The organism is Wocania ichthyoenteri Th78 (assembly GCF_000789235.1).
Taxonomy (GTDB): Bacteria; Bacteroidota; Bacteroidia; order Flavobacteriales; family Flavobacteriaceae; genus Wocania_A; species Wocania_A ichthyoenteri.
Map to the genome: position 1 here is coordinate 1 of NZ_KN525716.1, position 56052 is coordinate 56052.

Here is a 56052-nt window from a genome sequence, read left to right on the forward strand (position 1 = left end):
ACAAAAACGAATTTAAAGTTAATTAAAAAAGAACTAAAAAAATTCGCTTAATATGAATGTAATACATATAAACTCGTACCCACAGCATTTTTTACCAACATTTTTGTTAATACTTCCATCCAGTTGGAAACATAAGGTAGGTGAAGAATATTATTTTAATGAGTGGTCTAGTAAAGACTATTTGTTTACAAAATATTTAGTTTCAAAAAAGACGTTACCATTTTCAGAAATAACAGACGAACACACCTATTTAGCAAAAGACTGCGATTCTAAACTATTTTTTCAGATAGTAAGAACACAGTATAAAACGAGGTTAACGCAATATAAATTAGAAATGTTACCCGTAGATACAAGGCAAAACTATCAAATAGGAAGCCTGTATAGTTTTATTGAAAAGGAAACCTTAATGGATGTTTTGGTTTTTACAGACAAATCATGTATAAGATCAATAATGAAAAAAGAAGTTAAAGAAATAGCTTCAAACTTTCCAGACCCGACTATTTCTTTAATGTCAAAAAAACCAATTCAATTAAAAAACTATTGCCACGAATCTAAATTCGACAAGGAAAAGCAAAGACCTTATACCGATGATGAATTGTTAGAGCTGGAACAAAAAGGCTTAATTAAAATTACAGATAAATGTGTAGTGTGGTTAAATAAAGACGTTAAATAATGAAAGAATTTTTAAAAACTCAAATGTGGTTCGCTATAAGCAATAAATTGAATAGAACTGTTTTAGAATCTCAAGGCATTATTTTACAGATAAAAGAGCGTTTTGATAATGATTTGCACTTTCACATTCAAAACTACGACAACACAACAATAGATGCATTTGAATATTATTTGGAATCTATAAAATATCTTGAATGATTGACACTATTGTACTAAGGTTTCACGGTGCATTAGACAGAAAAGTTGATACATTAAGCGAGGTTCAAAGCGGTAATAAACAAGCTCCCATATACGCCGTTGATGAACATCACGAATTATATAAAAAAATGCTTCGTTATGAAGGCAAATTTTTTAATATGGTTCAACGTGTCAATAAAGATATTATAACTATTACACCCGAATCAGATAGTGAGTTTTTCGATAAGGAAAACAACGCAAAAAACATCGGTTATCAATATGTTAAAAACGTTATGCGTTTTGTAGATGAAGATACTGTCAAAGAAACTATAGCAGCAACAAATGGTAAATTTAATAATCCAAAAATAGTAAGTGATTTAAATAAGATTAATAGTGTTTTTAATAAAAAACATCGGGTGCCTAGTTCAATCTCCGCAGTCGTTTTTAAAATAAATCACAATGGTGGTTTTATAGATTTTAATTTAAGCATCCCTAAATATTTGTATGAACATTCTTTAGCTGAATTTATTCCACAACCATTAAGTAAAACTTATTTTAATGCAGGAACATTTAATTTAGAGTTAATTAAGAATCAAAGAAAAATAATCTATAAAAGATTAATGAAATTTATAGATAGGTTTTTAAATGATATGGCACAACTTTTCAGATTAGAAGTTATACCGAATAAAAAATATATTGAGATACGTCGAATAGATTTGTGTTATAATCAATACTTTGAAAGTAAAACCGATGCTTTAAATTATTTAGAGCATTTAAAAAAAATAGCAAAGAAAAAAGCTTTAAAATCTAATAAAGACCTGGATACTTATAAAACAAGTATAACCTATTTTAAAGCGAGAGGAAGCTATTTTAAAATATATCATAAAGGCTCTGAATATGTAGGCACTGAACATGGAGATTATAAAAAACATGCAGATTACAATAAAAATTACATCGATTATTATTTACGAAAAAATGATGTTTTCGAAAAATATCAATTCAAAACGCAGTATAAAGATTTGTGCTTAAAGCTTTTTGACGATAAGTTAAAAGATAATCCTATACACGTTCAAAAAAATATTAAGGACGATGTAAATACAACGGCAAAGATTTTAAAAAAAATCCAACCATTTAAAACAGATTTTTTAAAAGCTGAAATGGATAAAGTTTTAAGATATGAAATGTCATTCTCTGGAGCTTTTTTTTCATATCAATATAAAACCCATGTTTTCAGAAATAAAAAGTTTAAAATGAAAAACCAAAACGGTTATTTCAAAGAACACAATTATTGTCCTGTTTATAAAGAATTGAAAGAAAATTATAATTATGTGAAATCTATTTATAAAAGCGATTTAAAAGATGATAATCAAGTAAAGAAGTTTGAACATAAAGAGTATAAAATTTTTAAAGATTTTCTAAATAGAAAAATATGCCTGGTACTTAATGAATCACCCAAAGATATTTGGATAACAAAGTCAACATCATATACACAAGAAAAATTTAATAAAACAAAAAAAATACAAATGTTAGAGTATAAACACACTCTATTATCAACCAAAGACGTTGGTATTTTTTGTAACGATTTTTTACAACGATGTTTCGATTATTTTTTCGAAACTGTAAAAGATTTTAAAGTAAAGAAAATTGAAACTTATGATACCATTGCTGAAAAAATAACAGCTTACAATGATGAAGTTGAAGAACGAGTAAAATTATATAACGCAGTAAATCAATTAAAGACTATTGACAATAGAGGGAATCGAATAATAAAAGGAAATAAGGTAATCACTAAAGCGACTCAACTTTTAACACAAAAGGAGAAGCGGGATTTAAAACTTAAAAAAGTTGATCCGCTTAGATTATTACAGATATTAAGAGAAATGCAAAATGCAAAGGTGTCACTTCCTCAAATAAGGGCAAAGCTTAATTTATCAAAATCAACATATTCAAGACTTTTAGCAGACTTAAGAATGTTTAATGTCTATGAAGAATCTTTGGATATAGAAAAACCAATATTTACAGAAATAAGCTATAGGCAATACTATCATAATACGAAAGGCATGATTTACCAAAGCAATTTTTATAGAAAGGAGGAATACAAGCGTTATGGCTAATTATCCTAAGATTAGAATAAGTAAAACGACAATTAAAGAGCTTGAAGAAATAGGTTTAAAAAATTCTTTGGGTACAAAACCTCAAATAATTGACTTTTTGATAAAAAAATATAAACGTTGTGAAGTTCTTGAAAACACTGTTAAAATCGTTCATTTAAAAACAAAATTGTAAAACTAAATTGTACCCAATTGTAAAAACCTTTCAATCTGAATATAATTTAGCCGTATCAAAAAGTAAAAACTTTTAAAATTTAATAGATATGGCTACAAGAGCTAAAAAGAAAGGTTGGTTAATTACGGCATTGGTACTAGCGGGAGTTGCAGTATTTTCTGCGTTTAATGCTGACAAAGTGAAAGGTTGGGTTGAAAAAGTACCTATGTTAAATGATATGTTAACTAAAAAATAGTAAACGATGAAGGAAACTATTAGCATCAATTCGTCACAAGTCGTTACTATAGAAAATGAGATAGTTGGCGGAATCTTATTAGATATTGCAGCAATAAAAGCAGACGATTCAGTTTGCGATATTGGAGATTTGAACAAAGCTTCTTTGGAAATTGCAGTTTTTAGAGACGGTGAATCAAGACCAAAGTATTTCTGTAATGATTACTTAGATTATATTTTAAGAGCAATTACAAGCTCGTGGATGGGCTACACAGTAGCAACAACCAAAAGATCAGGCGGTTATTTAATGGCAATTCCATTTAATGGAGCTTTAAATCTTAGAAAAGGTGACCGCATAGAAGTAATTTTCAAAGTTCAAAATACAACGTTTACGGCTTTAGATATTTCTAAAAGTTCTATCAACATTGAAAGCGTTCCTGCAACCGTAGGAAGTGATGTTGTATCAGTTGTTGAAGCTCATACATATATTACGGGTTCTTTAGACCTAGATAAAAATTTAGGAAACAATGTTGAAAAAATTGTTTTGGTAAATGATTTAGGAGCAGATTATGGAGCGAGTACAAAAGCAAAACCGTTAAACGGTATTGTATTAACTGCACAAGGTTTTGAAAAGCGAGCGACAGAAAACCTGTTGTTAGCAGAAAACTTTAGAGCGTTGCAAAACAATCCAGAAACTGCGGTTAAAAATCTTGTGGTTTACAATGATTATATGAACCCAATTCATAATGTACGTTTAACTTCTAAGTTAGACAAGGCGGTAGAATCTGCTGCAAGAGTTATGATTATGCGTAAGGTAGCACTTTAAAACATAAAAATTTCATTTCTTAAAATGCCGTATCGATTAGGTTTTCGGTACGGCATTTTTAATAACTAATAAATAGAACTATGACACTAACAGGAATATTTTTAAAACTAATAGAATTCTTAGGATTAACATCATCGGAAGAATTAAGAGTATTAACAAACGATGTTAAAGAATGGGTGAAAACGTGTGGTCCAGATTCTACAGGTTTAAAGCTAATGTATTTTAAGTTGCACGAAGGTGTGTTTTTCAGATTACTAGCACCGTTTCTTTATTTTGTGGCTTTAAGAGAAGCTAAAAAAATAATGACCGAGGGCAACGATACTGATTTTATAGAATAAAATAAAAATTATGAGTTTATCAACTAGACCACAAGTTACATCGGTTAATATGTTGAATCCAACAGGAATTCAAACATTAACCACAGCGCCAATAAGTTCGGGTTTACCAACTTCGGGCGGTTTAAATTTAGGAGGCTTACTAGGTAGTGCAAGTGGTGTTTTAGGAACTGCAAGCACATTAACAAGTTTGTTAGGTTTTGATTTGCAAGCGAATTTAAGCAACGTAAAAAAATACGGTTGGAACTCTTGGGGGGCATCGACAAATCCTGCAATAGAGTTACAAAAATTACAGGAAATCGGCGTACCAAAAATAAAGCAAAAATTATCCTCAGCTAATGCATCAAATATGGCGGAGGTTTTAACATGGGTTGATGCTTATTTAATGTACACAAAAACAGGAGCTAAATACCTACTTGAAAAACATAGTAGGGCAAATTCAACAAAAGAAGCAAACAGGAAAGTGCAAGCTTTCTGTGATGAATTAAGAGTTGAGTATGTAACAAAATTTGAAAACGATTTAAAAAAACAAGGTGTAATAGTTTCTAAAAAGTCTCATGTGATGTCGATACAAAGCATGGAAAAACCGCCTTTTGACTTTAGATATTTTGCTCATGAGCCACGCAATTTTGGACACTATTCATATAATGTAAGATTTAATGTATATGCATTAAAGGACAGTCCAAAAACAACAACAAGTAATTCATCGTCTGGAAGCTCTAACGGTGGTTCAGATTCATCAAGTGGAGTAGGAGCATTAATAAAAATTGCTGTAGGAGCTGCAATTTCAAGAATGATAGGTATAATTTAAAATAAAACCAATGGCAAAAAAAACAATAGTAGACACCGTTTGCGATAATATAAGCGGACTATTTGTAAAACAAAAAAAGAGAGTTCGCAGAAAGGCAAAACGAGTTTACAAATCTTATAGAGCAGGCAAAAGAGCCTATAATAAGACTTACAAGAAAAACAAAAGGCGTTCGAGTAAAAAATATTAGTTCGTTAGTGTTTTGATTCCCAACTTGAAAAAGTTGGGTTTCATAAATTCTCTGAAGTATATACAATAGTAACTATACTGCAGTAAATACAAAAACTTCTATAAGTGATCACTTAATAATAATTATGGAAATAAAAGACGGCATAATAGCGATACTTCTTATTTTATTGTTTAGAGCAAAAAAATGTATTGCAAAAGAAGAAGAAGAAAAAGAAGTTTTAAACACTTCTACATCTGTTCCAACAAACCCAATAATTATAAAAGATGTTCTTAATATTGAAGAAGTAGAGCGTAGAACAGATAAAAATTTAAATTATAGTAAATGAAAATATTAGCATTTATATTAAAAAATTTTCAGCCTATAATTTATGCTTTACTTGGTTTTTTTGTTTTAAAAACATTGAAAGAGGTGTTATCTAAACCGAGTGAAGAAAAATTAAAAAATGATGAAGAATTACCTGTAAGTAATACGAAAACCACTATTACAAATGTTCAAGCACAAGTAATAGCAGATAACATTTACAATGCAAGTATAGAAAGCGGAACAGACGAAGCGTTATTGTATGCTCAATTTGACAAGCTAAAAAATCAAAATGATTTTAATGCGGTTTATAATGCCTTTGGAAAAAGACAATATTCAAAGTTTTGGGGCAATGTTGGAGACCCTGTAACAAGTGATAAGCATGATATGATTGCTATTTTAACTAATGAGTTAACAACAAAAGAGCAAGAGTATTTAAAAAATAATTACCCACACCTTACAATTTTTTAAGTGTGTGATTTAGAAGTAAGTTCTAAAAGTTCATTGAAATTTTTGATTTTTTTCACATCTATTCGATATCTGTGAAAAATTTTTAACGGTATTTCATCGTTAATTCTTCCACAGTTTACAAGGCATAAATATTGAGGTTTTTTTGGGTTTTTTCCTAGTCCTATTAAGTAATATATTTTTTCTTTACTTGTTTTATACCTGTCTAATTGCGTTTTGTTTACAGATATTTTTTTAATGTTTTCATTGTCTCTAAATTTTGCTTCAATCCAAAATATCGTGTTGGTTTCACGACATTCAATTTTGAAGTCTGGATTTAAGGCATTTTCTGGAAAATGATTTGAACAATAGTTGGGTGTTTTTTCCTTTAGAACAAAGTTTTCCTTTTTGAAAACATATTCTAAAAGAAAATTTTCAAAAATTTCTCCTTTTATAAAACTTTCTTCTTTATTCATGATTGTAGGTATTTTAATAAGAAATGAAAGACGAAAATAAGAAAAAAACCAAAACAAGTGCATTATATCTTGTTTTAATGCTTTTAATCGGTATCCCTCTACTTATAATAGTATTGGTTTTTATAGCGGTTTTAAGCCCTTTTTTAACGATTGGTTACGTTAGTTATCAATGGTTTAACTATCTAAATGATAGGAATAGAAGAAGAATTAATTTAAAACTAATGCTTAACAATAATAATTTTAATCATGGCTAAAAAGAGAACAACTAGAGGTTCAAAAAATAGAGCTAATACTAAGCAAAAAAGAGCGAATTTATATGCTTGGGCTTGGAAAACTAGAGGTAAAGGACAACTATCTAAAATAGGGAAAAAAATGAAGTCTTTAAAACGCTCTGGTGGTGTTGGTTCAAAGAAAGCAATTGTACAATTAGGAAGAATTTCTTCTGAAAAGCAAGCGTTTATTAAAGGTTATAAAGCTTGTAAAAGAGGTCGTTAAAATGCTAAAACTAATCTACAACCCAATAACGGGTTTAACCTATTATTTTGAACCAATAATAACAATACAAAAATCCAATTTTCATAAATGAGTTTATTGTTTTTAAATATTAAAAATGCTTATTATAATATCACAGAAAATTTTAATACATCTGAGATAATAAAAGCATCACATTCAAACGATGATATTGTCTTAATAGACAAAAAAGTCGTTGAAGTGGCTCAATATATAAGAACCGCTTTAAAAACACCTGTAGGAATAAATTCAGCATTTAGAAGTCCCGAATACAACGCAACATTAGAGGGTTCGGCAAAAAATAGCCAACACATACATGGAAAAGCCTTAGATTTAAGAGGTAATGGCATTGTTGAATTCATGGAAGAAGCTTATAGAACTAAAAACGAACATTGGGTAAAAATGTATGATTTAGGCTTAAGGGGATTAGGATTCTATAGTTGGGGAGTTCATATAGATACAAGAGATTCTATAAGTGTAGCCAATTGGGATTACAGAAAAAAAAAAGTATTAATTAAAAGTATATGGTCTCTCATACTAGCAATAATTTTAATTTGGATTATCAAAAAACAATCTTAGTAGGCGGTTTAGGATTTTTACAAACGTTTATAGATTACTCGTTACCAGTATTACAATTAGTAATAGCAATTTTAACAATATTAGTTTTATTAAAAAAAATTTTTAGCAAAGATGCCAAAAAATAAAAAGCCAACATATAAAGAGCAACATGGAACGACAAGATTAGGGGATTTTTTGCGCTCAATAGGTAAGGGGGATTTGTTAAAAAAGGTATTAGGAGCAGGAGCGGAAATAATAACAGGAGATATAAAAGGAGCGGTTGAAACGCTTTTAAAAGGTTCTGACGAATTAACCGAAGAACAACGTATTTTCTCATTAAAATTATTAGAAAGCGATGTAAAAGAAAATGAAGAAATTTCAAAACGTTGGAGTTATGACATGCAAAGCGATTCATGGTTAAGTAAAAATATACGCCCTTTAGTTTTGGCTTATTTAATTGGTGTAACATCAGTGTACATTATACTAGATTCGTCAATAGAAAATTTTCAAGTTGCTGAACATTGGGTAAGGTTACTAACTTCAATATTATTAACAACAATAGCCGCTTATTTTGGTGGACGTAGTTATGAAAAAACTAGAAAATTGTAATGCAATTATACTTTAACGGAATGTTTAATTTATTTGGTTGTTTTAAAACAGTTGAAACTGTGTCAAGTCCTTTAGAAATAAATGGGCTTGTTTCGCTTTGGGACAATTCGACAATAGACAATGCAGCCGTAAATGAAAATGATTTATTAAATGAATGGAATGATAAAGTATCAGATAACCATGCTACGCAAACAGGCGTTTTAAGACCAAAGTTACATTTAAATGCTACAAGCGAAAAACAAGTAAGATTTGATAATACTTGGATGAATATTGGAAATTCAGCAAGTTTAAATTTTGTTGGTGGTGTTGATGAATTTACGGTTGTAGTAAAGTTAGGTGATGTTGCAGGAACAACAGGCTATATGTTTTCAAAAGCAATTCAAAACGGAACAGAAAGGCAGTACGCTTTATTATACGATCAAGGCACTGTGGCAACAATATTAAGAGGGAATTTTTCATACTTAAGTCATAATGCATATGCATTACAACCGAACGATTTAATAATCTGGACGGTATCAACATTAGTTCAAAAAGTAACAGTAAATGACTTTTTAATTACGGATAATGGAGTTGTAAACACGAATTACACGCCTAATAATACAGCAGACGTAAATATCGGTTCTCGAACAAACGGTACATTTCGCTACAATGGAGATATAGCATTTATAGCCTGTTACAATAGAGTGCTAACCGATACAGAAATTAATAAAATAAAAGCAGAATTTAACGCTTAAGTTATGAACGTATATAGAGAAAATAAACATGATAATTTACAAAAAGAAGTCAATGATAATTATACGCTGTCTGCTTCTGATAATAATTTTCATATTTGGTTAAATAAAGCAACCGCATTTAATGTAACTGTAAATAATAATTTACCGTCTAATTTTGAATGTTATTTTTATAATATTGGAGTAGGAGATGTTGTGTTTGTTTCGGGAACAGGCACTATCAAAACACCCGATGGAACAATTCTAAAAACTGATAAAGTATGTACGTTAGTAAAAAAATCTAATACAAATAATCATATTATAAAAGGCGAATTAAGTTTATGAAAAATTCTGTTTTAAAATATGTAAACACACGAAGTATTTTAGAGCCTAATACAATTATAGGCGGTGTAGGAGCTATAATAACTACACCACAACTTTTAGCGAACCGCTTAAGTATTAGTTCGAGTAGCATTTATAATTTTTCGGTTATAGGAAATGACGTTTATTGTCATATTAAAGAAAATTACGATATCATTTTAGGAGGTTTTAATACGAATGAAGGCTATAACCCCACAAGTTATATAGATACAGACAAAAAGTGTCAAAACATAGGCACGCAAGCGTTTAGTAATACTGGTTTACTAACTAATATAGACATGAAAGGAGTTAAAACAATAGGCATACAAGCTTTTTGGAATTCTCGTATAACTGACGCAATTTTTCCAGAATGTACTGATTTATTAGGAGCAGATAAACATTTCGGGAACAATTCATCATTAATAAACATAGACTTAAGAGTTTGTACATCTTTTGGTTCGTCTGTGGGTTATAATGGTGTTTTTCAATCTTGCTCGGGAGTGGTTTCGGCAATATTTCATAATACTATGGAAACTATTAATGCTGGAGAACCCGAAGGAGATATAAAATATTTAATAGATACTTATGCCGTTTTACCTACATATTTATAAATAAAAAAAAAACAAAAATTATGCAATTTACATTAGACAGTATTACCCATGTAGAGGAATCATTAAAAGAAGCGAATAAAGGAAAAGAAGTAAATTCATTTCCAGTAATTATAAATGATTTAAATGATGTTTCAAAGCTTTCAAATCGCTTGTATTTTGGTATTTTAACCGTAGGTTCGAATGTTACTAAAGCGGTTTTAAAAGATGAAAACGATAATGAAATTATCACGATTTTAAAAAATTCTCAAATAATAGAATTTTTTAGTGAAGTCTCTTTCTTAGATGATTTAGACGCAGAATTAGCAACCCCAAAAGGTCATTTTCGTGGCTTTGAAATTCAGATAAAGTAACTAATCACAATCTCTAAGCACAACAACGGGTATAGTTAATTGCTCTAATTCGTTTACATAATCAAGCAGTTTATTAAATTCAATCAACGCATCCGCTTTTTGGTAGATGTTTAACTCTCTACCTGTCATTTGTGCTTTTAAGTTTTCTATTTCTATTTTCATTTTAATAATATTTTAGTTAATAATCCGCAACTAACCATACCCAAACCGTTATGTACAAGCACTAATCTTGCGTTTCAAAATAAAGTTTATTACTTGGGTTGTTCGGGTTAAGGTTGTTTAGTGCTAATCGCCCAAAAGTGCCTTTATTCACAGATTTTTCAATTAATGCAGTAGATATTTGCTCGTGAGTAAATCCATTCTGTTTAGCAAAAGAAAAAGCCACTTGAATTAAATCAACAAATTCCATTATATCCTTATGCTCGCTTTCTTGTATTTCTGCAAGTTCCTCACGCACTTTTATTGCATAGAGTTGATTCAATTCTTTTTGGTCGGTAATCGTTTCCCATTCACCTTCCTTTAGTTTTTCAGTAATAAACTTTCTAATCAATTTCTTTGGTTTCATATTTCTGTTTTTAAATTAAATTTTCGTTTTCAAACCCGTGCCAGTACATAACACGGGCTATAAAATCATTTCGTTCCTCAACGCTTCATAGCCTTATCATTAGTTTTCAATTTTATCATAATCTAGCACTTGTTTAATTATATCTTTATATAATTTTTCGGGTGTTTTTTGTCTTTGAACTTTGGTAAGATTATCAAAAGTACCTGGTACTTTATTTTTTGAACCACGTCCAAAACTATCAAGCTCTTTAAGTTTTAGCTCTTTAAAATTTGTTATAATATTAGTGGGTTTAGTTGTTGGGAACCCATAAGATGACAAAGTGCATTCTTTTATTATTCCATTGTTCTTTTTTATAAATTCTATATGATCGGGGTACTTTCTTAATTTACCTCTTGGATTTTCAATAAACCAATATTTAGGTTTAGTTTTTTCTATTATGATCTGGATAGATTTTAATAATTCAAGATGCTCTATTGCTTTTTGTGTTTTAGGATTAAAATTTTTATCTAAGTGAAAACCACCACTTGCATAGCTCCATATATCACATGGTAAACCAATCCACATACAAAAGACCGGTATAGATTTAAAGAAAGAGCTGCGCACATTATTTATATCTAATTTTAAATGTGGTTCACAAACACCTTTTCTTCTACGAATATCTACAGATAAACATTCAATTTTAAAAGACCTGGATACTTTTGTAAAACCACTTGAACCGCAAAATAATTCGATATTAATCATATTACAAATCAATTTCAAAACCTGCACTAACATTAATTTTCTTAACATTAGAATTCCACATTTGATATAAGTCGGGTCTATTAATCAATTCATTTTTCAAAACACCTCTAAAACCTTTAAAAATAGTGTATGAAACTTCAATAGTGACACTATAAATCAATGCAGGAGATACTTGTACATTATTAGGTCTTGATAGCATACCTACACCTAAAAACATTCCTATTTCCATATTTGGAAAATCATAAGCAGGAATAAATAAAATTTTAGGTGTTTTTACTTTGTTCCATGTTAGACCGCCATGTACTGAATATCTTGATAATTTACCACTTGATAAATTAGCAAATTCGTATTGCAAGCGAATAACAGGGTATAAGCTTTTAAATTGTTTAGTCTCCCAATCCCAATTAAATAACATATTAGGAGTTACATTAGGATTACCGTGCTTTTTATCCATTGCAAGACCTAACCTTAAGTCTTGAGTTACCCCTAATGTTAATTTATCTTGACTATAACAACTAATTGTAATTAGTGTTGTAAATAGTATTATATATTTTTTCATGATTCTTCGTATTTAACTTTAATATTTTTGATTTTGATATCCTCAATAATATCCAGTAATGTTAATTGCCAATTTTTATAAATTATTTTCATGATAAATTATTTAGGAACAGCGTAACCATATAACTGAATTTTACTAAAATGAGTTTTAGAAATTTTGCGCTCAATAAAAATTTCATAGACATAAGTTTTGATTTTATTAGCATATTTATCTGCTTCTTTTTTGTTTAAAAAGACAATGGTTTTATTATCAATAATTCTTTGATTTACACAAAACCTGTTATCGGTATAAAATCGAGATTGATTCGATATTTCATTTTTTATTATTTCGTTATTTTTCATTTTAAATAAGATTTAAAGCATTAATAATATTTAGAGATAGGACAACAATTACAATAAGAATTGTGATTATCATCATTAATTTTTCGCCTTGATTTGGGGTTAATGTTTTCATAATTAAAAATTTTCAGTAGGGAATTTTTCTTGTAAAAGCCATTTAGGAGCCTCTAATTCTTTTTTAGTGTTATCGAAATTGCATTTTGATTTAGGAAACCAAACTTTGTCACCCTCACAATCTAATAACCAAGCTTTATCAAGCTCTTTAACTAAAGAAGCTTCGATAATAATTGAGTTTTCAATTTTCATCTTATATTATCTTTAATTTCTTCTTTGAGCAAATCTTTGTAAAACATTAAGAGCAATGAAATAGAATCAAATTCTATTTTAACCCATCCAAATACTCCTGCATCATATTCTTCTTTTACATGGCTGGTTTTTATATGACCTTCTTTTATAAGAGTGTGATTTTGCATGTCTTCAATAATTTTTCTTGATGTGCAATAATTTTCTGAATACTTAAATTTTGTTTTCATTTCCTTTAAATTTTAATTAATAATTCCTTTTATTTTTTTTAATCAAAATCAAGCATTGATTTTGACTTTTTCGTATTAAAAAACCCCAATTAAAGGGTTCATTCTTTTTCGATGCTTCCGTTAAAAAATGTTTATTGAAATAAAAACTTATAGCTTTCTAGCCTTAGAAAATCAAGGCTTTGAAAAAGCCGTAGTATTTTCAAGGAATAGACAGTTTATGCAGTTTGTTTTTAATAAATATTTTAGGTTTGCCGTCGAAAAAGATTGAACCCTTTATGAGATTTTGATTGTTATTTTTTTTGTCCGTAAACGGCTTAAAAAAGCCGTTTGCATTACCGCAATGCGACAGCATTAGGACAAAAAAATTAACTTTCCTTTGGAGCGTAGCGAGTTGCGAACGCAACATGAAGAAACTTTCAAATAATAGTTTTGAGTAAGCGATAAACTTAAACGATAATAAGCTTGTAAAAATTCTTTGAGAATGATTTTTAACGTGCTTCTTTCAATTGAAAGGGTAAAGGATTGACACGATATCCTTTTTAAAAAAAAGATACAGGAGAAAGCCTGTTTTTACTTTTTAAAGTTTCTAAAATGTAAAATAACCCCAAAATTTCCACAATCGTAAAAATGCTGTATTCCTCCTATAACATATACAGCCACGTTGCACAACTGCAACCTTTTCGAGCTTAAAAGCTTAATAATCAATATTTTAACTTTTTTGATGGCTTGGAAAACTTAAATAACTGATAATCAAATACTTAACTTTTTGATAATTTTCTATTTTGCCATGTGTTTTATTTATTCTAAATTTGAATGAAATAAAAGCTCTTTGACGTATTGGGAAACAAAAAAAACTTTTTAGATTAAAAACCTAAAAAGAAATGAAAAATTTACAAATTATCGGGCATCTGGGAAAAGATGCTGAAATCGTTAAAACAAAAAACAAAGACTTTCATACAATTATGTTTTCTGTAGCACATACAGAAAAATATATTGATGAAAATCAAAAAGAAGTTGAAAAAACTGATTGGATAACATGTTTTAAACGATATAAAAAAGACCCTAAAAAAGTCTTAGACGTTCTAAAAAAAGGAATGAAAATTTATGTTGATGGTTCGCCAACATTTGGAATGAATACTTCACAAGGTGGAGGCGTTTTTGTGTCAATCACGATAAACGTTTTTAACATGGAATTTATGTCTAAAAAAGAAGAACCTAAAAAAGAATAGATATGTTAATAGCTATATTAATACTTCAAGTTCTTTTAATAGTTCATACAATTTATTTAAGATTTGAATTAGAACATTATAGAAAAAAAATTAAAAAACAATTTAATTCTATATATAAAATCACGAGTGAAAAAAAATCGGATATATTAAAAAATCAAATGTTATGTAATTCAATTTTCAATCAAACTAAGCGTATCATTCATAAGCAAAAATTAAATGAAGATTATATTTCGGCGTTTAATTTTGTTGGTAAGATGATGGATAAATTTTCAAAATCCGCAAATCTTGAAAAGATTTTGGAATACGCAGATGATTTAGAAAAAGAAAGCGAGGTTAAAGATGATTGATTCAATTAAATTCCATTTTAAAAATGATGAATCTAATGATGTTTCTGGAATAAACATTAAATCAAAAGATGTTTTAAATAAAAACGATATTAGATTTACATTTGAATTATTCAAATTATTAAATGATAAAATGAAATAGATGTTTAATGAATTATTAGATTTACTAAAGAGAAATAAAAGTCCAAAACATTTCGTCTTAATGGATGATTATTTTGAAAACGATTTAAAAACCAAATGCCAATGTGGATGCGGTTTAAAAATCAATGATTTTAAAGACGGTACGCCTTTTAATATTAAATAATTAATTATGAATAAATTATTTTTTAAATTAAAGTGTTCAGATATAGATGAATACGAAAAGCCATATTATTTTACAAAATATTTTGAATGCGATTCTTTTTCAGATATTGACAAAATTATATTAAGAAAACAACTAAATGTAGTATCTGTAAAAAGAATTAACATAGAACAAATTAAGCCTTAAAAGGCTTTTATTTTTGTACTAGAATTTATATTATGTAAAATAGAATATTTTAAACCTTTTTGTAAATGTTAATTAACTACTAATTAATAAAGATTTTTTTTAAAACAAATTATCAAATAGTATATTTGCTTTCCCATTAATTTATCGAATTAAAATGAAACCTAAGTCAAGTCAAAAATCTAAGGATGGAAAATCACGATTACGGCTACTGCATCAGTACTATTCCTACACTGGATTTTATACTTTTGTTTGGCAAGCTATAAAAAAAGCTTTTCCTTATATTATTGCTATAGTCATTTCTATTTATGCAGTAAATCATTTTTTTAATATTAATGAGGCTTTAACTCGTCTTACAGAAATACTACCAGCTTTTGGTGTATTATCTTTCTTTTTTGTTTCAGAAACTCTTTTGGGTTTAGTTCCTCCTGAAGTTTTTATTGCTTGGGCAGGAAAAATGCATAGTCCTTGGTTTTATTTGAGCCTTTTAGCGGTTTTATCGTATTGTGGCGGACTCTTATCCTATTGGATGGGAAGAATGATTACTAAAATTCCATCAGTACATAATTACCTTGAGGTTAAAATGGAAAAACAATTAAAAAACTCTAAAAAATGGGGTGGTTTTTTAATAGTTGTTGGTGCTTTGTTACCACTACCCTTTTCAATATCATGTATAGCAGCAGGAATTATTGAATTCCCTTTTAAAAATGTAGTACTTTATGGTTCGTTAAGATTATTGCGCTTTGCTATTTACGGACTTATCATTTTCAATGCGTTATAAAAAAGTACTAAAACACACTTTTTATACACTTTTCTGTACTATTTTCGCAAAAAATAAATGCTTATGTTTTCTTTTATTAATGTATTCAGAATTGTTGCTCTTTTTGAAGGAGTTTCGTATATCTTATTATTATTTATTGCAACACCCATTAAGTATCTAGCTGATGATCCTCAATATGTTAAACTCTTAGGAATGCCACACGGTATATTATTCATTGCATATATAGCTTTAGCTTTTGTTTTTAAAAAAGATTTTTCTTGGAATACTAAGCAGTTTACCCTAGTGCTTTTAGCTTCAATTATTCCGTTCGGAACATTTTATGTTGATAGAAATTATTTAAAACATTCAAAAATAGATGAGTAATTATAAACATTTACTTTACGATTATTTACTATCTATTGGTACTTCAGAAGCTGTTGCGAAATACCTGAATATGTTTGCTCTATTATTCGCTTTAATACTAATCGTATTTATTGTCGATTTTATTATAAGAAAATTAATTAGAGGAGCATTTACTCAATTTGCTAACAAGACGAAAACTAATTTTGATGACCTTCTAATTTCAAATAAAGTTCCAAGGAATGTCGCCCACATTATTCCCTTATTAATTGCCATTGAATTTATTCCGATAGTGCTTTATGATTTCGAATATTCAGAAAATATTGTAGAAAAAGGCTTATTAGTTTTTGCGATTATTTTAACGCTTTGGATAGTTAGAAGCTTATTAAACACCTTAAAAGATTACTTAAAAACCCTGCCTCAATTAAAGGATAAGCCTATAGATAGCTACATACAGGTGTTCATGATTTTTGCTTGGTTAGGTGGCTTTATGTCTGCGATTGCAATAATTACAGGTATTCCTTTTGTGAAATTTGCAACAGGACTTGGAGCGATATCCGCAGTTATTATATTAGTCTTTAAAGACACTATTTTAGGTTTTGTTGCGAGTATTCAAGTGTCTATTAACGATATGGTTCGTATTGGTGATTGGATTACCTTTGAAAAATACGGTGCTGATGGCGATGTAATAGAAATCAACTTAGCTACGGTAAAGGTTCAAAATTTTGATAACACCATCACAACCATACCCACTTATGCCTTAATCTCTGATTCGTTTAAAAACTGGAGAGGCATGAGTAATTCGGGTGGTAGGCGAATAAAACGTGCTTTATATATTAAACAAGATGGTGTTAAATATTTAACCGACGAAGAAGTTGATAAGCTTAAAAATATTCAATTGATTACATCGTATTTAGAAACACGACAAAACGATATTAAAGTTTATAATACAAGTAATAACGCTAATAAAGAACTTTTGTTAAACGGAAGAAATCTAACTAATTTAGGGGTCTTTAGAAAATATATCGATTCTTACTTAAATCATCATTCGGCAATAAATAAAGATATGATGATTATGGTACGTCAATTAGCACCAACAACACAGGGTATTCCTTTAGAAATTTATGCGTTTAGTAGTGATAAACGTTGGGCTAATTACGAGTATATTATGGCTGATATTTTTGATCATCTTATCGCAGCACTCCCCTATTTCGATTTAGAAATTTTCGAATTACCGAATAATTCAAGTTTTAACTTTCAAAAACCTATTTAATTATTAATTTTGAAGTTTCATTATCATTCACTTTAAAAAGGTAAAGACCTAATTGTATATCATTAAGATTAAGTTTCACTTCACTTAAATCGTTATAGTCAATATCCAATACTTTCTTTCCTAAAATTGAGTAGAGCTTAACGTTATTAATATTCTTGCCTTTAATTATTAAATCTCTTGATGCCTTTAATGGATTTGGATAAAATTTATACGCCTTATCAAATTGCCTATCATCAGTAGAAAGAGACGATCCTAAATTTCCTGATAGGGCGATAACCAAACTAATCCCCTTATCAAAATTAGCTATGTTTCCAGCTGCATCAGCTTGATTAGCCACATTGGTTGGATTTGGAGCCATAAACGACATAAATAAATATTTATAATCTGGTGTAAATGTAATCCCTGTAGGTTCAGCGTCATGTGGTGTAATACCAAATAACTCAACTTGTGGGCTCGCTTGTGTATGTCCATTTTTAACAACCCAAATGTAAAATTGTTTACTCCCAGAGTTATCATCTTGAAGTACCCAAAGATTTCCATCTCCATCAAAAGCCAAATTATCATTGCCTCCTCCCCAGTCTACTGATGTGGTACTAATTCCGTCATTAATATCATAGCTCATGGCTCCAACATAAGTTTCCATAGTTACAGTCGAAGCAGATGCTTCAAGTGGATCGGAATCTGAAAACCTATAAACTCTTTGATCCGGAGCACCTTTAACAGCAAAGTAAATCATACCATCTGGACCAATTTCAACGTCTTCTATACCTTCAAATTCAGTTGCCCCAGCAGCTAAACTCAATTCATTAGTAATATTTTGATGTGCTGGTAATTGATGTGAAGGATTTGTACTATCATTAATTAATATCCATGAACCTGTACCGCTTTTAGATCCTGAAAACACATATAGATTTCCAGCGCTTAAATCTTGAGCATTTGTTGCAACAAATTTATATAAAAAGCCATGTCCAACGGTATCATCTGCTCCTTGGTAAACTGTTCGGTTATTAGAGTGAATAGCAACATTTTCATGTTTAAAATTACCCATAGCCCAATGTTTGCCAATTACTGTTTTTGTTGCTGGATTAATTTCAATATTCCAACCTACATCATTATAACCATCAAAATTAAAATCTGTTAACCCTGTACCTAACTCATTATAAGCAACCTCTTCACAAGAAATTACTGTTCCCCAGGAGGTTACAGTACCAGAACAATTTGCAGCTGTACCGCCAACTGCTGCGAAGTTTAAATCTTCAGATGCGGCTGTCTCCCACAATTTAGTAGTTGCATTAAAATTGATATCTAATATTTGTACACCTCCTCCTCCATCAGTTAATATGCTTCCTTCTGAATTTATACTTAAATAACCATTAGTACTACTACCAGCAATAGGTACATAAGCAGTAAAATCTGGTTTTACTTTAAAGTTACCACCTGCTGTCAAGGGATCTCCAGTTTCTATAATCTTTTGGAATTTGTGAGTAGACGGAATTACAAATTGATCCGTTTGTGATGCTGGTGTTACTGATGTAAAATCACCAATATTTTGAGAATGAAAAGAATAGGTAGTAAAAAAGAAAAGGGACAGCATTGTAATTTTTAATAGCCTCATGATTTCTATTTTTAAAATTAATACTGATAAAACCACCCATAAAAAATGGATTTAGCATAAAGTTACTAAATCCATTTTAAAAATACCTGTATAAGTGATTGTTTTTTAGATGTTTGTGGCTAACCAATCACCTACTTCTTTAGTTCCATAAGCTTTACCACCGTCTGCTAAATCTTCAGTTACTATACCTTCAGCTAAGGCTTTATTCACAGCATCTCTAATCGCTTTTCCTTCCTCTGGTAAGTTAAAAGCTGTTTCAAACATCATAGCTGCCGATAAAACGGTTGCCATTGGATTTGCTATATTTAATCCTGTAGCTTGCGGATATGAGCCATGAATTGGTTCAAATAAAGCAATATCACTTCCCATAGATGCCGATGGCATTAAGCCCATTGAACCTGAAATTACAGAAGCTTCATCGGTTAAAATGTCTCCAAATAAGTTTTCAGTAATAAGTACATCATAACTATTAGGCCATTGCACCAAACGCATCGCCACAGCATCAACAAACTCATAGCTTACTTCAACTTCTGGATAATCTTTTTCCATAGCCTGAACAGTTTCTCTCCATAATCTAGACGTTTCTAAAACGTTAGCTTTATCTACACAACATAACTTTTTAGAACGTGTCATGGCTAATTCAAAACCTTTTTTGGCTAAACGCTGTACTTCGACTCTAGTATAAACACAATTATCGTAAGCCGTTTCACCATTATCTCTTCTCCCCTTTTCTCCAAAGTAAATACCACCAGTTAACTCACGTAAAAATACTAAATCGGTACCTTCAATACGCTCCTGTTTTAAAGGTGATTTATCTAATAACGACGGAAATGTAAACGTTGGTCGTACATTAGCAAACAATCCTAATTTTTTACGCATTTTCAATAAACCTTGTTCTGGACGAACTTGAGCACTTGGGTCATTATCATATTTTGGGTGACCAATAGCCCCAAACAAAACCGCATCTGATGCTACACATACATCGTGTGTAGAATCTGGGTAAGGCTCTCCAACAGCATCAATAGCTGCAGCACCGGTTAAGGCTGGTTTCCATGTTATTTCATGTCCAAATTTTTTAGCTACAGCATCACTAACTTTTACAGCTTGATCGATAACTTCCGGTCCTATGCCATCTCCGGCTAAAAGGGCAATATTAAATTTCATAATGTATGTATTGTAATCTTAATTAATAATAATATTTAGCATTTTCTCGGTAGCTTTAATTGCCGATACTGTTTGATCGGAATCTAAACCACGAGTTTTAAATTCTTTTTCAGAATTTTTCCAAGTAATAATGGTTTCACACAGCGCGTCTGACCGACTCCCTGGCGGTATTCTAACGGCATAATCTATCAAATCAGGCAATACCATTTTTTTTGTTTTAAACACATTTCTAATAGCATTCATAAACGCATCAAACTGTCCGTCACCTTGTGCATGTTCTTCAAAAACTTCATTTTCAATACTAATAGAAACTGTTGTTGATGGTTTTAGCCCTTTTGAATGGGTTAAAACATATGAATTCACTTTAACTTTTTCTTCGTAAGTTCTATCTAAAACATCCGAAATGATATAAGGTAAATCTTCTTTGGTAACTACCTGCTTTTTATCTCCTAATTCTATAATGCGTTGAGTAACTTTTTTTAAATCTTCATCATTAAGTTGAAGTCCTAACTCCTGTAAATTCTTTTGAATATTGGCTTTTCCAGAAGCTTTTCCCAAGGCATACTGACGTTTTCTTCCAAAACGCTCGGGTAATAAATCGCTAAAATACAGGTTCTTTTTATTATCACCATCGGCATGAATTCCAGCAGTTTGTGTAAATACATTGGCACCAATAATAGGCTTGTTTGCAGGAATCACAACACCAGAAAAATTTTCTACTAGTTTGCTAACGGTATACAAAACTTTTTCATTAACCCCGATTTCTATATGTGGCATAAAATCGTTTATTACGGCAATAGTACTTGCCATAGGTGCATTTCCTGCACGTTCACCCATACCATTAACAGTTAAATGCAGACCATCAGCCCCAGCTTTTAAAGCTTCCATGGCATTAGATACACCTAAATCGTAATCGTTATGTGCATGAAAATCGAAATGCAAGTTAGGGTATCTCTCTTTTATTTCTTTAATAAAATCAAAAGATTCTTTAGGTGTTAAAATACCCAAAGTATCAGGCAGCATAATACGCTTTACTGGTTGAGTAGATAAAAACGCTAAAAACTCAAATACATAGGTCTTAGAGTTGCGCATGCCATTACTCCAATCTTCTAAATAGATATTGGTTTCAATATCATTATTTTTGGCTAATTTTAAAATTTTCTCAATTTCTTTAAAGTGCTGACTTGAACTTTTTTTAAGTTGATGAGTTAAATGATTTAATGAACCTTTGGTTAAAAGATTTTGAACCTTTGCTCCTGCTTCAATCATCCAATTAATTGATACACCATTATCAACAAAAGTCAACACTTCAACAGTGTTTAAATATCCATGTTCAGTTGCCCAATATGTGATATCTTTTACAGCTTGTAGCTCGCCTTCAGATACTCGGGCGGATGCTATTTCAATGCGATCAACTTTTAATTCTTCTAGTAAAAGTTTAGCTATTGTAAGTTTTTCAGAAGCAGAAAACGACACACTCGATGTTTGTTCACCATCGCGTAATGTCGTATCCATTATTTCAATTCGCCTTTTTGCCATTTATAGCATCAAATCGTTAGCAAATGATTCTATGTCACTTTTCATATTTTGAAGATAATCAATATCATCAAAACCATTAAGCATGTTGTCTTTCTTATAGCTATTTATTTCAAAAGACTCTTGAGCTCCAGTCGATAAAATAGTTATTGTTTGATTTTGGAGATTCACTTCTACTTTTGTATTTGAATCTTTATAAATTTCTTCAAAAATTTGTTCTGAAAATTCTGGACTAACCTGTACTGGTAATACCCCAACATTTAAACAGTTATTTCTAAAAATATCTGCAAAAAAACTTGATACGACACAGCGGAAACCATAATCGTAAACCGCCCAGGCAGCATGCTCTCTAGAAGAACCAGAACCAAAATTTTTACCACCAACTAAAATTTTTCCGCTATAAATTGGGTTGTTTAATACAAAGTTTTCTTTTGGAGTATTATCTGCGTTGTATCTCCAATCTCTAAATAAGTTATCGCCAAAACCTTCACGTTTAGTAGCTTTTAAAAAACGAGCCGGTATGATTTGATCGGTATCCACATTTTCTAATGGTAAAGGAACTGCCGTACTTGTTAGTGTTGTAAATTTATCGTAAGCCATGTTTTTAGTATTCAGTCTGCCAGTATTCAGTAGGCAGTTGTTATTCTTTTTTTATATAATAATTATACATCAGCTAAATTATTCAGTTTTGACTGTAAACTGCTGACTTTTGATTGTAAACTTATAAAAGTTCTCTTGGATCTGTAACTACGCCAGTAATTGCCGCTGCTGCTGCAACTAAAGGACTAGCTAATAAAGTTCTTGACCCTGGTCCTTGTCGACCTTCAAAGTTTCTGTTAGAAGTACTTACCGCATATTTGCCTGCAGGTACTTTATCATCATTCATCGCTAAACATGCCGAACAACCTGGTTGTCTTAAAACAAAACCAGCATCATGAATAATATCTAAAATGCCTTCTTCTTTAATTTTATCTTCAACTTCATGTGACCCTGGAACTAACCATGCTGTAATATTTTCTGCTTTTTTCTTTCCTTTAACAATAGACGCAAAGGCTCTAAAGTCTTCTATTCTACCATTAGTACAACTTCCTAAGAATACATAATCTACTTTTTTACCAATCATAGAGTCGTTTTCCTCATATCCCATATAGTCTAAAGACTTTTTATAAGTAGCAACGCCACCTTCAACAGCTTCAGCATCTGGAATGTTTTTAGAAATTCCCATACCCATACCTGGATTTGTTCCGTAAGTAATCATCGGTTCAATATCGCTAGCATTAAAAGTTAAGTCTTTATCAAATATTGCACCTGCTTCAGTTTTTAAAGTTTTCCATTGTGACACAGCTTTATCCCAATCATCACCTTTTAATGATAAAGGTTTATTTTTTAAGTATTTAAAAGTAGTTTCATCTGGAGCAATCATACCTCCACGAGCACCCATTTCTATAGAAAGGTTACAAACCGTCATACGGCCTTCCATAGTCATGTTTTCAAAGACATCACCTGCATATTCAACAAAATAACCAGTTGCGCCAGAGGTTGATAATTTCGAAATTATATATAAAGCGACATCTTTTGGTGTAACCCCTTTACCCAATTGCCCATTCACATTGATGCGCATCTTTTTAGGCTTAGGTTGCATGATACATTGCGTAGATAGTACCATTTCAACCTCGGAAGTCCCAATACCAAAGGCAATAGCTCCAAAAGCACCGTGAGTAGAAGTATGAGAATCTCCACAAACAATAGTTGCTCCAGGGAAAGTAATCCCGTTTTCTGGACCTACCACGTGAACAATACCATTCTTTTTATGTCCTAATCCCCAATGGCTAATGCCATATTCGTTAGAATTATCTTCTAAGGCTTTAAGTTGATTTGCCGATAACGGATCTTCAACTGGTAAATGCTGATTTATAGTTGGCGTGTTATGGTCTGCAGTTGCAAATGTACGCTCTGGATACAATACACTTAAACCTCTACTTTTTAATCCTAAAAAAGCAACAGGACTTGTTACTTCGTGTATAAAATGGCGGTCAATAAAAAACACATCTGGCCCACCTTCTATCTTTTTTACAACGTGTGAATCCCACACTTTGTCAAACAATGTTTTACTCATAAAATATCTTATAATTAGTAAGGGTTACAAATTTATAAAAACCCCATTTTTATTACATATTTTTCAATAGGTAAGATGCATTTTTAATAAATTTTTACAAAAAAAATAATAGATGTCATATTTATTGAATTTAATGCAATAGAACAACACAATTGATTATAATATTTAAAACAAAATTATAGTGATGTTTTTACACGATCTTTAAATTTTTACCATGTGCTTTGGGTTTTCCGTTCTCGTCTAAATTTACCATAATAATATTAGAAATACTTATAATGATTTCTTGTGTCATAACATTTCTAACCTCGCAACTTAGCGCAATATATGCATTACCAACCTTTGTGATTTTAATTCCGATTTCCACAATATCACCTTGTTCTGCCGATGTTAAAAACTCAATGGCACCCATAGATTTGGTAACTACTTTTTGGTTGTCAAATTGGATAATGGCGTATAATGCCGCTTCTTCGTCAATCCACTCTAAAAGGCGACCGCCAAATAGCGTACCGTTGGGGTTTAAATCTTCTGGTTTAATCCATTTTCTTGTATGAAACTTCATGTCTTTAAATAGGTTTATTTAAAATATTAAATTGTGAATAATCTATTTTTATAATAATTTTTGTTGCTTATCTTCATTAGGAACAGTTAACGAATAACCTAATTCTGTATTTAGTTTTTTTATAAAATATGCAGATAATAATGGAGACTCTTTTTCTATATTTTGATGAATGAAAAAATCGATTTCTTTTATGCCTTGTTCTTTCCAATTTTTTAAACGAAATATCCAATCATTTAAACGCGAATAATCGGATGGATGATTTGCACCAACGTAACGTACAAAAGCTGTAGCATTGGTTAATCGCATGTGTATTAAATCGCGCCGTCCCGCAGTGTCAACTATAACATTAGAAATATTATTAGTTTCTAAAAGTTGATATAAATCTTTAGAAATGGTAGCATCATTATACCAATTGGTATGTCTAAATTCAACAGCTAATGGAATTTCTTTTGGCCAATTTTCAACAAAATTTACTACTCTATCAAAATCTTTAGGCGTAAAATTATTATGCATTTGTAAAAAAACAGTACCAAGTTTTTCTTTTAAATTTGAAGCGTTGTATAAATAACTCTCAACAACTTCTTGTGTTTCATTCAACCGTTTCCAATGACTTATTTCTTGATTTAATTTTGGAAAGAACTTAAATCCCTTTGGTGTTTTATCATACCAAGTTGCAAATTGTTCAGCAGGAAATATTCTGTAAAACGTAGCATTAAGTTCAATAGAATTGAATTGAGACGAATAATATTTTAGCTCGTCTTTTGTGCCTCTTGGATAAAATCCCTTTAAGTCTGCTCTATTCCATTTGGCGCAACCCACATAAATTTCTGGAACATTATCATCTTTTACTTTACTTAAAACTCGCTTTGTATCTATATGATCTTTTGGTAAAGTAAAGTCGATATTCTCAGGATTGTCAACACTTCCGAATTTCATGTTTTTTGATTTTAAAGATAGAGAAAATTTTCAATGTTAATAACCTCGTTAATAATTATAAAGTGCACAAAAATTTAGACGCTTAATAATCAATACTTTTAATAAAAATCTGAAACCATGAGTACAAGACCGTTTAGTTTAAGAAATATTAGACCCGAAATTCCTGCAGCAACAATTAATGATAATATGAGTACTGACGAGCGTTTTCAGAATTTAGTTTTACGGCCAATTGTAAAGTTTCAAAATGAATTGCTTATTGAGGTTTTTAAAAATTATGTGGTTAAGCATAAATCTGTATTTTACGATTTATCGTTACAAAAGCGTATGGATTATATTGAAAATGCCATTCAAAAAGATATGAAATTTCGTAACTCTATAAAAGGCATGGTAATTGGACTTTTTACGGTTGAAGAATATTTAATTTATATTGAAAATTCTTCTGCTTTAAATAAACGCATGATGAATATTGTTAAAGAGCGTTTGCTTAGCAATATTCAATTATTTGAAAAACCAGAATTGTTGGCTGCGGTTTAGTTTAAGCTTAAATAAACAGAGTTATTCAATTAAAGACACCCCATTCAAATCTGTAGTTAAAACATCACTCATATAATCAAAGTATGGTCGAATAGCTTTAAACGAAGCATTTACATCATTTATAAAATCAGGTGATAAAACCTCTTTGTCTGTATATTTTTTAACAAAAATATACTGTTTTTTCTTTATTAAATCTATGGCTTTATGTTCTTTACTAAAACCTTTGGGTGCGGTTTTCACTTCGTCACCTACAAAATCTCCCCAAATATTTTTAAATTTTTTATTACTAATAATTTTACGGATTTCAGTATCATCCATTTCAAACTCTTTTCGTATTCTCAACAAATCTTCCTTAGCTGGTTCCCAAAAACCAGTAGCAATAAAACTCTCATTATTAGGTTGAATATGTAAATAATAACCACCTCTCAGTTTTGGCTTTGTTCTATGAAATGATCCACCAAAATGTGTTTTATATGGCAGTTTGTTTTTAGAAAAACGTACATCTCTGTAAATTCTAAATAGTTTTAACTTATCTATATCGTCATGCTCATTTAAACGTTCTAAAACTGAATTATAAATGGCTTTTACTTCAGTTTCAATCGCTTTAAACTCTGGTTTGTTTTCATTAAACCAATCGCGAGTATTATTTTTTTCTAATTTTTTAAAGAAGTTTAATGCTAATTTTAATGTTGATGCGCTCATGTAATTTTTTTAAGAGTTTCTAAAATACAAAAAGTCCCGAATTAATCGGGACTTTTATTACTTCTTAACAAGATATTATATTATTTCATAGTTTTTTTTTCCTTGCTGTAAGTCATCTTTTTAACAGTTTTTGAGTCTTCATCAAAATACTCTACTACAAAGTTTCCGCTTTTATCAAAATAACCTATACCGTTGTGCATTTCGCCTCTTATAATATAGTTTCCACTAGCACTTGTAGCCCATGCATTTTCAATTTTTACAAACTTATTTTCATCGTTATCGAATAAGATATCAAAACCCTTATTATTGGGTGTGAACTTATAGTTGTCTTCACCACTAACATAATAAGTTTCTTTGGTTAAAGTATCATAATCATGGTCTTTATCATCATCAATCATTATCATTTTTTCTACTTTCTTAGTAGCATTTACACGATTTTGATTAATTTTTTTCTCATCGTTTACATCTAGTTTTACATCAGATGTTTCTCGTGTAATCACTTTAACTTTTTTCTCTGAAGTTTCTTCACCATTTTTAGTTTTAATAACTTTTACTTTGGTTTCTTGTTTTACTTCTTTTGCTTTTTCTTGTGCCATTACATTACCAATAAATAGTAATGCAAACAGGTATATTAAATTTTTCATTTTGTTTTAAATTTTAAGTTTATAAAAAAAGGTTTTATACAGTTCTTAACTTTTTAAACTGTCTTTTTTCGCTTCTTCTTTTACTTCTTCTATTTCATCTTTCACATCTTCTATAGCATCTTTTACATCATCAGAAGCATTTTCTAAATCTTCGCCAATTTCATTAATAGCTGCTTCTATTTTTTCATCAGTTGTTTTTTTTTCTCTACAACTTGTGAAAACTATAGATGTTGTAAATAATAATGCTAATATCAATATTGCTTTTTTCATTTTTTTCATTTTTATGGTTAATAAAATTTATACTACAAATTTAACAAGACTACCTATAGTAATGTAACGCATTTAGTATATACATTAGCTCAAATGAAGTTTATTAAACTAAGCGTCATCAATTAATAATCTATTTTTTTAGTAATCCTTTTAATAAAGAAAGAACAAATAGAACTAAAAATATATAGAAGCATATTTTTGCTATTCCAGCTGATGCTCCAGCTATTCCGCCAAAGCCTAAAACTCCAGCTATTAATGCAATTACTACAAATGTGATTGTCCAACGTAACATAATTTTTAAATTTTAAATTAGTTATAATAGCTTATTTTGTTTGAAACAAGCCTACTCTAGTTATTAGAGAATTTATATTATTTCTACTCAAAAAGTAGATTGTGTTGATTCTAATATAAATTACGACCAACATCTTAAAGATGGATTTTTATTTAACTTTTTTTATGATATTCTGATTGATAGTGTTAAAATAATTAACGTTTTTACTACTTCTAATTATTTGAAAATTCCTTTAAAGATTCAGGATTCTCAAAAGCTAGTTTATTATCAAACTGAAGTGTGCGAATTGGGAACGGTATATTAATTTCAGCTTTATCATAAGCTTTCTTAATTTCGATTATAGCTGTAGTTTTTGCGCGTAATTTTTCTAACATATTTTCGGCATCAATCCAAAAACGACATAAATAATTTATTGAGCTATCTCCAAATTCTGTAAAATAAAATTCTACATCCTCAGGACTTTCTACTTGGTCAAAAGCATTAGCAATGGTTTCTTTAGTTAATGCTTTTACTTGCTCTAAGTCAGATTCATAACCAACACCACATTCAATAGCCACACGCATTTTTGTGGTTAATGAATAGTTTTTTAAAGGATTTTCTAAAATCATTTTATTAGGCATAATAACAATATTGTTATCGGCTTCTTTTAAAACAAATTCTTTTAGGTTAATATCTATAACTTCTCCAGAGAACCCATTAGTTTCAACCCAATTGCCTATTTGTATTTTTTTTCTGAATGATAACACAATACCAGCAACGGTATTGCTAAGTGTATTTTGTAATGCCAAACCAATTGCTAAACCAGCAACACCCGCAGTGGCTAGTAATGAAGTTAAAGTTTTACTTAAATTTAATATGCCTAGTGATATATAGAGACCTACGATAACCAGAACTACTGCAGAAATTCTTGATATAATTTGAGCAACAGATTCTTGCTGTACTTTTTTAGATACTAATTTGTAAGTTATGTTATTAACGTATTTTGCTACAAAATATGCAGTAATTAACACAAAAATTGCTAGTGCAAAGTTTGGTAAATATTCTATTGTTGTTGTTAGCCAACTTTCTAATTTAGATATGATAATATCAAATGCTTCTGTTATTGTTGATTTCATTTTGTTGAAATTTTAGTTTTTAATGATTTAACAACTAACTCACTTCAACAATATTATCATTTAATTTATCTGAAGGTTTTTTAGTCCATGCATTAAGCATCCAGCTTGTTTTTTCAAGCTCTCTAATGTATGCTCCAATTAAATCGACGGTGCCTTCATCTGAAACTTCATCTGCTTTTTTAATCACAGAACTCATTTGTTTTAATAATATTTTATGGTCTTTTAAAACTTCTTTTACCATATCTTGATCAGTCTTAATTGGTGTATCCTCTAAAATTGATGATGTTTTAAGGTAATCCTCTAATTTACTCATTGGGTGATAGCGCAGTGTTAAAATGCGTTCTGCTATTTCATCTATTTTAACACGTGCATCATTGTACATGTCTTCAAATTTTTCGTGTAAATCAAAAAAGTTTTTCCCAATAATATTCCAATGATTACTTCTTAACTTTTGGTAGTAAATATGGTAATCTGCTAAAAGGATATTTAGCTCCACAACGACTTTTAACAACTCTTCATCTTTCATGTTCAAATAATTCATAATATAATTTGTTTTATTGTTCGTACTGTTAACAAACTATAGGATGAATTAGAAAAGTCAAGCAATTTAACAGGGTTTAACTTACTTAAGGTTTATTTAACATAAATTAAGTTAACAAAAATTGAGTATGTTAATTTTTTTAACAGAATAAACAGACTTGACTATAGTTTAAACAAAGTCGATTTTATTGAGTATTAACCCAGAGGCTGGAGCTATATAATCCATTTTTTTTGCAGTTTCTCCTTTTAAACTTAATTTTATATCATTTAAAGTTAGCTTTCCTTTGCCTAGATCTATCAATGTACCCATCATTAATCTAATTTGGTTTCGCATAAAACCTTTTCCTTTTACACGTAGTAAATAAGTTTTCTCTGGAAAATAATTAGCTGTATAAATGGTGTTTTCAACCAATTCACAAAGTAAAATTTCTCTATTATAAATGCCATTATCAGTTGGTTTGTAGCAATACGATTTAAGATAATGTGAGCCCTCAAAAAGTTTAGCGCCTTGTTTCATTATATCGATATTTAAATCATCAAGAATGGTTGTCATTATTGGAGCGCAAAATGGATGACACTTCTGTCCGTAAGCAAATAAATATAAGTATTCTTTAACTTTAGAATGATTGATAATATTAAACTCGGCACCAACTTCTTTAATACTTAAAGCCCGAATATCTTGTGGTAAGTTGTAATTGAATAGCTCTAAAAAGGCACTTAAATCTTCAATAGGTTCAAATAAAAATAATTCTATTGCTGCGCATTCAGCCGAAACCATAGCGTCTGTTCTTCCAGAACTTAGGCTTTTAAAACGTTTGCCTTCTAATATAAAGTTTAACGTTCTATCTACCATTAAATGCAATGTTTTAACGGCTGGCTGTTTTTGCCAACCATGAAATCGATATCCTAAATATTGAATAGAAATTAAATAAAAATATTTCTTCATTTGAATTTTTATAGTGATGAAAAATACACTCTTTTATTAATTGTGACAAAAAATTTATACATTGTATTCATTATTAACTAACTAAAAACTATTATTATGACAAATTCTTCTACTAAACCACCTGTTTGGTTCTGGATTGTGAGTGTTTTAGCTTTAATTTGGAATGGATTAGGTGTTATGGCTTATTTAGCAAGAGCCTATGCTACTGATGAAATGATTGCTGCTTTACCTGAAGAGCAACAAACAGAATTTCTTGTAGAATACCCAACTTGGTACACTGCTGCTTTTGCTATTGCTGTTTTTGCTGGGGCATTAGGATGCATTGCTTTGCTTATAAGGAAAAAAATAGCTTACGGATTATTTATTCTTTCTGGATTAAGTGCCATTATTCAGCATGTTTATTTATTTATGAATGTTGATATGCCTAGTATGGTAATGCCCGTATTGGTAATTGTGGTTTGCTTATTTCTTATTTGGTTTTCTAAAAACGCAATTGAAAAACATTGGATATCTTAACATAAAAAAATAAATCAACCTTTTTTTAAGAGACATTATTCTTAACCAGTTTTAATGTCTCTTTTATTTATGCCTTCCTTTTAACTCTGTTTCAATATCTTTTAAAGTAAATCCTTTGGCTTGCAACAACATTAAATAATGAAATAGCAAATCTGCCGACTCATAAAGAAACAACTCATCGTTATTATCCATCGCTTCAATAACCGTTTCAACGGCCTCCTCACCTACTTTTTGAGCCACTTTATTAATGCCTTTTGAAAATAAACTCGCTACATAAGATTTTTGGGTGTCTTTATTGGCAACACGCTCTGTAATCACATTCTCTAAAGTTGAGAAAAAACCGTAACTAGATGTGTTTTCTTCTTGCCAACAGGTATCTGTTCCTTTATGACACGTTGGTCCAACTGGATTTACTTGAATGAGTAGTGTATCGTTATCACAATCATTTTTAATATCTACAAGATTTAAAAAGTTACCGCTTTCTTCGCCTTTAGTCCACAAACGTTGTTTGCTTCTGCTAAAAAAAGTAACTTGTTTTGTTTCAAGTGTTTTGTTGTATGCGTCTTCATTCATATACCCAAGCATTAACACATTTTTTGTTATTGAGTCTTGAATGATTGCTGGTATGAGTCCGTTTAAATCGTATTTAATAGTCATAACTTATTCTTTATATGATACTGAAACAGGTTTAGTATGACGACTAAAGTCGCACTTCAATATTATTCTTTTTTAATTCTTTTTTTAATTCAGGAATAGGTATTTCTCCAAAGTGAAATACACTTGCCGCCAAAGCAGCATCAGCTTTTCCATCTTTAAAGGTATCAATAAAATGTTGCACATTTCCTGCACCACCTGAAGCTATTATAGGAATGTTTAATGTTTCAGACAGCTTTTTTAAAGCTTCATTTGCAAATCCATTTTTTGTGCCATCATGATTCATGGATGTGAATAATATTTCGCCAGCACCACGATTTTCAACTTCCTTTGCCCATTCAAATAAATCAATATCGGTTGGAATACTACCACCTGCTAAATGTACTTTCCAATTACCGTCAATTAATTTGGCATCAATAGCGACAACCACACATTGGCTTCCAAATTTGTTTGATAATTCATTAATCAATTCAGGTCTTTTTATTGCTGAAGAGTTAACAGATACTTTATCTGCACCACATTTTAAAAGCGCATCTACATCTTCAATAGACGAAATTCCGCCACCAACAGTAAACGGGATGTTAACTTGTTCGGCGACATGTAAAACCATATCTAAAGTTGTTGCTCTACCTTCTAATGTCGCAGAAATATCTAAAAAAACGAGCTCGTCTGCACCAACATTTGCGTATTGCTTTGCTAGTTCCACAGGATCGCCAGCATCGCGTAAATCGACAAAATTCACACCTTTTACGGTACGTCCATTTTTAATATCTAAACAGGGTATTATTCGTTTTGTCAACATAGATTATACAAATTTTTCTAGTTGTTTTAAACTGATTCTATTCTCGTAAATAGCTTTTCCAATAATAACACCTTCACAACCTAAAGCTTTTAAAATTGGTAATTCTTCAATTGCTGAAATTCCTCCAGAAGCTATCAACTTTATAGATTGACCACTACTACTATTTGAGCATTCTGTAATGATTTGTTTGTACAATTCTACAGATGGCCCTTCAAGCATGCCGTCTTTTGAAATATCTGTACAAATAACATATTGAATACTCTTTTTTTGATACGATTTAATAAACGGAATAACCTCTTCTTTACTCTGTTCCATCCAACCGCTAATAGCCACTTTTCCTTTATCGCTATCTGCTCCTAAAATAATTTTTGCTGCTCCATATTTCGATATCCAACCTTGAAAAGTTTCAGGGTCTTTTACTGCAATGCTTCCTCCTGTAATTTGTCTAGCACCAGAATTAAAAGCAATATGTAAATCTTCATTAGTTTTTAAGCCACCTCCAAAATCAATTTTAAGGCTTGTTTTTGATGCTATTTGCTCTAAAACTTTATAGTTTACTATGTGTTTCGCTTTTGCACCATCTAAATCTACTAAGTGTAAATATTCAATTCCTGAAGCTTCAAAGGTTTTAGCGATTTCAAGCGGACTTTCACTATATATTTTTTTTGTTCCATAATCGCCTTTGGTTAAGCGTACACATTTTCCGTCTATAATATCTATGGCTGGTATGATTCTCATGTTTTTAGTTTCATCAAACTGAACTTGTTTCAGTTTATTATTATTTAATTAAATGGTTTAGGTGATTCTAAAATAAATTCGGAATGACGCTAAATCTCTAAAAAATTCTTTAAAATTTGCTCTCCTGCTAAACTACTCTTTTCTGGGTGAAATTGTACACCGTAAAAGTTATTGTGTTGTAAAGCTGATGCATAATTAATTCCATAATCTGTTTTAGCTATAGTTTCTTTACAATGTTCTGCATAATAGCTATGTACTAAATACATATATTCATTTTCTTTGATACCTTTAAATAAATCAGATTTTAAATCTTTTATAATATTCCAACCCATTTGGGGTACTTTTACCGTGTTGGAAAACTTTTTAACATTAGTTTGAAAAATACCTAAACCTTTGGTGTTACCTTCTTCTGTTGAGTTACACATTAACTGCATACCTAAACAGATACCCAAAACAGGTTGTTTTAAAGTTGGAATTAAAATATCTAACCCACTTTCTTTTAGCATTTTCATTGCGCTACTTGCTTCGCCTACTCCTGGAAAAATCACTTTGTCTGCTGCTATGATTTCCTCTGGATTATTAGATAAAATGGCATTCACACACAACCTTTTAAATGCAAACTGAATACTTTTAATATTTCCAGCTCCGTAATCTATAATGACTAATTTCATTTAAAGCATTCCTTTAGTTGATGGTAAAATCATTTTCTCTATATCGCGCTTTACAGCCATTTTTATTGCTTTAGCAAAGACCTTAAAAATAGCTTCAATTTTATGGTGTTCGTTTGTGCCTTCTGCTTTTATATTCAAATTACATTTTGCACCATCGGTAAACGATTTGAAGAAATGATAAAACATTTCGGTTGGCATTTTTCCAATCATTTCGCGTTTAAAATTGGCTTCCCAAACCAGCCAGTTTCTTCCTCCAAAATCTATAGCTGCTTGTGCATAACAATCGTCCATTGGCAAACAAAATCCATAGCGCTCAATGCCTAGTTTATTACCTAGTGTTTTATTGAACAATTCTCCCAATGCAATTGCTGTATCTTCAATAGTGTGGTGCTCATCGACTTCTAAATCGCCATCAACTTTTATGTTTAAATCTAATTGTCCGTGACGAGCAATTTGGTCTAACATATGATCGAAAAAGGCAAGCCCTGTATTAATTTTACTTTTCCCAGTGCCATCAAGATTTAGTTGAATGGCTATTTTAGTTTCGTTTGTATTTCTTATAATACTACCAGAACGCTCATTAGCTTTTAGAAACGTATAAATCTTTTCCCAATCGTTACTTTCTAAGGCAATATAACTATCTAACTCTTCACGTTTAACAGTAATTTCATTAGTCCCCAAATTGGTTTCATCGTTTATAAAAATGCCTTTCGCACCTAAGTTTTTTGCTAATTCTACATCGGTTAATCTGTCACCAATAACAAATGAATTTTCTAAATCGTATGCATCAGAAAAAAACTTGGTAAGCAGTCCTGTATTTGGTTTGCGGGTTGGTGCATTATCTTTAGCATAGGTTTCATCAATGTAAACCTCTTTAAATTCTATACCTTCACCTTTAAATGTTTCGATTACAAAATTGTGAATTGGCCAAAATTTCTCTGAAGGATTATCTGGCGTACCTAAGCCATCTTGATTGGTAACCATAATGATTTCGTAATCTAATTCTTTGCAGATTCGTCCTAAATATTGAAACACTTTGGGGTAGAATATTAGTTTTTCAAAAGCGTCTACCTGCTCGTCTGCGGGCTCTTTTATTAATGTACCATCTCTATCTATAAATAATACTTTTTTCATTTAAATGATTTTAAAGTGCTTATTAATTTTTCGTTCTCACTTTTTATTCCCACTGTGAATCTTAAACAATTTTCGCAACCTTTTTGGCTCGTTCTGTTTCTAATTACAATACCTTTTTCTATAAGTTGATTGTATCGCTTTGTAGCGTCATCAACTTTTACCAGAACAAAATTAGCATCTGAAGGATAAATTTTTGAAACAAAATTGATAGTTTTCAATTCTGAAACTAACATTTCTCTTTCATTAAGAATATTTTCAATTTGATTTTTGGCTAAATTTTTTACTGATAATTGCTCAATAGCTTTTTGTTGTGTTAACTCATTAACATTATAAGGTGGTTTAATACTATTTAATATTGAAATTATTTCTGCTGAAGCATAGCAAACACCTAATCGTATTCCTGCCATTCCATAAGCTTTTGATAAGGTTTGCGTTACTATTAAATTAGGAAACTCATTCAGTTTACCCGTCCAACTTTCTTCTTTTGAAAAATCGATATAAGCTTCATCAATAATTACAATTCCATTAAACCTAGAGATAATCTTTTCAATTTTATCTGCATTAAAACTATTTCCTGTGGGATTATTAGGCGAGCAAATAAAAAGCAATTTTGTATTTTTATCTTGAATATTTAAAATCACATCAACTTTTGGTTGAAAGCTGTCATCTAATTGAACCTCTTTAATTTGTATCGCATTAATATTAGCCAATACACTATACATGCCATAAGTTGGAGGTAGTGTGATGATGTTATCCTGATTGGGCTCGCAAAATGCTCTAAAAATAAGATCTAAAACTTCGTCGCTTCCATTTCCTAAAAGTATATTTTGAGCAGGGACACCTTTAATTTCTGATAAAATAGATTTCAATTCTCTTTGTTGCGGATCAGGATACCGATTTACGCCATTTTCAAACGGATTCTCGTTCGCATCTAAAAACACCATTTCGCTACTATTTCCTTGAAATTCATCTCTCGCCGATGAATATGGTTTTAGTGCCTTTATTGTTGGTCTTATTAAGTTTTGAATATTCATTTTTTCAAATCTTTTAATCTAATTGAAACTGCATTTTTATGTGCTTGTAAACCTTCGGCTTCTGCCATTAACTCTATAGTCTCTCCAATGTTAAGCAAACCTTCTTTTGATATTTTTTGAAACGTCATACTTTTTAGAAAGCTATCTAAATTCACACCGGAATAGGCTTTACTAAACCCAGTTGTTGGAAGTGTATGATTTGTTCCAGAAGCATAATCACCAGCACTTTCTGGTGTATAATTACCAATAAAAACAGAGCCTGCATTCATAATATGATTTACATAAAAATCTTCGTTTTTAGCGCAGATAATAAAATGTTCTGGACCATATTCATTAATTAACTGAAGTGCTAAATCGTTATTTTCAACATAAATTAATTTAGAATTCTCAATCGCTTTTTCAGCAATAGCCTTACGCGGAAGCATGTTTAATTGTTTTTCAATTTCTTCTGAAACCAAATTAATTAATTCCTTAGAAGTTGAAACCAAAATCACTTGACTATCTATTCCATGTTCAGCTTGACTCAATAAATCTGATGCAATATACGATGCATTTGCAGTTTCGTCTGCAACTACCAACAATTCGCTTGGTCCAGCCGGCATATCGATTGCTACACCATGCTTTGTTGCTAGCTGTTTTGCAACCGTTACAAATTGATTTCCTGGTCCAAAAATTTTATATACTTGTGGTATGGTTTCGGTTCCAAATGTTAATCCAGCAATAGCTTGAATTCCTCCAATTTTAAAAATTTGCGTTACACCACAAAGTTTTGCAGCATATAGTATTTCTTGAGCTAACTCTCCTTTTTTATTAGGCGGTGAACATAAAATAATTTCTTTGCAACCGGCTATTTGTGCTGGAACACATAACATTAAAACTGTTGAGAACAAAGGAGCTGTTCCTCCAGGTATATATACACCTACTTTTTCAATAGGTCGTTTTTCTTGCCAACATAAAACACCATTTGTGGTTTCAACTTCTATTTTTGATGTTTTTTGAGCAGCATGAAATACCTCAATATTTTGTTTTGCTTTTTTTATTGCGTTTTGAAGATTTGCTGGCACTTTTTTTATAGCCTCATCAATCTCCTCAACACTAACAATATTTGATTCTAAATTTACACTATCAAATTTTTGCGTATACTTTTTAATGGCTTTATCGCCATTTTGGTTTATATCATCAAAAATTTGATTAACAGTAGCTTCAATATCATTTACGGTTTGAGTTGGTCGTTTTAAAATTTCTGACCATTCACTTTTATTAGGGTTGTTAATGATTTTCATTTTTATTTAACTTTGAGTTAAAATCATGGGATTCCTGCCTTTACTTCGACAAGCTCAGTCTGACACACAAGAATAACAAATTTAGGATTAAAGCACCATTTTTTCAATTGGACAAACCAAAATACCTTGTGCTCCGTTTGATTTCAGTTCCTCAATAACATCCCAAAATTCATTTTTGCTTATAACCGAATGTACCGAACTCCACCCCTCCTCAGCCAATGGTACAACCGTTGGACTTTTCATTCCTGGTAAAACATCAATAATTTTTTCTAATTTATGGTTCGGAGCATTTAATAAAATATACTTTGATTGTCTGCCTTTTAATACCGATTGAATTCTAAATTGAATTTTATCTAAAATTGCTTGTTTTCCTTCACTTAAAATCGGTGAAACAGCAAGTACAGCTTCCGATTTTAAAATGACTTCAACTTCTTTTAAATTATTTTTAAAAAGGGTGCTTCCGCTTGAAACTATGTCAACAATAGCATCTGCTAGCCCAATATTTGGAGCAATTTCAACAGATCCGTTAATAATGTGAAGATTTGCATTTACACCACTTTTATCCAAATACATTTGTACTGTATTTGGGTATGATGTTGCAATGCGTTTGCCTTCTAAATCTTTAATACTATTATAATTTGAAGATTTTGGTACAGCTATACAAACTCTACAAGTAGAAAACCCTAATTTCTCAGCAACTTTTATATCGTTACCTTTTTCAATTAGAACATTTTCGCCAATAATAGCAACATCTACAACGCCATCTTTAAGATATTGAGGTATATCACCATTTCTTAAATAAAATACTTCTACAGGAAAACCTTTTGCAGATGCTTTTAATTGATCTTTTCCGTTATCAATATAAATTCCTATATCTTTTAATAATCTCATCGAGTCTTCGTTTAAACGACCCGATTTCTGTACTGCAATTCTTAATTTGCTCATTTATTTGTTTTTATGAGTTTGAAACAACCAAGCTTAATTAAAATTAAAAACCCGCTTGATTGTCTCAAACGGGTTTAAAAATATTTTGATTTTATTCAATACATTTTCAGTTCGCTTGAGAGCAAATATGAAAATGATGATGTAATTGAATAAAAGCCATGTCTTTGTTTTACTTATGCAAATATCTGTAATAAAGTTTTATAATTCCAAATATTCAAAACAAATTTTGTAATTATTAAATATTTTGTAATTATAAACATAAATCATTATTTAATATTCAAAATACAATGACGTATTTTAAATTGTTTGATTAATTGCCTTATTGGTTTCCTAAAATTATAGGTAAGCCACTATCTCCAGAACCAATAACAATAACTTTGCTATTTGGTGATTCTGCTAATTTCATAGTAGCGTCAATACCTTTGTCTTGTAAAATTTTATCTGTTAATGAGGCGCTTAAAAGTCTATTTGATTCTGCTTTTCCTTTAGCTTCAATAATTACTTTTTCAGCTTCTTTTCTTGCGCTTTCAAGTCTGAATTCATATTCCAAAGATTCCTGTTCTTGTCTCAATTTACGTTCAATTGCATCTTTTATTGTTGTAGGAAGCTTAACATTTTCAACAAGTACACGTTTAACATTTACAAATTGCCCTTCCAACTCTACTCTAACTTGTTCTAAAATCTCTAGCTCAATAATATCTCTTTTACTAGAGTACAATTGCTCTGGTGTATAACGACCTACTACACTTTTAGCGGCTGCATTTATTGCTGGACTCAATAACTCACGTATATAGTCTTCTCCTTTTGTTTGAATTAATCTACCCAAGTTTTTAAACTCTGGTTCAAACCAAATAGTTCCGCTTACTGTAATATCTAAACCATTTACAGAAAGCACATTCATGTTATCTGAAATAGATTGTTGACGCACTTTTTGAACAATCATACGGTTCCAAGGTGCTACAATATGAAATCCTTCCCCATAAGTTTTTTCTGTGTTAATACCATCTCCTAAAGGTTCAAATAAAACACCTCCTTCTCCAGGTCCAATAGTTACTAGGGATTTTGATAATAATATTACGACTACTATCGCTACAATTATAAAGGGTAATGCAATTTTTGGTAATTTTTCCATTTCTATTTTTTTTAAATTAATCCGTTATATTTTCTTAAAAACCACTCGCTTCCTAGACTTATTGCTATAATTATGAGCAAGTATTTCCAATCAATCAAAGGTATGGTATTTTTATTGCTTTTTTGGATAGTTGCGTAACGATTATTGCTTATTAAATCGTTAATTAAACTATCTGAATCATTAGCAAAATAGCTTGTTCCTCTACTATTTTTAGCCAACTGTTTTAACTTTACTACATTAGCATTTAAAAATTGCTGTTCAACATTATATTCTAAAATTTGAAAAGTGCCAGATTTTGAAATATTTTCGTTTGAAGCTTTAACAGTAAAGTTGTATTCTGAAGGCGATAAGCTACTTAAATCGACTTGATAATTATTGTTTTTTAAAATAAGAGGAAATGTTTTTTCTTCTTTTGAAGTTTTGTCTATTACAATTATATTAAGTGTTTCTCGTGTATCAAATACATAATTTTTATCGAAAAATTGTGCTTTAATTATCACATTAGTGCTGCCATCATAAAACGATTCATATTCTACATTTAATCTATTTCGACGTTTGCTTGAAGCTAAATATTGAACCAGTTTCCCTATAAAATCATCAAATGCATGAAATGATTTTGTATTTATAAAACTTTGAGCTCGCCATTGCCATATGTTTTCTCCAAATAAAATGGACTCTCTCCTATTGTTAGTTTCAAAAGAGGTTAGTAGCGGTTGATTTGTTGATACGTTTCCTAATTTTTTATTAAGAATAGTTTCAAAAGGAATTGAAAGATTAACAGCTCCAAAATTTGATTTTAGAGGAGGAAACGATTCAAAATCTATATCATCTATAATAAAAGGTGAATAGTTTAGGTTTAATTCGGCTTGATAATCCTCCGTTTGATTTGTTATTTCGTGAGTAAAATTCTCACTTACGTTATTCACAAAACTTAAGTCAGTTTTTGTACCAATAATTATAAATCGATTTTTGTTTTCTCTATTAATAACCTTAAATAATTCTTTAAACTTATTATTTGGTTGATTTATTATAATTAACTGAAAGTCATCTATTTGATTTATTATTTCATTTGAATTTAAAAACACAACAGAACGTTGTTCGTTACTTTCAATACTTTTTTTAAGTGTACCTAAATCTGGATGCAAAAAATCACTGACAATAGCAATTTTTGTTTTTTGATCAATGACTTCAATTGCAAAATTTTTAGTATTATTAATAATATTCTTCTCGTTTTTAATAGGAATTATTGTTGCTTTTAAACTACTAATACCAACGCTATTTGCTGGCAAAGTAAAGTTAATCGTTTTGGAATTATTATTTTTTGTAAAATCAACAGCTTTAGAATAAACCGTTGTATTGCCACGAGTAACTACAAAACGAGAATTAACATCGCTGTTTCCGCTATAAGTCATTATCACTTCAATAGGAAAACGATTTTTTAAATAGGAATATCTATTAACATTCAGTTGTTGAATTTTTAAATCGGTGTGCGTTACTGTATCACCCAAAATAATAGGATAAATAGGAGTTTTGTATTTTGAAGCTATAAACTCGTAATCATTTCCAAAAGTTTGATTGCCATCAGAAATTAAAATAGTAGCTATATTCGTGTTTTTATAGACTTGTGATAACTGACTAAATGCATCAGAGATATTAGTCTGTTTTTCAGAAAATTGAATAGAATCAAACGGTTTTAATTGCTCGCCAAAAGTGTATTTTGATATATTAAATTTATTATTTAATTCATTATTTTGTGATAGTTTGTCGATAATACTTAAAGCATTTTTATCTTGTTTTAAATGTTTTATCGAACTAGAATTATCAATAGCAACAACAAGATTAGGTTTTTCTGTAGTTAATGTTATATGGTTAAATTTTGGATTGATGAGTAATAGAAAAACTGAAAAAAACGTAAGAAACCGTAAAAACGAAAACAATATGTTAAGCTTGGAAACATTTTGCTTACCTTTTATATACTGAAAAAGCGCTAATGAAAGCGCTATAATTCCAGCAACAATAATGTATAATATAGTTTCTGTTTGCATAAAAAGACCTTTCGACTGTGCTCAAGGTGGCATTTCAGTAGTAAATTAAGTTAGCATTCCGCCATCAACATTTAGTGTTTGCCCAGTAACATAAGCACTCATATCGCTTGCTAAAAACACACAAACGTTAGCAATATCATCTGGAGTTCCACCGCGTTTTAAAGGAATTGCTGCACGCCATCCTTTTACAACATCTTCATCAAGTTTTGCAGTCATTTCGGTTTCAATAAAACCTGGCGCAACTACGTTACTTCTTATATTTCTTGAGCCTAATTCTAAAGCTACAGATTTTGAAAACCCAATAATTCCTGCTTTGGAAGCTGCATAATTTGTTTGACCAGCATTTCCTTTTACACCAACCACAGAGCTCATATTAATTATTGAGCCTTTACGTTGTTTTAACATGGTGCGCTGTACTGCTTTGGTCATATTAAAAACAGACTTCAAGTTAACTTCAATAACCTTATCAAAATCTTCTTCAGTAATACGCATTAGCAAATTATCTTTAGTGATGCCAGCGTTGTTTACTAAAATATCAATGCTTCCGAATTCGGCTGCAACTTCTTCTGCTAATTTTTGAGCGTCATCAAAATTTGCTGCATTACTTTGATATCCTTTAGCTTTAATACCTAAAGCGTTTAATTCGTTTTCAAGCTCGTTTGCAGCTTCAACAGAAGAACTATATGTAAATGCTACATTTGCTCCGTGTTCTGCAAATACTTTAGCAATACCTTTTCCAATACCTCGGCTTGCTCCTGTTACAATGGCTGTTTTTCCTTCTAATAATTTCATTCGATTTATATAAAATAGTTGATTTCCTGCTTTCGCAGGAATGACAGTTTAAATTGAACCTCAGATGCTGGCATCTAAGAACTCTTGCGAATTCAAATATAGTAATTACAAGTTGTATCAAATAAAAAAACCTCACAAAATCTTGTGAGGTTTTTAACAGCAAATGAGTTAGTCACATTCTACATAAAACAAAGTTTATGGCTTAATATTTTTTAAAAGGAAAAATAATTTTGAAATTATCTTTCATATTTATACTTACCCAATTATTTGACTTAGCCTTCTCTTCTAATTCATAATCATGATAAACATATTCTAAACTATCATCATGAATAAGAATCAACTCAAGATTGGTATATGGACTTGACCCTGAATACGTGAGCATTTCATAATCTCCCATTGTATTACCAAAAGCAAAAATTGGTTGTTTTCCTATTCTATTTCGAATAAGCTCAGCTTTTCCTGAACCATCTGCCTTTGGGCTTAAGTATTGTTTTTCTCTAATAAATTTTGAAATATTATTAGGTTCAAGTTTATAACTTAATGAAACTGTAGAACCAATGGTTTTTTTCCTTTCTATGTACAGATAATCTTCTCCATATGCTCTGAGGAATCCTTCTTCAGAACCTGAAACGATATAAACATCAAAGTTATTTTTCTTAAGATAATTAATAAGTTCTAACATTGGAGCATAATACATTTTACTATAAGGTACGTTAAATCGTGAATGCAAACTATTAGCAGTAGTGCTAGAAACAGAATCTAGGTAGGTCTCCTGATTATAACAAAGAAATGCTTGAAGAATAGCTTCATAAACATGTGCGTTTATATATTTAAAGTCCTTATCACAAGCTGCCTTATAAAGTGCTTTTTTTAGCAAAGAACTATCTTTAGATGCTAGTTTACATAATTGCTCCATAGCCACAATTACTTCCATGTACATTGGTTTTTCACATCCCACTGTTCCGTCAAAATCAAAAACAGCTATTCTATCTTTTATAGGAACATATGTTGATTTAGAACTATCTATTACAGCTAACAAAAAGTCATTTATACGATCTCTCTGTGGTGTGTCATTCCATAAGCTTAATTGGTTTGTATTAATCTTTTCTTGAAACGTTCTTTTTTGAGACTGCTTACATGAAAAGATCAATAGTAAAATGCTAATTTGAGTTAATAACAGACACTTCATATAAATAATAAAAAGCGATTTAATTATTGCTTATAATAAGTTCAGCAGCTTTATCTCCTATCATAAAAGCTGGTCCCTGAGTATGTCCAGAAGTTATAAAAGGCATTATCGAAATATCTGCAATTCTCAATCCAGATACGCCTTTTACTCTTAAATCTGGATCGACTACAGCATCAGAATCTGTTCCCATTTTACATGTACATGATGCATGACTATATGAATAACTGTTTTGTAATATCCAATTTTCTATTTGCTCACTGGTAACAACATTAGGCCCAGGGACTAACTCTTGATTTCTCCAAGGAGCTAATGCTGCGGAATTACCTAGAGCCCTCATTAAATTAAAAGCATCAATTGCTTGTTGCATATCATTTGGGTTTGAATAAAAATTAAGATCAATAATTGGAGCATCTATATAGCTTAATGAGTTAAGTATGACTGAGCCAATACTTTTCAAGCGCATAGCTCCTCCTGTAATTGAATAATGACTTTCTAATTCTGGTTCTGATTCTCCACAAACATAAGTACCTCTCATCATTTCTATACAAGTAGTTGGTTGTTGATATTGAGTCATATTTGACCAAGCCATAACGTAACCTTCATTGGTTGGCTGGTTATAGATTGGTTGTTTGGTAGACCAACTTCCTTTAAATATAATGGCGTCTTGTAAATTTTGTCCCACACCAGGTAAATCAGAAATTATAGCTTGCAAACCAAGTTCTTTTAACTTAGAAGCATCCCCAATTCCTGAACGCATTAGAATTGCAGGTGTATTGATTGCTCCTGCCGATAATATAACTTCTTTATTTATATTAACTGAATATGAAATTGTATTGTTGTAAACAAAATTAACTCCTGTAGCCTTATTATAAGTATTGAAAATAAGTTCTTGAACATTGCAATAAATTAACACATCAAGATTCGGTCTTTCTAGATTAGGTGTGATATATGTTTGAAATGATGTTTCCCTAATGTTTTTATTATTTATGGTGGCTTGAAGTGGACTTACTCCAAACATATTTTCCCCAGAATTATAATTAGAATTATATGGGATTCCCATATTTTCACAAGCCTGAATGAAAGATACTGCAAACTCATTTTCAATTGTTTGAGTGGGTTGCAATGCGGCTTCTATATTTTCAAAATTGTGTACAATATTATTATAATTCCATCCTACACATCCATGCTCACTTTCCCATAGGTTAAAATCTGCTGGTGCTCCTCTAGTATAAACCATATCATTATGTGACGTACAGCCTCCAGTCATTTTTGCTCTTGAATAATCTAAAACTCTATTATTCATATTAACCTGAGGTACGGTTTTATAACCCCAATCAATTGAAGCATCATTATACAAACAATTAATTTGTCTTGGATTCCAAACATCTGCTACCGATGCAGCACTTTTACCTGCCTCTAATAATAACACTGTGATGTTTGGATTTGCAGATAACTTACTAGCAACTATACTTCCTGCCGATCCTGAACCAATAACAATATAATCATACGACGCTCTTAATTGTATTGCTTCATTATTTAAATTATTCATGCTATGATGTTTTTTAAAAAATTATATTTGAGATAAGTATTGTACTAACCTACTTTATTTATATAACATATAGTATAATAAATAGTTACAACGAAAAGTAATCTACTTTTAATCTAGGTATATAGTTTGAAATATCAGAATAGTATTCTATTATTTGATCATGAAATTGATCAAAAGCATGTTTAAGATCATGTACACAATTAACGGCGTAATTAACTTCTTCTTTATCCATATGTGTAATCCCTTCTAAAGCTTCGTTAAGAAGACTGTTATGATCCATTTCAATGTCCATTTCTAAATGTGTAAGTGGCCCTTTTATTGCTTCAATAGGCAATTCATACAACTCAAAAATATTATGCATTACTTTCTTTGAATTTTCATAATCAAATTTATTAGCTTCAAATAAATTAGTACATGCTAAATACCCTAAAGTACTTTTGGCTCCTATATCATTTAACATGTTAATAAGAGAGGATGTTCCTATTAACGGGTGTGCATTAATTACTTTATCTCTTGAAACACCTAATTCTACTAAGGCATCTAAATAAAAATCGGCATGATTATATTCATCAACTAAGTAGTTTAGTAAAATGGTTTTCCATTGATCATTTTTACAATGTATTAATGCATTTCCTGTATGTATTGGTGCTGATTTTACATAGTGATAGGTCTCTAATAGCAACCCTATAAGCACTTCTTTTCTAAGAGATTTGGATTTAAGAAGATTGAAAAGTTTATGATATCCTATTTGTCTTTGCCACATCAAACATGTGTCATATACTTTTGAAGTGAATTCTTCTTTAAGAATAACTGATTTACTTTCAGATTTATCCTCTCTAATAATACCCATATCGCTAAACGATTCTACAATAGACTCTATGTCCTCTTTTAAAATATTTGTTTCAGAACTTATTTCTTGTATTGAATGTCTTCCATCAAAATATCTTTTCATATTTAAAAACGTAGCTCGATCTCCTGCTAATTCTTTTAGATCAAAATGCTCTTTTCCAACTATTATGCGCAATGATTCTTTATCATCGTTACTAAGCATTGTAAAATGTCTTAGCCTAGGATAGTCTATATTATTCATTTGTATAGTATTAATAATGATTAAAAAAGAGCTTAAAATAGCTATAATTGAACTTTAAAATTAGGATTTTAAGCTCTTTAAAAAAGGTTAAATTATCCACACATAGTAATTGTAGATGGACTTCCTTCAAATCCTTTTCCTTGAACTCTGCTAACAGAAATTTTTAAGGATTGTGGTACTGTAACATGAAAATCTCGTTGTTTTAAATCTTCATCTTTTACTGATTCTACAATACGAACTTTTGTTCCAGGTTTAACCTTTACAACAAGTTCTTCTTTATTGTTTGACATAGTTAATTAATTTAATGATTACTCATCTTTCCGCTTTTGAGTTATTGCGCCCTAATGCTTAAGGATTTTGGGATTATTCCATAACTTACTATCAATACCCTTATTTTTAATATTAGATTAGCTATTAATAATCCAATATTAAAATCAAAAGGTTGTTCTTAAATATATTGTAATCCCGGTATATAATATGAGAGAGAGAGTTAGGCTTCTAAATAAAAGGCCTATGTGCAATTTTAAAGCTAATAGTTACTAATTAACTAAATCTGCTTTTTTTGACAATTGTTTTTTTGCTTCTAATTGTTGCTTACTTACTAAATCTGATTTTTTAGCTAATAATTTTTTAATAACTAGTTGCGTTTTTGATACATCATTTTCCATAATATTTGGTTTTAAATGTTAGAAATATGCTTTTTAACGAAATTTATTTGCTCATCAGTTAAACCATTAAAGAGGTTTTCAGAGGTTAATCTTTCTGGCACGAAATTACACCCTTCGGTTAAGCTAGGGTTTTCTCCACATTGAATTCTTTTAACTTGTTCTTCAAATCCAGGTATACAAAGACTGCTTAGAGGACATTTAATGCACGATGTTCTATCTCTACTAGCTGGAAGATAACTAGCCTCAGCTATACAATATTCTTCAAACTCTGGTCCTATGTATTTTTTACTAGGATTAGTGTTAAAATTATTATAACTCATTTTACTTTAAATGGATTTAGTTGAACAATTATTTTATTTAAAAAAATGCTTTCAAAAATTTTTAATTTAAGAATTAGAGTACCAAGAGGCCGTTTTATTTTGAATAAACAAAACACCTGTATTTTTATACAGAAAATCTTAAACGTTATAATTGTTAATAGGAAGAAATACGAATATATAAAAAGTATTACAAAATACAAAATTAATTCGTACATTTTTGTGTATATAGAAATTTAGGTAAAATAAAAAGCGAGAACTCTTAACTTAGAGTTCTCGCTTTCTTAATATTAAATACTTAATTAATCTAATTAATTAGCATCCAAACTAAAAGCTTAATGATTTATTATTAGTTAGTCTAAAACTTCGGCTATTTTCTTTCCTATTTCGGCTGGAGAATTAACAACATGTATACCACAAGCTCTCATAATTTTCTTTTTAGCTTGCGCTGTATCATCGCTACCACCAACAATAGCACCTGCATGCCCCATAGTTCGTCCTGCAGGAGCAGTTTCTCCAGCAATAAAACCTACAATTGGTTTTTTGCTTCCACTAGCTTTATACCAGTTTGCTGCATCAGCTTCTAATTGTCCGCCAATTTCACCAATCATAACAACTGCTTCAGTTTCTGGATCGTTGATTAGTAATTCAACAGCTTCTTTAGTTGTTGTTCCTATAATTGGATCACCTCCAATACCTATAGCTGTAGTAATTCCTAAGCCTTGCTTCACAACTTGATCTGCGGCTTCGTAAGTTAATGTTCCCGACTTTGAAACAATACCAACTTTTCCTTTTTTAAATACAAACCCTGGCATAATTCCAACTTTAGCTTCACCTGGAGTAATAACACCGGGGCAATTTGGGCCAATTAATCTACAGTCTTTATTTTTTATATAATTTGAAGCCGTAATCATATCTGCAACAGGAATACCTTCTGTAATTGTAATAATCACTTTAATCCCTGCATCTGCAGCTTCCATAATAGCATCGGCAGCAAATGCTGGCGGAACAAAAATAATGGTTGTGTCTGCTCCAGCTTTTTCTACTGCTTCTTGCACAGTATTAAAAACAGGTCTTTCTAAATGTGTCTGCCCACCTTTACCTGGAGTTACACCACCAACAACATTGGTTCCGTATTCTATCATTTGACTAGCGTGAAATGTACCTTCACTACCGGTAAATCCTTGAACAATTATTTTTGAATCTTTATTTACTAAAACACTCATAAGAGATTATTTGTATTTGTTTATATTACTAGGCAAAAGTAATTTTTTGTATTAAAACTTTAAAGTAAAAATGGTTTTTTATTTATCCAGCTGTTTTAATTTTTCTAATAACTCTGGAATCTTTCTAATAGAAGCTATTTCTTTATATTTTGTACGGAAGTCATCTGCTGGAATTCCAAAATAACTTTTACCTCCTTCTAATGATTTGCTTACTCCTGCTTTTGCTGAAATTACTGCTTTTGCTCCAATGGTAATGCCGCTAGTAATACCTACTTGCCCCCAAATAGTTACTTCATCTTCAATAACAACACAACCTGCAATACCAACTTGTGATGCTATTAAACATTTTTTACCAATAACGGTATCGTGACCAATTTGAACTTGATTATCTATTTTTGTGCCTTCCTTAATAGTTGTATCTGCAGTTACACCTCTATCAATAGTACAAGCAGCACCAATATCTACGTTGTTTTCAATAACTACACGTCCTCCGGATTTTAATTGATCAAATCCTGAAGGTCTATTTTTATAATAGAATGCACTGGCTCCTAAAACTGAGCCTGAATGAATTTCGACATGATTGCCAATAATGGCATTGTCATAGATACTAACATTGGAATGAATGATACAATCGTCGCCAATTTCGACGTGATTCCCTATGAAACAATTCGGCTGAATTATAGTATTTTTTCCGATTTTTGCAGTAGTTGATATTTGACTATTTGAAGATTGAAACGGATTAAAATAATTGGTTAGTTTATTAAAATCTCTAAACGGGTCATCGCTAATAAGCAATGCTTTTCCTTCGGGACAATCAACTTTTTTATTGATTAATACAATAGTAGCTTTTGATTCTAAAGCTTTATCATAATATTTAGGGTGATCGACAAAAACAATGTCTCCAGATTCTACCACATGAATTTCATTCATACCCAAAACAGGAAAATCATCAGCTCCAATAAATTCAGAATTAATTAATTCAGCAATATTTTTAAGTGTATGTGCTTTAGAGAATTTCATTATTCCTTCACACGTTCTTTATAAGTCCCTTTATCAGTTTCAATTTTTATTTTATCACCTTCATTTATAAATAAAGGCACATTAACCTCTGCTCCTGTTTCAACTGTAGCTGGTTTAGTGGCGTTTGTAGCAGTATTTCCTTTAACACCGGGTTCGGTAGCTGTTACTTCTAAAATAACACTTGCTGGTAAATCTACAGATAGCGGCATGTTATCTTCAGTGTTTATTAAAACAGTTACTACTTCACCTTCTTTCATTAAACCTGGATTATCTAAAGCAGCTTCTAATAATCTAATTTGTGTGTAATCTGCTTCGTTCATAAAATGGTAAAACTCCCCATCATTATATAGATATTGAAATTTATGGGTTTCAACACGAACATCTTCTAATTTATGCCCTGCTGAAAACGTATTATCTAGCACTTTCCCATTTGTTACACTTTTCATTTTAGTACGTACAAATGCTGGTCCCTTTCCAGGTTTTACGTGTAAAAATTCAATTATTTTATAGATGTCATTATTATACTTAATACATAATCCGTTTCTAATATCTGATGTACTTGCCATTTTGTTGTTTGTTGTTAAGTCTTTTTAGCTGTAAAGCTATTTTTGTTATTACTTTTATTAAACTCGAATTAATTTGATTTGAAATATCCTTTCATAATACCGCGATGCGAGTTTTTTATAAATTGAAGGATTTCGTCGCGCTCTGGAGTAGCTTCCATTTCTGCTTCAATAATCTCAGAGGCTTGGGTATTATTATAATTTTTTTGATAAAGTATTCGGAATATATTCTGAATTTCTCTAATTTTTTCTGTTGAGTAACCGCGTCGTCTTAATCCAACAGAATTAATACCAACATACGATAATGGTTCTCTTGCAGCTTTTACATAAGGAGGCACATCTTTTCTAACTAGAGAACCACCAGTTACAAAAGCATGATTTCCTATAGATACAAATTGATGAACTGCCGTCATACCTGCTAAAACAACATAATCTCCTATAGTTATATGACCTGCAAGCGTACTATTATTTGAGAAAATACAATTATTTCCGACAATACAATCGTGAGCAATATGGCAATACGCCATGATTAAACAATTATTTCCAATAACTGTTTTCATTCTGTCCGCTGTACCTCTATTTATGGTAACACATTCTCGAATAGTAACATTATCTCCTATCTCAACCGTAGTATCTTCTTCATTATATTTTAAATCTTGTGGTACAGCAGATATTACTGATCCTGGAAAAATATTGCAATTTTTACCAATGCGAGCACCTTCCATAATGGTAACATTACTACCAATCCATGTTCCTTCTCCTATCTTTACATTATTATGTATAGTGGTAAAAGGCTCTATAACAACATTTTTAGCAATTTTAGCACCTGGGTGCACGTAAGCAAGTGGTTGATTCATTTTGAAATTTTATTTTTAATGGTAAAAATGTGTTCGCAATTTAAGGCTTTTCAATAAAACAAATATGTGATGGTTGCTCGGTTCATAGTTATTTAACTTTTGATATTTGAGCCATTAGTTCAGCTTCTGCACATAGCTTACCATTAGAATAAGCATAACCCTGCATATGACAAATACCACGACGTATAGGTGTTATTAATGAGCATTTGAATATTAGCGTATCGCCTGGAACAACTTTTTGTTTAAATTTAACATTGTCCATTTTCATAAAAAATGTCAAATAATTTTCAGGATCTGGTACGGTGTTTAAAACTAGAACACCTCCAGTTTGCGCCATAGCTTCAACTATTAAAACCCCAGGCATTACAGGAGCCCCAGGAAAATGACCTTTAAAAAACTCTTCGTTCATAGTCACATTTTTAGTGGCTATAACATGGCTATCAGAGAGTTCGAAAACTTTATCTATAAGCAAAAATGGTTGCCTGTGTGGAAGCATTGCCATGATTTGAGTAATATCCATTAAAGGTGATTGATTCAAATCTATATTTGGTACATTATTACGACGTTCGTTTTTAATAATTTTAGATAGCTTTTTTGCAAACTGAGTATTAACAAAATGCCCCGGTTTATTGGCTATTACTTTTCCTCTTATTCTAGTACCAATAAGAGCTAAATCTCCTAAAACATCTAGTAATTTATGTCTTGCAGCTTCATTAGGATGGTGTAAAGTAAGATTGTCTAAAATACCATTGGGCTTAACTGCTATATTATCTTTTTTGAATGCTATTCTTAATTTTTTCATAGTTTCTGGAGATAATTCTTTATCTACATAAACTATAGCATTGTTTAAATCACCACCTTTTATTAAACCATGTTCTAATAACATTTCAATTTCATGTAAAAAACTAAATGTTCGTGAATCTGAAATGTCCTTTTTAAAATCTGATATCTGATTTAAAGTTGCATTTTGTGTTCCTAAAACCTTAGTGCCAAAATCTACCATAGTTGTTATTTGGTATTCTTTTGAAGGCATCACTAAAATTTCACTCCCAGATTCTTCATCTGTATAAGAAATAACATCTGTAATAACAAATTCATCTCTAAAGGCATCTAATTCTACAACTTCTGCTTTTTCTATAGCTTCTACAAAAAACTTTGAAGACCCATCCATAATTGGAGGTTCAGATTCGTTTAATTCAATAATGGCATTATCAACATCTAAACCTATTAAAGCAGCTAGTACATGCTCTGAAGTTTGTATAGTTACACCATTCTTTTCTAGACAAGTGCCACGCTGTGTATTAGTTACATAATTTGCATCTGCCTCTATAATTGGCGCGCCTTCTAAATCAATTCTTTTAAAGGCTAAACCAGTATTAGCGGTTGCTGGTTTAAATGTTAAGGTTACATTTTTACCTGTATGTAAACCAACTCCTGTTAAGGACACCTCGTTCTTTAAGGTTTTTTGTTTTATTTCTGTATTTACTATTCCCATTTATTTTTTTCTAAATCATTAATATCTTTAACAATTTTTGGTAGGTTTTTAAAGTGTACATAAGATTTATTATAATCTCCATAAGGTAAAGCTGGAGAACCTTGTAGCACTTCATTATCCTTTACATTTCTACCAATACCAGATTGTGCTTGTATTTTAACATTATTACCTATATTAATATGTCCAACTATACCTACTTGACCTCCTATTTGGCAATTTTCTCCTATTTTAGTAGAGCCTGCAACTCCTGTTTGAGCGGCAATTACTGTGTTTTTACCAATCTCAACATTATGTGCTATTTGAATATGGTTATCTAATTTAACACCTTTTCTTATAATTGTTGAGCCTAATGTTGCTCTGTCTATTGTGGTAGCAGCACCAATGTCTACATAATCTTCAATAATTACATTTCCTATTTGTGGTACTTTAGTGTATTCTCCTTTTTTATTTGGCGCAAAACCAAAACCATCTGCACCAATAATAGCTCCAGAATGAATAACACAATACTTACCAATAATACAATCTGAATAAATTTTTGCTCCTGGAAATATTACAGAGTTATCATCTATAACAACATTATCACCAATATAGGCATGAGGATGAATTTTTACATTGTTGCCAATATGCACGTTATCTCCAATATACGAGAATGCCCCTATATATACATCGTCGCCATATCTTGAAGAGTCAGATACAAAAACTGGACTTTCTATACCTGTTTTATTATTTTTTATTTGATTGTAATATTCCAATAACTTAGAAAAAGACTTATAGGCATCTTCCACTCTTATAAGTGTTACTTTAATATCTATTTCTGGAGTAAACACCTTATTTACAATGACGATAGATGCCTTTGTTGAATATATATATGGTGTGTATTTTGGATTTGCAAGAAATGTTAAAGAGCCCTCTGTACCTTCTTCTATCTTTGATAGTTTTGATACTTCAATATTTGGGTTGCCAACTACTTCGCCTTCTAATATATCTGATATTTGTTGTGCTGTAAATTTCACACTTTAATATTTGTTGTTTTTTGATTACCGCAAAAATAGGAAAAATGTACTAAAGTTTTTCATGTACAACTACTCTATTGCTTTTTATTGCTATATGTATATTTATATAAATATCATTCTATAGTTTTTCTTTAGGATAGCACATATAATATTTAGTAACTGGTTTTGACAAAGCTTTAAGATTTAATTGGTCTGATGCTTTAACGATGTCTTCAATTTTACCAGACTTATGCAGGATATTAATATTTTGATGTTTTATTTGATAGGCTTGATTTGAAATACTGTCAGTAAACACAAAATATTCAGCTTCTTTTTTAGAAATGTTATAAGTTTTAATTAGTTTTTCAATATGCTTTTCAAGCTTATCTTTTTTAATTAGCTTATTTTTCATTTTGATTTTTAGTAGATTTCTATTAATAATCATTTCACATAAATTACTCAATACAAAATCATCATGATTTTGCCATGCTTTCATTGCCGAAATAATATCGTAATCATCTAACTCAGAGAATATGTTTAATGTTTCTTTATTAAAGTTTTCTATAGAAATTTCATGACATAAAAAGTACTGAAGTGGCTTGCTAGCATTCAAATTCAATCCTAAATTTGTTAACTCTTTGGCTCGTTTTAAAACTCTAATAAGCAATTGTTCTGCTACCAAACCAGTTTTATGCAAATACACTTGCCAATACATAAGTCGTCTGGCTATAATAAATTTTTCAACACTATAAATACCTTTTTCTTCAACAACTAATTCATCATTAACCACATTTAGCATGGTAATTAAACGCTCGCTATTTATATTACCTTCCGCAACTCCAGTGTAAAAGCTATCACGTTTTAAATAATCGGCTCTATCCATATCTAATTGCCCAGAAATTAACTGACACATAAAACTCCTGTGATATTCGCCTTTAAAAATTTTAATAGCTAGCGTTAAATTTGAGTTAAATTCTTCGTTTAAACGCTCCATAAAAAGCAACGAAATTTGCTCGTGAGATACATTATTTACAATACTATGTTCCATAGCATGCGAGAAAGGACCATGCCCAATATCGTGCAATAAAATAGCAGCATAAAGCGCTTCCTCTTCTTCATTCGTAATTGTAACTCCTTTAAAACGAAGTACATTAACCGCTTGCTGCATTAAGTGTACGCAACCAATAGCGTGGTGAAATCGAGTATGATGAGCACCAGGATATACTAAATAGGACATACCCATTTGTGTAATTCTGCGCAAACGCTGAAAGTACTTATGCTGTATTAAATCAAAAATTAGTGAATTTGGTATGGTAATAAAACCGTAAATTGGGTCGTTTAATATTTTAAGTTTGTTCAAACTTTAAATTTTTTGCATTAAATATTTACAAATATAACTAATGAGGTCCATAATGGACATTTAAAATGAAACACATTAATAATAATTAAATATGATAAATATACTTTGGGTTGATGATGAAATTGATTTACTAAAGCCACATATTTTATTTTTAGAAAAGAAAAACTATAAAGTTACCACCTGCAATAGTGGTACTGAAGCTATTGATATTTTGGACGACACAAAGTTTGATATTGTTTTTTTAGATGAAAATATGCCTGGATTAACTGGCCTTGAAACCTTAAATGAAATTAAAGAAAAGCAAGATAATCTTCCCGTAGTAATGATTACTAAAAGTGAAGAAGAATATATAATGGAAGAAGCTATTGGTAATAAAATAGCAGATTATTTGATAAAGCCAGTAAACCCAAACCAAATATTATTAAGCTTAAAAAAGAATTTAGATCACTCTAGATTAGTATCAGAAAAAACAACTTCTAACTATCAACAAGAATTTAGAAAAATAGCTATGGATTTATCTATGGTGAATTCTTATGAAGAATGGGTAAGTCTTTACCAAAAATTGATTTATTGGGAAATTCAGTTAGAAGACATAGAAGATGCAGGTATGTTTGAGATTTTAGAATCTCAAAAAAACGAAGCCAATATACAGTTTGGAAAATTTATAGATAAAAATTATGCGAATTGGTTTGAGCCTCATACAGATGCACCAATAATGTCTCATACCCTATTTAAAGAAAAAATTGCTCCAGAACTAAGTAAAGAGCAACCAACACTGCTCGTAGTTATAGATAATTTACGTTACGACCAATGGAAGGTTTTTGAACCTATTATTAATAACTATTATAAAAAAGAGACAGAAGATGCTTTTTTCAGCATTCTACCAACAGCAACGCAATATGCAAGAAATGCTATTTTTTCTGGGCTAATGCCAAGCGATATGGAAAAGCTATTTCCGCAGTATTGGAAAAACGACACAGATGAAGGTGGGAAAAACCTTTATGAAGCAGAGTTTTTACAAAGCCAAATGAAACGATTAGGATTAAATAATTTAGATTATGAATATCATAAAATAACAAATCTAAAAACTGGAAAAAAACTTGTCGAAAATTTCAACTCTTTAAAAAACAATGACTTAACAGTAGTTGTGTATAATTTTGTTGATATGCTATCGCATTCAAAAACTGAAATGGAAGTGGTTAAAGAGCTAGCATCAAACGATAAAGCATATAGGTCTCTGGCTTTAAGCTGGTTTAAAAACTCACCATTATTAGAAATGATTCAGCTTGCGCATCAACTTGGCTTTAAGTTAATGTTAACTACTGACCATGGTACTATTAATGTGAAAAATCCATCGAAAGTAGTAGGCGATAGAGATACAAGTTTA

The 56052-nt window shown here is 30.5% G+C and carries 74 protein-coding genes (1 of these 74 only partly in view); 28 read left to right on the forward strand and 46 right to left on the reverse strand.

The features are described from left to right. The first annotated feature begins 52 nt into the window (after positions 1-52). From RG22_RS00045 to RG22_RS00085, 10 genes are all read left to right on the forward strand, one after another. Entirely contained in the window at positions 53-673 is a 621-nt protein-coding gene (locus RG22_RS00045; RefSeq protein ID WP_034039750.1) for a hypothetical protein, read from the forward strand. Next, positions 673-870 (forward strand): hypothetical protein, encoded by a 198-nt coding sequence (locus RG22_RS00050; protein WP_034039753.1) that lies wholly within the window; start codon positions 673-675, stop codon positions 868-870. Before RG22_RS00045 ends, RG22_RS00050 begins: the two co-directional genes overlap by 1 nt. Continuing rightward, the gene (locus tag RG22_RS00055; protein ID WP_034039756.1) at positions 867-2963 is read left to right on the forward strand and encodes a hypothetical protein; all 2097 of its coding nucleotides are present in this window, start codon (positions 867-869) and stop codon (positions 2961-2963) included. Before RG22_RS00050 ends, RG22_RS00055 begins: the two co-directional genes overlap by 4 nt. 260 nt (positions 2964-3223) lie before the next feature. Then, on the forward strand, positions 3224-3370 hold the full coding sequence (locus tag RG22_RS17770) for a hypothetical protein (protein WP_156113326.1): 147 nt from the start codon (positions 3224-3226) through the stop codon (positions 3368-3370). A 6-nt stretch (positions 3371-3376) separates the two neighbouring features. Next, entirely contained in the window at positions 3377-4174 is a 798-nt protein-coding gene (locus RG22_RS00065) for a hypothetical protein (protein ID WP_034039760.1), read from the forward strand. A gap of 80 nt (positions 4175-4254) precedes the next feature. Further along, entirely contained in the window at positions 4255-4512 is a 258-nt protein-coding gene (locus RG22_RS00070; protein WP_034039762.1) for a hypothetical protein, read from the forward strand. A 10-nt stretch (positions 4513-4522) separates the two neighbouring features. Continuing rightward, positions 4523-5320: a hypothetical protein gene (locus RG22_RS00075; protein WP_034039763.1), complete on the forward strand. Its 798-nt coding sequence runs from the start codon at positions 4523-4525 to the stop codon at positions 5318-5320. Between the two features lie 10 nt (positions 5321-5330). Beyond that, complete coding sequence (locus RG22_RS17775) at positions 5331-5507, forward strand: hypothetical protein (protein ID WP_156113327.1); 177 nt, start codon at positions 5331-5333, stop codon at positions 5505-5507. 124 nt (positions 5508-5631) lie between these two features. Then, positions 5632-5832: a hypothetical protein gene (locus RG22_RS00080; protein WP_034039764.1), complete on the forward strand. Its 201-nt coding sequence runs from the start codon at positions 5632-5634 to the stop codon at positions 5830-5832. Continuing rightward, positions 5829-6278, forward strand: a complete 450-nt coding sequence (locus tag RG22_RS00085) for a hypothetical protein (RefSeq protein ID WP_034039765.1) — start codon at positions 5829-5831, stop codon at positions 6276-6278. The genes RG22_RS00080 and RG22_RS00085 overlap by 4 nt, the downstream gene beginning before the upstream one ends. Here the strand turns inward: RG22_RS00085 and RG22_RS00090 are convergent. Further along, positions 6275-6730 carry a hypothetical protein gene (locus RG22_RS00090; RefSeq protein ID WP_034039766.1) on the reverse strand — a complete coding sequence of 152 codons (456 nt, stop codon included), beginning with the start codon at positions 6728-6730 and terminating at the stop codon, positions 6275-6277. The genes RG22_RS00085 and RG22_RS00090 overlap by 4 nt on opposite strands. 23 nt (positions 6731-6753) lie before the next feature. On the opposite strand from RG22_RS00090, the gene RG22_RS00095 reads away from it, so the two are divergent. From RG22_RS00095 to RG22_RS00130, 8 genes are all read left to right on the forward strand, one after another. After that, a complete protein-coding gene (locus tag RG22_RS00095) occupies positions 6754-6984 on the forward strand; it encodes a hypothetical protein (RefSeq protein ID WP_034039767.1) in 231 nt (76 codons plus the stop codon). Further along, positions 6977-7225: a hypothetical protein gene (locus tag RG22_RS00100; protein WP_034039768.1), complete on the forward strand. Its 249-nt coding sequence runs from the start codon at positions 6977-6979 to the stop codon at positions 7223-7225. The genes RG22_RS00095 and RG22_RS00100 overlap by 8 nt, the downstream gene beginning before the upstream one ends. 87 nt (positions 7226-7312) lie before the next feature. Continuing rightward, positions 7313-7819 carry a YcbK family protein gene (locus RG22_RS17150; RefSeq protein ID WP_052143563.1) on the forward strand — a complete coding sequence of 169 codons (507 nt, stop codon included), beginning with the start codon at positions 7313-7315 and terminating at the stop codon, positions 7817-7819. 111 nt (positions 7820-7930) lie between these two features. Next, positions 7931-8407, forward strand: a complete 477-nt coding sequence (locus tag RG22_RS17155; RefSeq protein WP_052143564.1) for a hypothetical protein — start codon at positions 7931-7933, stop codon at positions 8405-8407. Beyond that, on the forward strand, positions 8407-9141 hold the full coding sequence (locus RG22_RS00115; protein WP_034039769.1) for a hypothetical protein: 735 nt from the start codon (positions 8407-8409) through the stop codon (positions 9139-9141). The genes RG22_RS17155 and RG22_RS00115 overlap by 1 nt, the downstream gene beginning before the upstream one ends. Positions 9142-9144: 3 nt before the next feature. After that, positions 9145-9462 carry a hypothetical protein gene (locus tag RG22_RS00120; protein ID WP_034039770.1) on the forward strand — a complete coding sequence of 106 codons (318 nt, stop codon included), beginning with the start codon at positions 9145-9147 and terminating at the stop codon, positions 9460-9462. Continuing rightward, entirely contained in the window at positions 9459-10088 is a 630-nt protein-coding gene (locus RG22_RS00125; protein WP_034039771.1) for a leucine-rich repeat protein, read from the forward strand. Before RG22_RS00120 ends, RG22_RS00125 begins: the two co-directional genes overlap by 4 nt. Before the next feature lie 20 nt (positions 10089-10108). Next, positions 10109-10438: a hypothetical protein gene (locus RG22_RS00130; RefSeq protein ID WP_034039772.1), complete on the forward strand. Its 330-nt coding sequence runs from the start codon at positions 10109-10111 to the stop codon at positions 10436-10438. Here RG22_RS00130 and RG22_RS17780 read toward each other — a convergent pair whose 3' ends face one another. From RG22_RS17780 to RG22_RS00160, 7 genes are all read right to left on the reverse strand, one after another. After that, entirely contained in the window at positions 10439-10600 is a 162-nt protein-coding gene (locus RG22_RS17780) for a hypothetical protein (protein WP_156113328.1), read from the reverse strand. A 61-nt stretch (positions 10601-10661) separates the two neighbouring features. After that, a complete protein-coding gene (locus tag RG22_RS00135; RefSeq protein WP_034039773.1) occupies positions 10662-11003 on the reverse strand; it encodes a nucleoside triphosphate pyrophosphohydrolase family protein in 342 nt (113 codons plus the stop codon). Positions 11004-11102: 99 nt separating this feature from the next. After that, positions 11103-11792 (reverse strand): class I SAM-dependent methyltransferase, encoded by a 690-nt coding sequence (locus tag RG22_RS00140; RefSeq protein ID WP_162183626.1) that lies wholly within the window; start codon positions 11790-11792, stop codon positions 11103-11105. After that, positions 11746-12303: a hypothetical protein gene (locus tag RG22_RS00145; protein ID WP_034039775.1), complete on the reverse strand. Its 558-nt coding sequence runs from the start codon at positions 12301-12303 to the stop codon at positions 11746-11748. The genes RG22_RS00140 and RG22_RS00145 overlap by 47 nt, the downstream gene beginning before the upstream one ends. Positions 12304-12401: 98 nt before the next feature. Then, positions 12402-12644, reverse strand: a complete 243-nt coding sequence (locus tag RG22_RS00150; protein ID WP_034039776.1) for a hypothetical protein — start codon at positions 12642-12644, stop codon at positions 12402-12404. Positions 12645-12758: 114 nt separating this feature from the next. Next, complete coding sequence (locus RG22_RS00155) at positions 12759-12947, reverse strand: hypothetical protein (RefSeq protein WP_034039779.1); 189 nt, start codon at positions 12945-12947, stop codon at positions 12759-12761. Further along, complete coding sequence (locus RG22_RS00160; protein WP_034039780.1) at positions 12944-13174, reverse strand: hypothetical protein; 231 nt, start codon at positions 13172-13174, stop codon at positions 12944-12946. The genes RG22_RS00155 and RG22_RS00160 overlap by 4 nt, the downstream gene beginning before the upstream one ends. 881 nt (positions 13175-14055) lie before the next feature. Between RG22_RS00160 and RG22_RS00165 the strand changes: the two genes are divergently transcribed. The 7 genes from RG22_RS00165 (at position 14056) to RG22_RS00185 (ending at position 17624) form a co-directional block, all read left to right on the forward strand. Beyond that, complete coding sequence (locus tag RG22_RS00165) at positions 14056-14403, forward strand: single-stranded DNA-binding protein (protein ID WP_052143565.1); 348 nt, start codon at positions 14056-14058, stop codon at positions 14401-14403. Positions 14404-14405: 2 nt separating this feature from the next. After that, positions 14406-14750: a hypothetical protein gene (locus tag RG22_RS00170; RefSeq protein ID WP_034039781.1), complete on the forward strand. Its 345-nt coding sequence runs from the start codon at positions 14406-14408 to the stop codon at positions 14748-14750. Further along, positions 14743-14889: a hypothetical protein gene (locus RG22_RS17785; RefSeq protein WP_156113329.1), complete on the forward strand. Its 147-nt coding sequence runs from the start codon at positions 14743-14745 to the stop codon at positions 14887-14889. The genes RG22_RS00170 and RG22_RS17785 overlap by 8 nt, the downstream gene beginning before the upstream one ends. Next, on the forward strand, positions 14890-15051 hold the full coding sequence (locus tag RG22_RS17790) for a hypothetical protein (RefSeq protein WP_156113330.1): 162 nt from the start codon (positions 14890-14892) through the stop codon (positions 15049-15051). 337 nt (positions 15052-15388) lie between these two features. Then, positions 15389-16012, forward strand: a complete 624-nt coding sequence (locus tag RG22_RS00175; RefSeq protein ID WP_034039783.1) for a YqaA family protein — start codon at positions 15389-15391, stop codon at positions 16010-16012. Between the two features lie 63 nt (positions 16013-16075). Next, positions 16076-16375, forward strand: coding sequence for a DUF3817 domain-containing protein (locus tag RG22_RS00180; protein ID WP_034045547.1), 300 nt, complete (start codon positions 16076-16078; stop codon positions 16373-16375). Continuing rightward, complete coding sequence (locus tag RG22_RS00185; RefSeq protein ID WP_034039785.1) at positions 16368-17624, forward strand: mechanosensitive ion channel family protein; 1257 nt, start codon at positions 16368-16370, stop codon at positions 17622-17624. Before RG22_RS00180 ends, RG22_RS00185 begins: the two co-directional genes overlap by 8 nt. Here the strand turns inward: RG22_RS00185 and RG22_RS00190 are convergent. The 7 genes from RG22_RS00190 to RG22_RS00220 all read right to left on the reverse strand — a co-directional run bounded on the left by RG22_RS00190 (position 17617) and on the right by RG22_RS00220 (position 25550). Further along, complete coding sequence (locus tag RG22_RS00190) at positions 17617-19239, reverse strand: alkaline phosphatase PhoX (protein ID WP_052143566.1); 1623 nt, start codon at positions 19237-19239, stop codon at positions 17617-17619. The genes RG22_RS00185 and RG22_RS00190 overlap by 8 nt on opposite strands. 105 nt (positions 19240-19344) lie before the next feature. Continuing rightward, a complete protein-coding gene (gene leuB / locus RG22_RS00195) occupies positions 19345-20403 on the reverse strand; it encodes a 3-isopropylmalate dehydrogenase (protein ID WP_034039787.1) in 1059 nt (352 codons plus the stop codon). Positions 20404-20421: 18 nt separating this feature from the next. After that, positions 20422-21942 carry an alpha-isopropylmalate synthase regulatory domain-containing protein gene (locus tag RG22_RS00200; RefSeq protein ID WP_034039788.1) on the reverse strand — a complete coding sequence of 507 codons (1521 nt, stop codon included), beginning with the start codon at positions 21940-21942 and terminating at the stop codon, positions 20422-20424. Then, positions 21943-22539 carry a 3-isopropylmalate dehydratase small subunit gene (leuD, locus tag RG22_RS00205; RefSeq protein WP_034039790.1) on the reverse strand — a complete coding sequence of 199 codons (597 nt, stop codon included), beginning with the start codon at positions 22537-22539 and terminating at the stop codon, positions 21943-21945. A 121-nt stretch (positions 22540-22660) separates the two neighbouring features. After that, entirely contained in the window at positions 22661-24055 is a 1395-nt protein-coding gene (gene leuC / locus RG22_RS00210) for a 3-isopropylmalate dehydratase large subunit (RefSeq protein ID WP_034039792.1), read from the reverse strand. A 190-nt stretch (positions 24056-24245) separates the two neighbouring features. Further along, positions 24246-24614 (reverse strand): acyl-CoA thioesterase, encoded by a 369-nt coding sequence (locus RG22_RS00215; RefSeq protein WP_034039794.1) that lies wholly within the window; start codon positions 24612-24614, stop codon positions 24246-24248. Between the two features lie 48 nt (positions 24615-24662). After that, the gene (locus RG22_RS00220) at positions 24663-25550 is read right to left on the reverse strand and encodes a DUF72 domain-containing protein (RefSeq protein ID WP_034039796.1); all 888 of its coding nucleotides are present in this window, start codon (positions 25548-25550) and stop codon (positions 24663-24665) included. Between the two features lie 117 nt (positions 25551-25667). On the opposite strand from RG22_RS00220, the gene RG22_RS00225 reads away from it, so the two are divergent. Continuing rightward, positions 25668-26084 carry a hypothetical protein gene (locus RG22_RS00225; protein ID WP_034039798.1) on the forward strand — a complete coding sequence of 139 codons (417 nt, stop codon included), beginning with the start codon at positions 25668-25670 and terminating at the stop codon, positions 26082-26084. 21 nt (positions 26085-26105) lie between these two features. Here the strand turns inward: RG22_RS00225 and RG22_RS00230 are convergent, their stop codons facing one another. The 7 genes from RG22_RS00230 to RG22_RS00260 form a co-directional block, all read right to left on the reverse strand. Continuing rightward, positions 26106-26786: a DUF2461 domain-containing protein gene (locus RG22_RS00230; RefSeq protein ID WP_034039800.1), complete on the reverse strand. Its 681-nt coding sequence runs from the start codon at positions 26784-26786 to the stop codon at positions 26106-26108. A gap of 80 nt (positions 26787-26866) precedes the next feature. Beyond that, entirely contained in the window at positions 26867-27430 is a 564-nt protein-coding gene (locus RG22_RS00235) for a hypothetical protein (RefSeq protein ID WP_156113331.1), read from the reverse strand. A gap of 45 nt (positions 27431-27475) precedes the next feature. Beyond that, the gene (locus tag RG22_RS00240; protein ID WP_034045550.1) at positions 27476-27700 is read right to left on the reverse strand and encodes a hypothetical protein; all 225 of its coding nucleotides are present in this window, start codon (positions 27698-27700) and stop codon (positions 27476-27478) included. Positions 27701-27830: 130 nt separating this feature from the next. Continuing rightward, entirely contained in the window at positions 27831-27992 is a 162-nt protein-coding gene (locus RG22_RS17455; RefSeq protein ID WP_034039804.1) for a DUF1328 domain-containing protein, read from the reverse strand. Positions 27993-28204: 212 nt separating this feature from the next. Continuing rightward, positions 28205-29107 (reverse strand): mechanosensitive ion channel family protein, encoded by a 903-nt coding sequence (locus RG22_RS00250; RefSeq protein WP_034039806.1) that lies wholly within the window; start codon positions 29105-29107, stop codon positions 28205-28207. Between the two features lie 34 nt (positions 29108-29141). Continuing rightward, positions 29142-29648, reverse strand: a complete 507-nt coding sequence (locus tag RG22_RS00255; protein WP_034039807.1) for a Dps family protein — start codon at positions 29646-29648, stop codon at positions 29142-29144. Between the two features lie 168 nt (positions 29649-29816). Further along, positions 29817-30593, reverse strand: coding sequence for a tRNA pseudouridine synthase A (locus RG22_RS00260; protein WP_034039809.1), 777 nt, complete (start codon positions 30591-30593; stop codon positions 29817-29819). A 96-nt stretch (positions 30594-30689) separates the two neighbouring features. Between RG22_RS00260 and RG22_RS00265 the strand changes: the two genes are divergently transcribed. Beyond that, positions 30690-31109 (forward strand): hypothetical protein, encoded by a 420-nt coding sequence (locus tag RG22_RS00265; RefSeq protein WP_034039812.1) that lies wholly within the window; start codon positions 30690-30692, stop codon positions 31107-31109. A 63-nt stretch (positions 31110-31172) separates the two neighbouring features. On the opposite strand, the gene hisIE is transcribed toward RG22_RS00265, so the two are convergent. The 24 genes from hisIE to RG22_RS00385 form a co-directional block, all read right to left on the reverse strand. Further along, entirely contained in the window at positions 31173-31766 is a 594-nt protein-coding gene (gene hisIE / locus RG22_RS00270) for a bifunctional phosphoribosyl-AMP cyclohydrolase/phosphoribosyl-ATP diphosphatase HisIE (RefSeq protein ID WP_034039814.1), read from the reverse strand. A gap of 43 nt (positions 31767-31809) precedes the next feature. After that, positions 31810-32565 (reverse strand): imidazole glycerol phosphate synthase subunit HisF, encoded by a 756-nt coding sequence (hisF, locus tag RG22_RS00275; RefSeq protein WP_034039816.1) that lies wholly within the window; start codon positions 32563-32565, stop codon positions 31810-31812. A 3-nt stretch (positions 32566-32568) separates the two neighbouring features. Continuing rightward, positions 32569-33303 (reverse strand): 1-(5-phosphoribosyl)-5-[(5-phosphoribosylamino)methylideneamino]imidazole-4-carboxamide isomerase, encoded by a 735-nt coding sequence (gene hisA / locus RG22_RS00280; RefSeq protein ID WP_034039817.1) that lies wholly within the window; start codon positions 33301-33303, stop codon positions 32569-32571. Positions 33304-33392: 89 nt separating this feature from the next. Then, complete coding sequence (gene hisH, locus RG22_RS00285; protein WP_034039818.1) at positions 33393-33974, reverse strand: imidazole glycerol phosphate synthase subunit HisH; 582 nt, start codon at positions 33972-33974, stop codon at positions 33393-33395. Continuing rightward, positions 33975-35108, reverse strand: a complete 1134-nt coding sequence (hisB, locus tag RG22_RS00290) for a bifunctional histidinol-phosphatase/imidazoleglycerol-phosphate dehydratase HisB (protein WP_034039819.1) — start codon at positions 35106-35108, stop codon at positions 33975-33977. Beyond that, positions 35105-36142 carry a histidinol-phosphate transaminase gene (gene hisC / locus RG22_RS00295; RefSeq protein ID WP_034039820.1) on the reverse strand — a complete coding sequence of 346 codons (1038 nt, stop codon included), beginning with the start codon at positions 36140-36142 and terminating at the stop codon, positions 35105-35107. Before hisC ends, hisB begins: the two co-directional genes overlap by 4 nt. Then, positions 36139-37425 carry a histidinol dehydrogenase gene (gene hisD / locus RG22_RS00300; protein WP_034039821.1) on the reverse strand — a complete coding sequence of 429 codons (1287 nt, stop codon included), beginning with the start codon at positions 37423-37425 and terminating at the stop codon, positions 36139-36141. Before hisD ends, hisC begins: the two co-directional genes overlap by 4 nt. An 87-nt stretch (positions 37426-37512) precedes the next feature. After that, positions 37513-38370 (reverse strand): ATP phosphoribosyltransferase, encoded by an 858-nt coding sequence (gene hisG, locus RG22_RS00305; RefSeq protein WP_034039822.1) that lies wholly within the window; start codon positions 38368-38370, stop codon positions 37513-37515. 319 nt (positions 38371-38689) lie between these two features. Continuing rightward, the gene (locus RG22_RS00310; RefSeq protein ID WP_034039823.1) at positions 38690-39502 is read right to left on the reverse strand and encodes a prohibitin family protein; all 813 of its coding nucleotides are present in this window, start codon (positions 39500-39502) and stop codon (positions 38690-38692) included. A gap of 11 nt (positions 39503-39513) precedes the next feature. After that, the gene (locus tag RG22_RS00315; RefSeq protein ID WP_034039825.1) at positions 39514-41547 is read right to left on the reverse strand and encodes a VWA domain-containing protein; all 2034 of its coding nucleotides are present in this window, start codon (positions 41545-41547) and stop codon (positions 39514-39516) included. Between the two features lie 45 nt (positions 41548-41592). Then, positions 41593-42339, reverse strand: a complete 747-nt coding sequence (fabG, locus tag RG22_RS00320) for a 3-oxoacyl-[acyl-carrier-protein] reductase (RefSeq protein WP_034039827.1) — start codon at positions 42337-42339, stop codon at positions 41593-41595. Positions 42340-42541: 202 nt separating this feature from the next. Continuing rightward, positions 42542-43489, reverse strand: coding sequence for an HAD family hydrolase (locus RG22_RS00325; protein WP_034039829.1), 948 nt, complete (start codon positions 43487-43489; stop codon positions 42542-42544). A gap of 58 nt (positions 43490-43547) precedes the next feature. Further along, the gene (locus RG22_RS00330; RefSeq protein ID WP_034039831.1) at positions 43548-45077 is read right to left on the reverse strand and encodes a GMC family oxidoreductase; all 1530 of its coding nucleotides are present in this window, start codon (positions 45075-45077) and stop codon (positions 43548-43550) included. 85 nt (positions 45078-45162) lie between these two features. Further along, entirely contained in the window at positions 45163-46167 is a 1005-nt protein-coding gene (locus tag RG22_RS00335; RefSeq protein WP_034039833.1) for a thiaminase II/PqqC family protein, read from the reverse strand. 92 nt (positions 46168-46259) lie between these two features. Then, a complete protein-coding gene (locus RG22_RS00340; protein WP_034039835.1) occupies positions 46260-46457 on the reverse strand; it encodes a hypothetical protein in 198 nt (65 codons plus the stop codon). Between the two features lie 249 nt (positions 46458-46706). Beyond that, entirely contained in the window at positions 46707-46835 is a 129-nt protein-coding gene (locus RG22_RS18180; RefSeq protein ID WP_034045552.1) for a hypothetical protein, read from the reverse strand. An 11-nt stretch (positions 46836-46846) separates the two neighbouring features. Further along, on the reverse strand, positions 46847-47155 hold the full coding sequence (locus RG22_RS00350; RefSeq protein WP_034039836.1) for a hypothetical protein: 309 nt from the start codon (positions 47153-47155) through the stop codon (positions 46847-46849). Positions 47156-47505: 350 nt separating this feature from the next. Beyond that, positions 47506-48378 (reverse strand): succinate--CoA ligase subunit alpha, encoded by an 873-nt coding sequence (gene sucD / locus RG22_RS00355; RefSeq protein ID WP_034039838.1) that lies wholly within the window; start codon positions 48376-48378, stop codon positions 47506-47508. A 78-nt stretch (positions 48379-48456) separates the two neighbouring features. Next, a complete protein-coding gene (locus RG22_RS00360; protein ID WP_034039840.1) occupies positions 48457-49398 on the reverse strand; it encodes a UDP-3-O-(3-hydroxymyristoyl)glucosamine N-acyltransferase in 942 nt (313 codons plus the stop codon). Further along, on the reverse strand, positions 49398-49964 hold the full coding sequence (efp, locus tag RG22_RS00365; RefSeq protein ID WP_034039842.1) for an elongation factor P: 567 nt from the start codon (positions 49962-49964) through the stop codon (positions 49398-49400). The genes RG22_RS00360 and efp overlap by 1 nt, the downstream gene beginning before the upstream one ends. Positions 49965-50032: 68 nt before the next feature. Further along, a complete protein-coding gene (gene lpxA, locus RG22_RS00370; RefSeq protein ID WP_034039843.1) occupies positions 50033-50818 on the reverse strand; it encodes an acyl-ACP--UDP-N-acetylglucosamine O-acyltransferase in 786 nt (261 codons plus the stop codon). An 88-nt stretch (positions 50819-50906) separates the two neighbouring features. Beyond that, positions 50907-52313, reverse strand: coding sequence for a bifunctional UDP-3-O-[3-hydroxymyristoyl] N-acetylglucosamine deacetylase/3-hydroxyacyl-ACP dehydratase (locus RG22_RS00375; protein WP_034039845.1), 1407 nt, complete (start codon positions 52311-52313; stop codon positions 50907-50909). Beyond that, positions 52304-53326 carry a UDP-3-O-(3-hydroxymyristoyl)glucosamine N-acyltransferase gene (gene lpxD / locus RG22_RS00380; RefSeq protein WP_034039847.1) on the reverse strand — a complete coding sequence of 341 codons (1023 nt, stop codon included), beginning with the start codon at positions 53324-53326 and terminating at the stop codon, positions 52304-52306. Before lpxD ends, RG22_RS00375 begins: the two co-directional genes overlap by 10 nt. A 118-nt stretch (positions 53327-53444) precedes the next feature. Continuing rightward, positions 53445-54665, reverse strand: a complete 1221-nt coding sequence (locus RG22_RS00385; RefSeq protein ID WP_034039849.1) for an HD domain-containing protein — start codon at positions 54663-54665, stop codon at positions 53445-53447. A 91-nt stretch (positions 54666-54756) separates the two neighbouring features. On the opposite strand from RG22_RS00385, the gene porX reads away from it, so the two are divergent. Beyond that, positions 54757-56052 carry the 5' portion of a T9SS response regulator signal transducer PorX gene (porX, locus tag RG22_RS00390; protein WP_034039851.1) on the forward strand. The gene runs 252 nt beyond the window's last position, so only the first 1296 of its 1548 coding nucleotides appear in the window; its start codon is at positions 54757-54759; the stop codon falls past the right edge of the window.

Coding starts and splice junctions, on each gene's coding strand:
- RG22_RS00140 (WP_162183626.1), bottom strand. CDS start 11,792: ATGTTAAGAAAATTAATGTTAGTGCAGGTTTTGAAATTGATTTGTAAT.
- RG22_RS00225 (WP_034039798.1), top strand. CDS start 25,668: ATGAGTACAAGACCGTTTAGTTTAAGAAATATTAGACCCGAAATTCCT.
- RG22_RS00150 (WP_034039776.1), bottom strand. CDS start 12,644: ATGAAAAATAACGAAATAATAAAAAATGAAATATCGAATCAATCTCGA.
- RG22_RS00360 (WP_034039840.1), bottom strand. CDS start 49,398: ATGAAATTCTCTAAAGCACATACACTTAAAAATATTGCTGAATTAATT.
- RG22_RS00045 (WP_034039750.1), top strand. CDS start 53: ATGAATGTAATACATATAAACTCGTACCCACAGCATTTTTTACCAACA.
- RG22_RS17155 (WP_052143564.1), top strand. CDS start 7,931: ATGCCAAAAAATAAAAAGCCAACATATAAAGAGCAACATGGAACGACA.
- RG22_RS00255 (WP_034039807.1), bottom strand. CDS start 29,648: ATGAATTATTTGAACATGAAAGATGAAGAGTTGTTAAAAGTCGTTGTG.
- RG22_RS00180 (WP_034045547.1), top strand. CDS start 16,076: ATGTTTTCTTTTATTAATGTATTCAGAATTGTTGCTCTTTTTGAAGGA.
- RG22_RS00230 (WP_034039800.1), bottom strand. CDS start 26,786: ATGAGCGCATCAACATTAAAATTAGCATTAAACTTCTTTAAAAAATTA.
- RG22_RS00080 (WP_034039764.1), top strand. CDS start 5,632: ATGGAAATAAAAGACGGCATAATAGCGATACTTCTTATTTTATTGTTT.
- RG22_RS00265 (WP_034039812.1), top strand. CDS start 30,690: ATGACAAATTCTTCTACTAAACCACCTGTTTGGTTCTGGATTGTGAGT.
- RG22_RS18180 (WP_034045552.1), bottom strand. CDS start 46,835: ATGGAAAATGATGTATCAAAAACGCAACTAGTTATTAAAAAATTATTA.
- hisIE (WP_034039814.1), bottom strand. CDS start 31,766: ATGACTATTAAATACGATTTAAACGGACTCATACCAGCAATCATTCAA.
- hisF (WP_034039816.1), bottom strand. CDS start 32,565: ATGTTGACAAAACGAATAATACCCTGTTTAGATATTAAAAATGGACGT.
- hisB (WP_034039819.1), bottom strand. CDS start 35,108: ATGAAAAAAGTATTATTTATAGATAGAGATGGTACATTAATAAAAGAG.
- RG22_RS17150 (WP_052143563.1), top strand. CDS start 7,313: ATGAGTTTATTGTTTTTAAATATTAAAAATGCTTATTATAATATCACA.
- RG22_RS17455 (WP_034039804.1), bottom strand. CDS start 27,992: ATGTTACGTTGGACAATCACATTTGTAGTAATTGCATTAATAGCTGGA.
- RG22_RS17780 (WP_156113328.1), bottom strand. CDS start 10,600: ATGAAAATAGAAATAGAAAACTTAAAAGCACAAATGACAGGTAGAGAG.
- RG22_RS00085 (WP_034039765.1), top strand. CDS start 5,829: ATGAAAATATTAGCATTTATATTAAAAAATTTTCAGCCTATAATTTAT.
- fabG (WP_034039827.1), bottom strand. CDS start 42,339: ATGAAATTATTAGAAGGAAAAACAGCCATTGTAACAGGAGCAAGCCGA.
- RG22_RS00340 (WP_034039835.1), bottom strand. CDS start 46,457: ATGTCAAACAATAAAGAAGAACTTGTTGTAAAGGTTAAACCTGGAACA.
- RG22_RS17790 (WP_156113330.1), top strand. CDS start 14,890: ATGTTTAATGAATTATTAGATTTACTAAAGAGAAATAAAAGTCCAAAA.
- RG22_RS00175 (WP_034039783.1), top strand. CDS start 15,389: ATGAAACCTAAGTCAAGTCAAAAATCTAAGGATGGAAAATCACGATTA.
- leuC (WP_034039792.1), bottom strand. CDS start 24,055: ATGAGTAAAACATTGTTTGACAAAGTGTGGGATTCACACGTTGTAAAA.
- RG22_RS00220 (WP_034039796.1), bottom strand. CDS start 25,550: ATGAAATTCGGAAGTGTTGACAATCCTGAGAATATCGACTTTACTTTA.
- RG22_RS00055 (WP_034039756.1), top strand. CDS start 867: ATGATTGACACTATTGTACTAAGGTTTCACGGTGCATTAGACAGAAAA.
- efp (WP_034039842.1), bottom strand. CDS start 49,964: ATGGCAAGTACATCAGATATTAGAAACGGATTATGTATTAAGTATAAT.
- hisA (WP_034039817.1), bottom strand. CDS start 33,303: ATGAGAATCATACCAGCCATAGATATTATAGACGGAAAATGTGTACGC.
- RG22_RS00120 (WP_034039770.1), top strand. CDS start 9,145: ATGAACGTATATAGAGAAAATAAACATGATAATTTACAAAAAGAAGTC.
- hisD (WP_034039821.1), bottom strand. CDS start 37,425: ATGAAAATCATTAACAACCCTAATAAAAGTGAATGGTCAGAAATTTTA.
- RG22_RS00115 (WP_034039769.1), top strand. CDS start 8,407: ATGCAATTATACTTTAACGGAATGTTTAATTTATTTGGTTGTTTTAAA.
- RG22_RS00090 (WP_034039766.1), bottom strand. CDS start 6,730: ATGAATAAAGAAGAAAGTTTTATAAAAGGAGAAATTTTTGAAAATTTT.
- RG22_RS17770 (WP_156113326.1), top strand. CDS start 3,224: ATGGCTACAAGAGCTAAAAAGAAAGGTTGGTTAATTACGGCATTGGTA.
- hisG (WP_034039822.1), bottom strand. CDS start 38,370: ATGAGCAAATTAAGAATTGCAGTACAGAAATCGGGTCGTTTAAACGAA.
- RG22_RS17775 (WP_156113327.1), top strand. CDS start 5,331: ATGGCAAAAAAAACAATAGTAGACACCGTTTGCGATAATATAAGCGGA.
- RG22_RS00350 (WP_034039836.1), bottom strand. CDS start 47,155: ATGAGTTATAATAATTTTAACACTAATCCTAGTAAAAAATACATAGGA.
- RG22_RS00100 (WP_034039768.1), top strand. CDS start 6,977: ATGGCTAAAAAGAGAACAACTAGAGGTTCAAAAAATAGAGCTAATACT.
- RG22_RS00125 (WP_034039771.1), top strand. CDS start 9,459: ATGAAAAATTCTGTTTTAAAATATGTAAACACACGAAGTATTTTAGAG.
- RG22_RS00070 (WP_034039762.1), top strand. CDS start 4,255: ATGACACTAACAGGAATATTTTTAAAACTAATAGAATTCTTAGGATTA.
- RG22_RS00145 (WP_034039775.1), bottom strand. CDS start 12,303: ATGAAAAAATATATAATACTATTTACAACACTAATTACAATTAGTTGT.
- RG22_RS17785 (WP_156113329.1), top strand. CDS start 14,743: ATGATTGATTCAATTAAATTCCATTTTAAAAATGATGAATCTAATGAT.
- RG22_RS00130 (WP_034039772.1), top strand. CDS start 10,109: ATGCAATTTACATTAGACAGTATTACCCATGTAGAGGAATCATTAAAA.
- RG22_RS00260 (WP_034039809.1), bottom strand. CDS start 30,593: ATGAAGAAATATTTTTATTTAATTTCTATTCAATATTTAGGATATCGA.
- leuB (WP_034039787.1), bottom strand. CDS start 20,403: ATGAAATTTAATATTGCCCTTTTAGCCGGAGATGGCATAGGACCGGAA.
- RG22_RS00160 (WP_034039780.1), bottom strand. CDS start 13,174: ATGAAAACAAAATTTAAGTATTCAGAAAATTATTGCACATCAAGAAAA.
- RG22_RS00215 (WP_034039794.1), bottom strand. CDS start 24,614: ATGAAGTTTCATACAAGAAAATGGATTAAACCAGAAGATTTAAACCCC.
- RG22_RS00330 (WP_034039831.1), bottom strand. CDS start 45,077: ATGAATAATTTAAATAATGAAGCAATACAATTAAGAGCGTCGTATGAT.
- hisC (WP_034039820.1), bottom strand. CDS start 36,142: ATGAATATTCAAAACTTAATAAGACCAACAATAAAGGCACTAAAACCA.
- RG22_RS00095 (WP_034039767.1), top strand. CDS start 6,754: ATGAAAGACGAAAATAAGAAAAAAACCAAAACAAGTGCATTATATCTT.
- RG22_RS00235 (WP_156113331.1), bottom strand. CDS start 27,430: ATGAAAAATTTAATATACCTGTTTGCATTACTATTTATTGGTAATGTA.
- RG22_RS00065 (WP_034039760.1), top strand. CDS start 3,377: ATGAAGGAAACTATTAGCATCAATTCGTCACAAGTCGTTACTATAGAA.
- RG22_RS00250 (WP_034039806.1), bottom strand. CDS start 29,107: ATGAAATCAACAATAACAGAAGCATTTGATATTATCATATCTAAATTA.
- RG22_RS00310 (WP_034039823.1), bottom strand. CDS start 39,502: ATGGAAAAATTACCAAAAATTGCATTACCCTTTATAATTGTAGCGATA.
- RG22_RS00135 (WP_034039773.1), bottom strand. CDS start 11,003: ATGAAACCAAAGAAATTGATTAGAAAGTTTATTACTGAAAAACTAAAG.
- RG22_RS00315 (WP_034039825.1), bottom strand. CDS start 41,547: ATGCAAACAGAAACTATATTATACATTATTGTTGCTGGAATTATAGCG.
- RG22_RS00170 (WP_034039781.1), top strand. CDS start 14,406: ATGTTAATAGCTATATTAATACTTCAAGTTCTTTTAATAGTTCATACA.
- RG22_RS00375 (WP_034039845.1), bottom strand. CDS start 52,313: ATGGGAATAGTAAATACAGAAATAAAACAAAAAACCTTAAAGAACGAG.
- lpxA (WP_034039843.1), bottom strand. CDS start 50,818: ATGAATCAACCACTTGCTTACGTGCACCCAGGTGCTAAAATTGCTAAA.
- hisH (WP_034039818.1), bottom strand. CDS start 33,974: ATGAAATTAGTCATTATAGATTACGGAGCTGGAAATATTAAAAGTATT.
- RG22_RS00200 (WP_034039788.1), bottom strand. CDS start 21,942: ATGGCAAAAAGGCGAATTGAAATAATGGATACGACATTACGCGATGGT.
- leuD (WP_034039790.1), bottom strand. CDS start 22,539: ATGGCTTACGATAAATTTACAACACTAACAAGTACGGCAGTTCCTTTA.
- RG22_RS00190 (WP_052143566.1), bottom strand. CDS start 19,239: ATGAGGCTATTAAAAATTACAATGCTGTCCCTTTTCTTTTTTACTACC.
- RG22_RS00155 (WP_034039779.1), bottom strand. CDS start 12,947: ATGAAAATTGAAAACTCAATTATTATCGAAGCTTCTTTAGTTAAAGAG.
- RG22_RS00075 (WP_034039763.1), top strand. CDS start 4,523: ATGAGTTTATCAACTAGACCACAAGTTACATCGGTTAATATGTTGAAT.
- RG22_RS00165 (WP_052143565.1), top strand. CDS start 14,056: ATGAAAAATTTACAAATTATCGGGCATCTGGGAAAAGATGCTGAAATC.
- RG22_RS00240 (WP_034045550.1), bottom strand. CDS start 27,700: ATGAAAAAAGCAATATTGATATTAGCATTATTATTTACAACATCTATA.
- RG22_RS00335 (WP_034039833.1), bottom strand. CDS start 46,167: ATGAATAATATAGACTATCCTAGGCTAAGACATTTTACAATGCTTAGT.
- RG22_RS00050 (WP_034039753.1), top strand. CDS start 673: ATGAAAGAATTTTTAAAAACTCAAATGTGGTTCGCTATAAGCAATAAA.
- RG22_RS00185 (WP_034039785.1), top strand. CDS start 16,368: ATGAGTAATTATAAACATTTACTTTACGATTATTTACTATCTATTGGT.
- sucD (WP_034039838.1), bottom strand. CDS start 48,378: ATGAGTGTTTTAGTAAATAAAGATTCAAAAATAATTGTTCAAGGATTT.